The organism is Micromonospora sp. NPDC004540, assembly GCF_040610095.1.
In the GTDB taxonomy this organism is placed as follows: Bacteria; Actinomycetota; Actinomycetes; order Mycobacteriales; family Micromonosporaceae; genus Micromonospora.
On record NZ_JBEXLR010000003.1, the window covers coordinates 54,239 to 109,940 of the forward strand.

Annotated in this window: 57 protein-coding genes, 2 tRNA genes and 1 pseudogene (2 of these 60 cut by a window edge); 38 read left to right on the forward strand and 22 right to left on the reverse strand. The window is 73.5% G+C overall.

Features of this window, described 5'->3' with window-relative positions:
- A protein-coding gene (locus tag ABZV78_RS01820; RefSeq protein WP_091314440.1) for a Fur family transcriptional regulator crosses the window boundary here: on the reverse strand, positions 1-161 show its beginning. It extends 268 nt beyond the left edge of the window; the window shows 161 of its 429 coding nt (coding positions 1-161); the start codon lies at positions 159-161; the stop codon falls past the left edge of the window.
- A gap of 172 nt (positions 162-333) precedes the next feature.
- On the opposite strand from ABZV78_RS01820, the gene ABZV78_RS01825 reads away from it, so the two are divergent.
- A complete protein-coding gene (locus tag ABZV78_RS01825) occupies positions 334-816 on the forward strand; it encodes a DUF2231 domain-containing protein (protein WP_355634872.1) in 483 nt (160 codons plus the stop codon).
- 28 nt (positions 817-844) lie between these two features.
- On the opposite strand, the gene ABZV78_RS01830 is transcribed toward ABZV78_RS01825, so the two are convergent.
- Positions 845-1,363 carry a hypothetical protein gene (locus tag ABZV78_RS01830; RefSeq protein WP_355634873.1) on the reverse strand — a complete coding sequence of 173 codons (519 nt, stop codon included), beginning with the start codon at positions 1,361-1,363 and terminating at the stop codon, positions 845-847.
- Between the two features lie 119 nt (positions 1,364-1,482).
- Here ABZV78_RS01830 and ABZV78_RS01835 point away from each other — a divergent pair, with 119 nt between their 5' ends.
- A complete protein-coding gene (locus ABZV78_RS01835) occupies positions 1,483-1,656 on the forward strand; it encodes a hypothetical protein (protein WP_355634874.1) in 174 nt (57 codons plus the stop codon).
- Between the two features lie 28 nt (positions 1,657-1,684).
- Here the strand turns inward: ABZV78_RS01835 and ABZV78_RS01840 are convergent, their stop codons facing one another.
- From ABZV78_RS01840 to ABZV78_RS01850, 3 genes are all read right to left on the reverse strand, one after another.
- Entirely contained in the window at positions 1,685-2,185 is a 501-nt protein-coding gene (locus tag ABZV78_RS01840; RefSeq protein ID WP_355634875.1) for a flagellar biosynthesis protein FlgA, read from the reverse strand.
- Between the two features lie 190 nt (positions 2,186-2,375).
- Positions 2,376-2,726 carry an FmdB family zinc ribbon protein gene (locus ABZV78_RS01845; RefSeq protein ID WP_355634876.1) on the reverse strand — a complete coding sequence of 117 codons (351 nt, stop codon included), beginning with the start codon at positions 2,724-2,726 and terminating at the stop codon, positions 2,376-2,378.
- A gap of 62 nt (positions 2,727-2,788) precedes the next feature.
- Positions 2,789-3,436, reverse strand: a complete 648-nt coding sequence (locus ABZV78_RS01850) for a 5-formyltetrahydrofolate cyclo-ligase (protein WP_355634878.1) — start codon at positions 3,434-3,436, stop codon at positions 2,789-2,791.
- Between the two features lie 82 nt (positions 3,437-3,518).
- On the opposite strand from ABZV78_RS01850, the gene ABZV78_RS01855 reads away from it, so the two are divergent.
- The 8 genes from ABZV78_RS01855 (at position 3,519) to ABZV78_RS01890 (ending at position 10,958) form a co-directional block, all read left to right on the forward strand.
- Positions 3,519-5,708 (forward strand): diguanylate cyclase, encoded by a 2,190-nt coding sequence (locus ABZV78_RS01855; RefSeq protein WP_355634879.1) that lies wholly within the window; start codon positions 3,519-3,521, stop codon positions 5,706-5,708.
- Positions 5,709-5,717: 9 nt separating this feature from the next.
- Positions 5,718-6,713 (forward strand): UTP--glucose-1-phosphate uridylyltransferase, encoded by a 996-nt coding sequence (locus ABZV78_RS01860; RefSeq protein WP_355634881.1) that lies wholly within the window; start codon positions 5,718-5,720, stop codon positions 6,711-6,713.
- Positions 6,710-8,023 carry a gephyrin-like molybdotransferase Glp gene (glp, locus tag ABZV78_RS01865; protein ID WP_355634882.1) on the forward strand — a complete coding sequence of 438 codons (1,314 nt, stop codon included), beginning with the start codon at positions 6,710-6,712 and terminating at the stop codon, positions 8,021-8,023. Before ABZV78_RS01860 ends, glp begins: the two co-directional genes overlap by 4 nt.
- Positions 8,024-8,055: 32 nt before the next feature.
- Positions 8,056-8,664, forward strand: coding sequence for a GNAT family protein (locus ABZV78_RS01870; RefSeq protein WP_355634883.1), 609 nt, complete (start codon positions 8,056-8,058; stop codon positions 8,662-8,664).
- 179 nt (positions 8,665-8,843) lie between these two features.
- Complete coding sequence (locus ABZV78_RS01875) at positions 8,844-9,629, forward strand: hypothetical protein (RefSeq protein WP_355634884.1); 786 nt, start codon at positions 8,844-8,846, stop codon at positions 9,627-9,629.
- Between the two features lie 95 nt (positions 9,630-9,724).
- Positions 9,725-10,276, forward strand: a complete 552-nt coding sequence (locus tag ABZV78_RS01880; RefSeq protein WP_355634885.1) for a dihydrofolate reductase family protein — start codon at positions 9,725-9,727, stop codon at positions 10,274-10,276.
- A gap of 166 nt (positions 10,277-10,442) precedes the next feature.
- Positions 10,443-10,516, forward strand: a tRNA-Ala gene (locus ABZV78_RS01885).
- Positions 10,517-10,613: 97 nt separating this feature from the next.
- Positions 10,614-10,958, forward strand: coding sequence for an extradiol dioxygenase (locus ABZV78_RS01890; RefSeq protein ID WP_355634886.1), 345 nt, complete (start codon positions 10,614-10,616; stop codon positions 10,956-10,958).
- A gap of 5 nt (positions 10,959-10,963) precedes the next feature.
- On the opposite strand, the gene ABZV78_RS01895 is transcribed toward ABZV78_RS01890, so the two are convergent.
- Positions 10,964-11,437, reverse strand: coding sequence for a DUF1579 family protein (locus ABZV78_RS01895; RefSeq protein ID WP_355634887.1), 474 nt, complete (start codon positions 11,435-11,437; stop codon positions 10,964-10,966).
- Between the two features lie 264 nt (positions 11,438-11,701).
- On the opposite strand from ABZV78_RS01895, the gene ABZV78_RS01900 reads away from it, so the two are divergent.
- On the forward strand, positions 11,702-12,880 hold the full coding sequence (locus ABZV78_RS01900) for a low temperature requirement protein A (RefSeq protein WP_355634888.1): 1,179 nt from the start codon (positions 11,702-11,704) through the stop codon (positions 12,878-12,880).
- Positions 12,881-12,928: 48 nt separating this feature from the next.
- On the opposite strand, the gene ABZV78_RS01905 is transcribed toward ABZV78_RS01900, so the two are convergent.
- Positions 12,929-13,840, reverse strand: a complete 912-nt coding sequence (locus tag ABZV78_RS01905; RefSeq protein ID WP_355634889.1) for a LysR family transcriptional regulator — start codon at positions 13,838-13,840, stop codon at positions 12,929-12,931.
- A 70-nt stretch (positions 13,841-13,910) separates the two neighbouring features.
- Between ABZV78_RS01905 and ABZV78_RS01910 the strand changes: the two genes are divergently transcribed.
- Complete coding sequence (locus ABZV78_RS01910; RefSeq protein WP_355634890.1) at positions 13,911-15,017, forward strand: TDT family transporter; 1,107 nt, start codon at positions 13,911-13,913, stop codon at positions 15,015-15,017.
- A gap of 101 nt (positions 15,018-15,118) precedes the next feature.
- Here the strand turns inward: ABZV78_RS01910 and ABZV78_RS01915 are convergent, their stop codons facing one another.
- Complete coding sequence (locus tag ABZV78_RS01915) at positions 15,119-15,310, reverse strand: general stress protein CsbD (RefSeq protein ID WP_355634891.1); 192 nt, start codon at positions 15,308-15,310, stop codon at positions 15,119-15,121.
- A 209-nt stretch (positions 15,311-15,519) separates the two neighbouring features.
- On the opposite strand from ABZV78_RS01915, the gene ABZV78_RS01920 reads away from it, so the two are divergent.
- Positions 15,520-16,668 (forward strand): hypothetical protein, encoded by a 1,149-nt coding sequence (locus tag ABZV78_RS01920; protein ID WP_355634893.1) that lies wholly within the window; start codon positions 15,520-15,522, stop codon positions 16,666-16,668.
- 68 nt (positions 16,669-16,736) lie between these two features.
- On the opposite strand, the gene ABZV78_RS01925 is transcribed toward ABZV78_RS01920, so the two are convergent.
- A complete protein-coding gene (locus ABZV78_RS01925; RefSeq protein ID WP_355634894.1) occupies positions 16,737-17,675 on the reverse strand; it encodes a hypothetical protein in 939 nt (312 codons plus the stop codon).
- A 75-nt stretch (positions 17,676-17,750) separates the two neighbouring features.
- Positions 17,751-18,248 carry a 4'-phosphopantetheinyl transferase superfamily protein gene (locus tag ABZV78_RS01930; protein WP_355634895.1) on the reverse strand — a complete coding sequence of 166 codons (498 nt, stop codon included), beginning with the start codon at positions 18,246-18,248 and terminating at the stop codon, positions 17,751-17,753.
- A gap of 116 nt (positions 18,249-18,364) precedes the next feature.
- On the opposite strand from ABZV78_RS01930, the gene ABZV78_RS01935 reads away from it, so the two are divergent.
- A complete protein-coding gene (locus tag ABZV78_RS01935; RefSeq protein ID WP_355634896.1) occupies positions 18,365-18,634 on the forward strand; it encodes a hypothetical protein in 270 nt (89 codons plus the stop codon).
- Positions 18,635-18,688: 54 nt separating this feature from the next.
- Here ABZV78_RS01935 and ABZV78_RS01940 read toward each other — a convergent pair whose 3' ends face one another.
- From ABZV78_RS01940 to ABZV78_RS01950, 3 genes are all read right to left on the reverse strand, one after another.
- The gene (locus ABZV78_RS01940) at positions 18,689-19,444 is read right to left on the reverse strand and encodes a peptidase (protein ID WP_355634897.1); all 756 of its coding nucleotides are present in this window, start codon (positions 19,442-19,444) and stop codon (positions 18,689-18,691) included.
- A gap of 2 nt (positions 19,445-19,446) precedes the next feature.
- On the reverse strand, positions 19,447-20,727 hold the full coding sequence (locus ABZV78_RS01945) for a VWA domain-containing protein (protein WP_355634898.1): 1,281 nt from the start codon (positions 20,725-20,727) through the stop codon (positions 19,447-19,449).
- Between the two features lie 386 nt (positions 20,728-21,113).
- Positions 21,114-22,805 carry a phospholipid carrier-dependent glycosyltransferase gene (locus ABZV78_RS01950; RefSeq protein WP_355634899.1) on the reverse strand — a complete coding sequence of 564 codons (1,692 nt, stop codon included), beginning with the start codon at positions 22,803-22,805 and terminating at the stop codon, positions 21,114-21,116.
- 83 nt (positions 22,806-22,888) lie between these two features.
- On the opposite strand from ABZV78_RS01950, the gene rsmI reads away from it, so the two are divergent.
- Entirely contained in the window at positions 22,889-23,737 is an 849-nt protein-coding gene (gene rsmI, locus ABZV78_RS01955; RefSeq protein ID WP_355634900.1) for a 16S rRNA (cytidine(1402)-2'-O)-methyltransferase, read from the forward strand.
- Between the two features lie 6 nt (positions 23,738-23,743).
- On the opposite strand, the gene ABZV78_RS01960 is transcribed toward rsmI, so the two are convergent.
- Positions 23,744-24,604: a hypothetical protein gene (locus tag ABZV78_RS01960; RefSeq protein WP_355634901.1), complete on the reverse strand. Its 861-nt coding sequence runs from the start codon at positions 24,602-24,604 to the stop codon at positions 23,744-23,746.
- Positions 24,605-24,742: 138 nt separating this feature from the next.
- On the opposite strand from ABZV78_RS01960, the gene metG reads away from it, so the two are divergent.
- On the forward strand, positions 24,743-26,545 hold the full coding sequence (gene metG / locus ABZV78_RS01965) for a methionine--tRNA ligase (protein WP_355634902.1): 1,803 nt from the start codon (positions 24,743-24,745) through the stop codon (positions 26,543-26,545).
- 58 nt (positions 26,546-26,603) lie between these two features.
- Here the strand turns inward: metG and ABZV78_RS01970 are convergent, their stop codons facing one another.
- Positions 26,604-27,455: an alpha/beta hydrolase gene (locus ABZV78_RS01970; protein WP_355634903.1), complete on the reverse strand. Its 852-nt coding sequence runs from the start codon at positions 27,453-27,455 to the stop codon at positions 26,604-26,606.
- A 58-nt stretch (positions 27,456-27,513) separates the two neighbouring features.
- Positions 27,514-28,752 (reverse strand): hypothetical protein, encoded by a 1,239-nt coding sequence (locus ABZV78_RS01975; RefSeq protein WP_355634904.1) that lies wholly within the window; start codon positions 28,750-28,752, stop codon positions 27,514-27,516.
- A gap of 82 nt (positions 28,753-28,834) precedes the next feature.
- Between ABZV78_RS01975 and ABZV78_RS01980 the strand changes: the two genes are divergently transcribed.
- The 6 genes from ABZV78_RS01980 (at position 28,835) to ABZV78_RS02005 (ending at position 34,815) form a co-directional block, all read left to right on the forward strand.
- On the forward strand, positions 28,835-29,794 hold the full coding sequence (locus tag ABZV78_RS01980) for a TatD family hydrolase (protein ID WP_355634905.1): 960 nt from the start codon (positions 28,835-28,837) through the stop codon (positions 29,792-29,794).
- A gap of 13 nt (positions 29,795-29,807) precedes the next feature.
- Entirely contained in the window at positions 29,808-30,677 is an 870-nt protein-coding gene (gene rsmA / locus ABZV78_RS01985) for a 16S rRNA (adenine(1518)-N(6)/adenine(1519)-N(6))-dimethyltransferase RsmA (RefSeq protein WP_355634906.1), read from the forward strand.
- 83 nt (positions 30,678-30,760) lie between these two features.
- The gene (locus ABZV78_RS01990; RefSeq protein ID WP_355634907.1) at positions 30,761-31,714 is read left to right on the forward strand and encodes a 4-(cytidine 5'-diphospho)-2-C-methyl-D-erythritol kinase; all 954 of its coding nucleotides are present in this window, start codon (positions 30,761-30,763) and stop codon (positions 31,712-31,714) included.
- Positions 31,715-31,879: 165 nt separating this feature from the next.
- Positions 31,880-33,679 (forward strand): ABC-F family ATP-binding cassette domain-containing protein, encoded by a 1,800-nt coding sequence (locus ABZV78_RS01995; RefSeq protein WP_355634908.1) that lies wholly within the window; start codon positions 31,880-31,882, stop codon positions 33,677-33,679.
- 94 nt (positions 33,680-33,773) lie between these two features.
- The gene (locus ABZV78_RS02000) at positions 33,774-34,229 is read left to right on the forward strand and encodes a DUF4383 domain-containing protein (RefSeq protein ID WP_355634909.1); all 456 of its coding nucleotides are present in this window, start codon (positions 33,774-33,776) and stop codon (positions 34,227-34,229) included.
- A gap of 112 nt (positions 34,230-34,341) precedes the next feature.
- Entirely contained in the window at positions 34,342-34,815 is a 474-nt protein-coding gene (locus ABZV78_RS02005) for a DUF4383 domain-containing protein (RefSeq protein WP_355634910.1), read from the forward strand.
- Positions 34,816-34,822: 7 nt separating this feature from the next.
- Here the strand turns inward: ABZV78_RS02005 and ABZV78_RS02010 are convergent, their stop codons facing one another.
- Together ABZV78_RS02010 and ABZV78_RS02015 are read right to left on the reverse strand one after the other, a co-directional pair.
- Positions 34,823-35,506 carry a TetR/AcrR family transcriptional regulator gene (locus tag ABZV78_RS02010; protein WP_091314339.1) on the reverse strand — a complete coding sequence of 228 codons (684 nt, stop codon included), beginning with the start codon at positions 35,504-35,506 and terminating at the stop codon, positions 34,823-34,825.
- Between the two features lie 41 nt (positions 35,507-35,547).
- Positions 35,548-36,519, reverse strand: a complete 972-nt coding sequence (locus tag ABZV78_RS02015; RefSeq protein ID WP_355634911.1) for an acyl-CoA desaturase — start codon at positions 36,517-36,519, stop codon at positions 35,548-35,550.
- 360 nt (positions 36,520-36,879) lie between these two features.
- Between ABZV78_RS02015 and ABZV78_RS02020 the strand changes: the two genes are divergently transcribed.
- The 9 genes and pseudogenes from ABZV78_RS02020 to cysN all read left to right on the forward strand — a co-directional run bounded on the left by ABZV78_RS02020 (position 36,880) and on the right by cysN (position 45,077).
- Positions 36,880-37,413 (forward strand): hypothetical protein, encoded by a 534-nt coding sequence (locus ABZV78_RS02020; protein ID WP_355634912.1) that lies wholly within the window; start codon positions 36,880-36,882, stop codon positions 37,411-37,413.
- Between the two features lie 15 nt (positions 37,414-37,428).
- A tRNA-Gln gene (locus ABZV78_RS02025) sits at positions 37,429-37,500 on the forward strand.
- Positions 37,501-37,615: 115 nt separating this feature from the next.
- Positions 37,616-39,142 (forward strand): annotated as a pseudogene (glmU, locus tag ABZV78_RS02030) (bifunctional UDP-N-acetylglucosamine diphosphorylase/glucosamine-1-phosphate N-acetyltransferase GlmU).
- A gap of 52 nt (positions 39,143-39,194) precedes the next feature.
- Positions 39,195-40,175: a ribose-phosphate diphosphokinase gene (locus ABZV78_RS02035; protein ID WP_091260632.1), complete on the forward strand. Its 981-nt coding sequence runs from the start codon at positions 39,195-39,197 to the stop codon at positions 40,173-40,175.
- A gap of 297 nt (positions 40,176-40,472) precedes the next feature.
- Complete coding sequence (locus ABZV78_RS02040) at positions 40,473-41,165, forward strand: 50S ribosomal protein L25/general stress protein Ctc (RefSeq protein WP_355634913.1); 693 nt, start codon at positions 40,473-40,475, stop codon at positions 41,163-41,165.
- A 96-nt stretch (positions 41,166-41,261) separates the two neighbouring features.
- On the forward strand, positions 41,262-41,852 hold the full coding sequence (gene pth / locus ABZV78_RS02045) for an aminoacyl-tRNA hydrolase (protein WP_355634914.1): 591 nt from the start codon (positions 41,262-41,264) through the stop codon (positions 41,850-41,852).
- Between the two features lie 95 nt (positions 41,853-41,947).
- A complete protein-coding gene (locus tag ABZV78_RS02050) occupies positions 41,948-42,781 on the forward strand; it encodes an inositol monophosphatase family protein (RefSeq protein ID WP_355634915.1) in 834 nt (277 codons plus the stop codon).
- 80 nt (positions 42,782-42,861) lie between these two features.
- Positions 42,862-43,773, forward strand: coding sequence for a sulfate adenylyltransferase subunit CysD (gene cysD, locus ABZV78_RS02055; RefSeq protein WP_189193000.1), 912 nt, complete (start codon positions 42,862-42,864; stop codon positions 43,771-43,773).
- Positions 43,773-45,077 carry a sulfate adenylyltransferase subunit CysN gene (cysN, locus tag ABZV78_RS02060; protein ID WP_355634916.1) on the forward strand — a complete coding sequence of 435 codons (1,305 nt, stop codon included), beginning with the start codon at positions 43,773-43,775 and terminating at the stop codon, positions 45,075-45,077. The genes cysD and cysN overlap by 1 nt, the downstream gene beginning before the upstream one ends.
- Positions 45,078-45,151: 74 nt before the next feature.
- Here cysN and galK read toward each other — a convergent pair whose 3' ends face one another.
- Together galK and galE are read right to left on the reverse strand one after the other, a co-directional pair.
- A complete protein-coding gene (galK, locus tag ABZV78_RS02065; RefSeq protein ID WP_355634917.1) occupies positions 45,152-46,318 on the reverse strand; it encodes a galactokinase in 1,167 nt (388 codons plus the stop codon).
- Complete coding sequence (gene galE, locus ABZV78_RS02070) at positions 46,315-47,298, reverse strand: UDP-glucose 4-epimerase GalE (protein ID WP_355634918.1); 984 nt, start codon at positions 47,296-47,298, stop codon at positions 46,315-46,317. Before galE ends, galK begins: the two co-directional genes overlap by 4 nt.
- A 175-nt stretch (positions 47,299-47,473) precedes the next feature.
- Here galE and ABZV78_RS02075 point away from each other — a divergent pair, with 175 nt between their 5' ends.
- The 6 genes from ABZV78_RS02075 (at position 47,474) to ABZV78_RS02100 (ending at position 52,044) form a co-directional block, all read left to right on the forward strand.
- On the forward strand, positions 47,474-48,499 hold the full coding sequence (locus tag ABZV78_RS02075) for a hemolysin family protein (protein WP_355634919.1): 1,026 nt from the start codon (positions 47,474-47,476) through the stop codon (positions 48,497-48,499).
- Positions 48,500-48,532: 33 nt separating this feature from the next.
- A complete protein-coding gene (gene trpS, locus ABZV78_RS02080; RefSeq protein WP_355634920.1) occupies positions 48,533-49,558 on the forward strand; it encodes a tryptophan--tRNA ligase in 1,026 nt (341 codons plus the stop codon).
- A gap of 22 nt (positions 49,559-49,580) precedes the next feature.
- Positions 49,581-50,162, forward strand: coding sequence for a 2'-5' RNA ligase family protein (locus ABZV78_RS02085; protein ID WP_355634921.1), 582 nt, complete (start codon positions 49,581-49,583; stop codon positions 50,160-50,162).
- Between the two features lie 57 nt (positions 50,163-50,219).
- Positions 50,220-51,155 (forward strand): YihY/virulence factor BrkB family protein, encoded by a 936-nt coding sequence (locus ABZV78_RS02090; protein ID WP_355634922.1) that lies wholly within the window; start codon positions 50,220-50,222, stop codon positions 51,153-51,155.
- Positions 51,152-51,526 (forward strand): GntR family transcriptional regulator, encoded by a 375-nt coding sequence (locus tag ABZV78_RS02095; RefSeq protein ID WP_355634923.1) that lies wholly within the window; start codon positions 51,152-51,154, stop codon positions 51,524-51,526. The genes ABZV78_RS02090 and ABZV78_RS02095 overlap by 4 nt, the downstream gene beginning before the upstream one ends.
- A gap of 74 nt (positions 51,527-51,600) precedes the next feature.
- Positions 51,601-52,044, forward strand: a complete 444-nt coding sequence (locus ABZV78_RS02100; RefSeq protein ID WP_355634924.1) for a hypothetical protein — start codon at positions 51,601-51,603, stop codon at positions 52,042-52,044.
- 183 nt (positions 52,045-52,227) lie between these two features.
- Here ABZV78_RS02100 and ABZV78_RS02105 read toward each other — a convergent pair whose 3' ends face one another.
- Positions 52,228-53,862, reverse strand: coding sequence for a glycoside hydrolase family 13 protein (locus tag ABZV78_RS02105; protein WP_355634925.1), 1,635 nt, complete (start codon positions 53,860-53,862; stop codon positions 52,228-52,230).
- 157 nt (positions 53,863-54,019) lie between these two features.
- Positions 54,020-55,117 (reverse strand): LacI family DNA-binding transcriptional regulator, encoded by a 1,098-nt coding sequence (locus tag ABZV78_RS02110; protein WP_355634926.1) that lies wholly within the window; start codon positions 55,115-55,117, stop codon positions 54,020-54,022.
- Positions 55,118-55,295: 178 nt separating this feature from the next.
- On the opposite strand from ABZV78_RS02110, the gene ABZV78_RS02115 reads away from it, so the two are divergent.
- Positions 55,296-55,702 carry the beginning of a maltose ABC transporter substrate-binding protein gene (locus ABZV78_RS02115; RefSeq protein WP_355634927.1) on the forward strand. Its footprint extends 844 nt past the window's final position, so only the first 407 of its 1,251 coding nucleotides appear in the window; the start codon lies at positions 55,296-55,298; the stop codon falls past the right edge of the window.

The window sequence follows — 55,702 nt, forward strand, 5'->3', positions numbered from 1 at the left end:
TAGACGGCCTGGGTGGAGACCGAGTCCAGGCGCTCGCGGACCCGGCGGGTGATCTCGTCGACCTCCAGGTGACCGCCGGCGGCGAGCACGTCGAGCACGGCGAGGCGCGGTCGGGTGACCCGCAGGCCCCTCGACCGGAGCAGCTCCTCACCGGTGGACATGCGTCCATGACAGCACGGTGCCCCCGGAGCGACAAGCGAGCGTGACCCCGGGTGGCCGGGGCCACAGGTGAACCGCGCCGGTGACCCGTGCGTGTCGATGTACGGGAGCGTGCCGGCGGATCATCCCGTCGTACGCTGGCCGCGCGATCCCGTCCACTCGCCGGAGGTGTCGGTGTTCAGGGAAGTCAACGGTCTACCGGGCCACGTCCTGGTCGTACACGCCGCCGTGGTGCTGGTGCCGCTGCTGGCGTTGCTGTCCGTCGCGTACGGGGTGCTGCCCCGCTGGCGGCCCCGGATGGGCTGGGCGGTGGCGGTCCTCGCCGTGCTCACCCCGATCGTCACCTGGGTGGCGACGGAGTCCGGCGAGGAACTGGAAGAGGTGCTGCGCAACCGGGGCTACCCGCCCGAGGGCCTGCAGAAGATCCGCGAGCACTCCGAGTACGGCGAGAACCTGTTCTGGTTCACCGTCGGGCTGGCCGTGGCGGCGCTCCTGCTGCTGCTGGTGACCAGCGGCCTGCCCCGGACCCGCGACCTGCCCCACTGGCTGCCCCTGGTGCTCACCGGGGTGGTGGTCGTGCTCGCCGTGTTCGCGCTGGTGTACGTCTACCTGACCGGTGACAGCGGCGCCAAGATGGTCTGGAGCGGCATCGTCTGACCCGGATCCGCCGCCCCGGCGGGCCGGCTCAGAAGAGCAGGCGCGAGCAGAGCAGGCAGGTGAGCAGCACCAGCACGACGCCGACAACGGCGCCGATGCCGTAGGTGAGCCGCTGGGCCTGCCCCTCGGCCCGGTCCATGGCGGCCATGTCCTGGGGCGGGAGGCGGCGCGGCGGCGTCGGCTGCACGTGCACCGGCGGCCGCCAGCCGGGCGGTGGCGGGATGGTCGGCGGCGGCCCCGGGTAACCACCCGGCCCGCCGCCCGGGCCCCAGCCACCGGCCGTGGCGCCCTGCTGCGGCCAGCCACCCGCCGGGGCGGCCTGGCCGGGCCTCGCCCACGGGCTGTCGGTGTAGCCGTCGCGCGACCAGGGGCTGGGCTCCGAAGGCGGATCGTCGCCGGCCGGCGGGGGCACGACATCGGCGGCCTCGCCGGCCGGCTGGTCCGGTGAACCGGGCTGGTCCGCGCCGGCCGCGGGGGCCGCATCGGCCGGCTGGTCCGGGCGTCGCCAGATCTCGTCCTCGGGGCTGCCACCGCTCGGCTTCGTCACGCCGTCCGACGCTACCAACGCCCCGGCCGGTGGGCCGCCCGACGCGACGGGCCACCCTGCCGCGGCGTTCGCGCCCGGACGGTCGAGCGGCTTCCCTTCCGGCGGTATCCTTGCCGCTCGTGAGCGATCCCGGCATCCGTGTCCCACGCGACGACGACCGCGTGGTCGACCTCAGCGACGACTTCGTGGTGCTGCCCGAGCAGACCACCGACGACACCGACCGCGGCTGGGGCGAGCGGTCGTCCGGCAACGACGACTGGCTGCGCGCCGAGCGCCCGCCGCACTGGGACTGACCCCGCCGGCCGCGACCGACGCGCCGCGTCATTCGCGGACCACGACGGCGAAGCGGCTGCCCTCGGGCAGGCCCACCGCCCGTTGCGCCTGCTCCGGCCGGAGCGCCAGGTAGAGCGCCGACGAACCGTCGACCGCCCCGGCCGCACCCACCACGTCCAGCACCAGCGCCCGCGGGGCGAGCAGGGTGGCCGAGCCGGCCGCCCCGCCGGCGGGTACGACCAGCAGGTCCACCCGCGCGCCCGGGCGGAGCACCGCCAGCGCGGCCGGCTCGGCCAGCCGGATCGGCACCCCGACCGCCCCGGCGGGCAACGGCAGGGCCCCGGAGGGGCGATCACCGCCGGCGGTGGGCGTCACGGCCGGGGTTGGCGCCACGGCCGGGGTCGTGCCCGGCGGGCACCCGCCCGGGGTCCGCAGGACGGCCGCGGCCAGCCCGAGCAGCACCGCGACCAGCGTCACCCGGAGCAGCGTCCGGCCCCGGGGCAGCCCGCGCCAGCGCGCCGGCCGCAGTGCCGCCTCCCCACCCGCCACCAGCGCCCTCCCGTCCACGGATCCGACCGGTACGCGGGCAGGCTAGGCGGCCGGCGCCGCCCGTCGCCGCCCCCACCGGCTCACCTGTGGAAAACCGGCCGGCCTGTGGACAAGCGCCGGAGTAAACGACCGGGAAACGCGAAAAGTGGCCATCCGCGCGGGATGACCACTTTCCGGAAGCGTGACGAGGTCAGGAGGAGCTGCTGGCCGCCGGCGCCTTGCTGGCCGACGAGCCGGACGAGCTGGACGACGCGGCGGACGAGCCGTTGCTCGACCCGGTCGAGGAGCCGCCGGAGGAGTTGCTGGTCGACGACTCCGACTTCGCCGGCTTGCTCGTGGTGCTCGTGGTGCTGTCGGAACCGGACGAACGGGAGTCCGTGCGGTAGAAGCCGGAGCCCTTGAACACGATGCCGACGGAGTTGAAGACCTTGCGCAGCCGCCCCTCACACGCCGGGCACTCGGTCAGCGGCGCGTCAGAGAAGGACTGCACCGCCTCGAGCTGGTGGCCGCACGCGGTGCAGGCGTACTGGTACGTGGGCACGTTCTCCTCCGGATCTTGGATCGGCCGGTTGGCACTCGACGGATTCGAGTGCCAATGGTGCGTCATGGAACCCGGGTTCGTCCAGCGGAAGCGCCCCGGGCCACATCCGGCACCGCCACCAGCCCGCCACCCGGCGTGATCACGAAGCGTACCGGCCGGTCGTGCGGCTGGGCCGGGACCGCCTCGACCAGCTCCCCGTCGTGCAGCAGCGCCACCGTGGGGACGGTGACGGGCACCCGGGCCAGCGCCCGGTCGTACGAGCCGCCGCCCCGGCCCAGCCGGTAGCCGCGGCGGTCCACCGCCAGCGCCGGCACCACCACCAGGTCGGCCCCGGCCACCGCCGCGCTCCCCAGCGGCGGGCCGGTCGGCTCGCGCAGGCCCCGGCCGGCGGCCCGCAGCGACTCCGGGCCGGTGTAGGGAGCCCAGTCCAGGTCGAGGTCGTCGAGGAGCACCGGCAGCAGCAGCTCCGCCTCGAGCGGCAGCGCCGCCCGCAGCGCCGCGGGCAGGTCGCTTCCGCCCGGTTCCGAGCCGACCGGCACGTACGCGGTCATCCGGGTCGGGCACAGCCGGCGTACCAGATCGACCAGCGCGGTCCGGACGGCCGCCGCCGCCTCCTCCCGGCGCGGCGCCGGCAGCGACCGGCGATGGGCGAGCAGGGCGATCCGCAGGTCCCGCTTGGCCACATCCGCTTCATCAGAAAATTCCGGCACGCAACACTCCTGACGCAACGCTTGCCTCCCGGTCGCTCTGTGTCAGCATCGCAAGAGGGGCGCGGTACTTCCGGGGGGAAGCTTGACGCTACGCGGGCGGTTGACGGCGGCGTTCCTCACGGTGGTGCTCGGCCCCGTCCTGCTCGGCGCGTTCTTCGTCGGGTCCACCCTGAACGCCGTCGACCGTGGCCGCGCCAGTGAACGGCTGGGCCTGGCCGCGGCCGGGGTCCGCACGTCCGTCGACGCCCTCTGCCAACAGCTCCGCGCCGCGGCCGACGCGGTCGCGCTGGTCGCCGACCCGGCCGCCCGGCCCCGTGCCGCCGACCAGGTGGTCGGCCGGGGCCTGGCCGCCGGCGTGCGGATCGCCGACCCGGCCGGCCGGACCAGCTACGCCACCCCGGGCGGCCCCGCCGGGCCCTGGCAGGACTGTGTGGCCGACGCCACGGCCGGCCCGGTCGGCGCGCTCGCCGTCCGGGTCCGGCTCCGCGACCCGGCCGGCGCCGACCTGGGCACGGTCGCCGCCGCGCAGCCCGTCGACCCGGCCTTCGTGGCGCGGCTCGCCGCGGTGACCGGCGTCGGGGTCACCCTTCTCGACGACCCGGGCCGGATCACCCACACGACCGAGGACCGGGAGGTACGCGCGGCGGTGCTGGCCGCCGCCCGCGAGGCGGACGGGGACCGGGTGACCGGCACCACCGACGGCCGGTACGTGCGCCGGGTCGGCCCGTCCCCCGGACAGCCCCTGCCGCTGGTGCTCTCGGTGCCGGGGGAGCGCCCGCCCGGCCTCTACGCGGCCCTGGTCGGGGCGGTGGTGCTGGCCGCCCTGCTGGCCGTGCTGGCCGCCTGGCGCCTGGCCCGGGTGACCACCCGGCCCCTGGTCCAGTTGGCCGGCGCCGTGGACCGGGTGGCGCACGGCGACCTGACCGCCCGGGTGCCGGTCCGCAGCCGGGACGAGATCGGGCGGCTGGCCAGCGCCTTCAACCGGATGACCCGGGAGACCGGCAGCTATGTGGCCGCGCTGACCAGCAGCCGGGACCAGCTCCGCGGCCACCTGGCCGTGCTCGGCGACACCCTCGCCAGCACCCACGACCTGCAACGCATCCTGCGGGTGATCCTGCACAGCGCGATCGCCGCCACCGGCGCCCGCGCCGGCGCGGTGCTGCTGCTCGACGGCGACGGCGTGCTGGTCGGCCAGTGCGTCGAGGGGCTGGACGGGCGCTGGCCGACCGAGGACCGGGCCGACCCGGCCACGCTGCGGGTGCCGGTCGGCGCCGGGGTGGTCGGCACGGTGGCCGCCACGGGGGAGCCGTTGCGCGGCCGGTGGGAGCCGGCGGACGCGCCGACCGGCGAGCCGTCCTGCGAGACGTACGTGGCGGTGCCCTTCGCGGCCCCGCGCGGCGCGGAACCGCGCGGCGACCCGGACCGGCCCGGCCACCCGCCGACCGACGGCGACGCGGCCGGCGACGGGGCGCTCGGTGTGCTGGCCCTCTACGACCGGCTCGGCGCGGACGAGTTCGACGACGACGACCTGGTCACGCTGCGGACGTTCGCCGGGCACGCGGCGGTGGCGGTGGAGAACGTCCGGGTGCACGAGGAGGCGCAGCGACTCTCCCTGACCGACCCGCTGACCGGGCTGTGGAACTACCGCTACCTGCGCGAGTCGATCCGGCGCGAGGTGGAGCGGGCCAACCGGTTCGGCCGGATGCTCAGCGTGCTCGCCCTCGATTTGGACCGGTTCAAGGACGTCAACGACACCTGGGGACACGCCGCCGGGGACGCGGTGCTGGTCGAGTTCGCCCGCCGGGTACGCGGCGAGATCCGCGAGGTCGACCTGGCGTTCCGGCAGGGCGGCGAGGAGTTCGTGGTGCTGCTGCCGGAGACCGACGCCCGGGGCGCCACGATCGTCGCCGAGCGGCTCGGCGCGGTGGTCCGGGATCATCCGGTGCCGGTGGAGGGACATGCCGGGGAGCCCATCCGGGTGCCGGTCACCGTCTCCATCGGCATCGCCGTCTACCCGGACCACGCGGCCGGCGGCCAGCAGGTGCTCGACGCCGCCGACGACGCGCTCTACGCGGCCAAGGCCGCCGGCCGGGACGGCTACCGGCTGGCCCGGGCCCCGGACCCGGTCCCCAGCGAGGAGATCCCCGTGGTGGCGGCCGCGGTCAGCCCGCCCGACGGACAGCCCCGGGCCGGCGCCGGGGACGCCGCGACGGTGGCACAGGGCGGCGCGTCTTCCGGTCCTCACCCGCCGCGGCAGAGCCGTGGCCGATAGTCTCGCGACATGTCGGAGCACTCAGCGAACCCTTCAGCGACCGCCGCGACCGGTCGCTCCCGCGCCGTCAAGGCCGTCATCCCGGCCGCCGGCCTGGCCACCCGGTTCCTGCCGGCCACGAAGGCGGTCCCCAAGGAGCTGCTGCCGGTCGTCGACCGGCCGGTGCTCCAGTACATCGTCGAGGAGGCCGCCCAGGCCGGCCTGACCGACGTGCTGCTGGTCACCGGACGCGGCAAGACGTCGATGGTGGACCATTTCGACCGCCGGCCCGACCTGGAGGCGCGGCTGGAGAGCAAGCCCGATCTCCTGGAAGCCGTACGCCGCCCCGAAGAGCTGGCCGAGATCTACACCTGCCGCCAGCCCGAGCAGCTCGGTCTCGGCCACGCCGTCGGCTATGCCGAGTCGCACGTCGGCGACGCGCCCTTCGCGGTGCTGCTCGGCGACGAGTTCGTCAAGATGGACGAGCCGCTGCTGCCGGCCATGCTGGACCTCCAGGCCCGCACGGGCGGCATCGTGCTGGCCTTCTTCGAGGTCGACCCGGCCGAGACCTCCCGCTACGGGATCGCCTCCGTCGAGCCGGCCGGGTCGGAGTTCAGCGACCTGGCCGAGGTCGTCAAGGTCACCGGCATGGTGGAGAAGCCGAAGCCGGAGGACGCCCCGAGCAACCTCGCCGTCCTCGGTCGCTACGTGCTCCCCGGGAAGATCTTCGACGCGATCCGGCGCACCGAGCCGGGCAGCGGTGGCGAGATCCAGCTGACCGACGCCATGGAGATCCTGCGTACCGAGGGGGTGCCGGTGCACGCCATCGTCTACCGGGGCACCCGCTACGACACCGGCCAGCCGCTCGGCTATCTCCAGACCGTGGTGCAGATCGCCGTCGAGCGCGAGGACCTCGGCGCCGAGTTCCGCAAGTGGCTGACCGAGTTCGTCAACAACGGCGACGAGACCGTCAGCGCGGCGATCCTGAACGGGATGCGCGACGCGTCCGGCGGTGCCGGTACATGACCGCGACGGCCGACGCCGAGGCGGCCGCGAACGAGTTGACGCCGCTCGCCGACTACCTGGGCAGCGTGCTGCGCAGGTTACGCGCGCTGCCTCCGCTCGACCTCGACCTCACCCAGGCGTACGGCAACGTCCTCGCCGAGGACGTGGCCGCGCCGCACTCGTACCCCGCCTTCGACCAGGCGGCGGTGGACGGGTACGCCGCGCGCTGGGAGGACATCTCCGGAGGGAGCCGGGGGCCGGGCTACGTCCCGGCCCCCTCCGGTATCCCGGGTGGGCGCAGCATCCGGCTGAACGTGGTCGGCGACCTGGGCGCGGCGAGTTGGCGCCCGGTCCGGCTCACCCCCGGCTCCTGCTTCTCGGTGGCGGCGGGCGCGCCGCTGCCCATCGGCGCGGACGTGGTGGTCCCGGTGGAGTGGACCGACCAGGGCATGGCCGCTGTGGAGATCTTCCGCGCCCCCAAGCGGGGGTACGGCGTCCGCCGCGCCGGTGAGGAACTGCCCGCCGGCACCCTGCTCGCCCGCACGGGCACCTACGTCTCGCCCGCCCTGGTCGCGGTCTTCGCCGCCACCGGCATCGGGCACGTGGTGGTCCGGCCCAGCCCGCGAGTGGTCATCGTGGCCACCGGCGACGAGCTGGTCGACGTCGGTCGGGGCAGCCAGCCCGGCCAGGTGGTGGACACCAACTCGCACGCGCTGACCGCCGCCGCAGCGGAGGCGGGCGCGCTCGCGTACCGGGTCGGGATCTGCGACGACGACCCGGAGGCGTTGCGCGGGCTGCTGGAGGACCAGACCCTGCGGGCCGACCTCATCATCACCACCGGCGGCACCGGCACCGGCCCGGGCGACATGGTCCGCCGGATCCTGTCCCGCCGCGAGGGCGGCCGGGCCGGGCCGGTCACCTTCACGGAGGTCGCCCTCTATCCCGGAACGGCCCTCGGATTCGGTACGGTCGGCGCCGAGGAGGTGCCGGTGGTGTGTCTTCCCGGTGAGCCCGGCGCGGCGCTGATCGGCTTCGAGGTGCTGGCCCGCCCGGCCATCCAGCTGCTGGCCGGCGCCGAGCCGGTGTTCCGGCCCAGCGTCCGGGCGCACCTGCTGGAGACGGTCTCGTCCCCGGTGGGGTTGCGCGAGTTCCGCCCGGCGCACGTCGCCGAGCGGCGCGGCGGCGGTTACACCGTGCAGCCGCTCGCCGGTGGGCCGTTCACCCTCTCCGGCCTGGCCGACGCGAACGGCCTGCTCGTCCTCGGCGAGCGGGTCACCACCGCGGCGGCGGGCTCCACGGTGGACGTCCTGCTGTTGGACCGACGCCGGTGAGTTGGTTCCGACGGCCGCCAGGTTGGCCGGCGGTGCTGGTGGACGGTCCGGTGGTGTTGCGGCCGTACCGGCGTTCCGACGCGACGGCCTGGTCGGAGATCCGGCGGGCCAACCGCGCCTGGCTGTCCCCCTGGGAGTCGCACCTGCCGGGCACCTGGGACGAGATGAACTCGCCGTCCGCGTTCCGCTTCGTCCACGCCGACCAGCGGAAGTCCGCGCGGACCGGCGACGGCATGCCGTTCGCGGTCTGCCTGCGCGAGAACGGCGCGGAGCGGCTGGTCGGCCACCTCAACGTCGGCAGCATCGTGCGGCGCGCGTTCTGCTCCGGATACGTGGGCTACTGGGTGGACTCCCGGGTGGCCGGTCGCGGCGTCATCCCCACCGCCGTGGCCCTGGCCGTGGACCACGCGTTCGGCCCCGGCGGGCTGCACCGGATCGAGGTGAACATCCGGCCGGAGAACCAGCCGTCCCGCCGGGTGGTGGAGAAGCTCGGCTTCCGCGAGGAGGCCTACCACGTGCGCTACATGCACATCGACGGCGCCTGGCGGGACCACATCGGATACGCGATGACCAGTGAGGAAGTGGCCGCCGAGGGCGGGCTGCTGGCCCGGTGGCACCGCGTACGTGACAACCGCGGGTGAAGCGTCCCACCTGCCACGCACGGCGCGGCGCACGGTGAAGTCGGTCGGCGGCCCGTAACCTCAAGTAACTGCAAGCTGTGGCAAGCGCTGCCTGCCCGCACGATCTGCGCCGTAAACGACGGGCGACGGAAGAAGTTGCGGTCGTGTGGCGCTCGCCCCGAACTTTGGTGACGGGAGGGGTGAGGGTGCCGACCTCGGTGCTCCTCGCCGTCCTCGCCGCCGCCGGTCTGCTCGCCCTCGCGCCGGCGCTGGTCCGCCGGTACGACGCCACCGAGCGGCTGGTGGCGGAGCGGGCGCAGTCGACGGCGCGGGTGCTCCAGCGCCGCCGCCGGCGTCGCACCGTGCCCGGGCGGCGACCGGTGCACCCGCCGCGCTCCCTGGTAGTCACTCTTAGTGAAGACTCCGACACGGGCGGTCTCGCCCGGCCGGTCTCGGCGCCGCCGGCCCGGCGCCGCTCGGGGCGGCTCCGGTCGGTGCCACCCGCCCCGGCGAAGTCCCGCCGACGGCACCCCCCCAAGCGCCGGCAGCACACCCCGGCGATCTACCGCCGCCGCCGGGTGCTCGCCGCGCTGCTGCTGCTCAACTTCGTCGAACTGATCGGCGTGGTGCTGGTCAGCCCCGGGTTCTGGATCAGCGTGTCGGTGACCGGCGCCCTGCTCGTGGCGTACGTCGTACACCTGCGGCAGCGGGCCCTGGCCGAGCGCCGGCGGCGGCGCGCGGAGGCCCGGGAGGCGGCCTGGCTGGCCGCCCGCCAGGCCGAGGTGCGCCGCGAGCAGGCGAGGCGCGCCGCGGCCCGCCGGGAGGCGCAGCGCCGGCTGGCCGCCCAGCGTGAGGCGATCCGGCGTACCGCCATGGGGCTGGACCGGCCCGGGGACCTGCCGCCCGCGGCGAGCGGCGGCTCGGTCTCCTACCGCCGCGCCGGCGGCCTGCGGGGACGGCCGTACCAGAGCGGGCGGGGCGCCTAGAACTTTTTCTGCCGGTGATGTCGAATCCGGCGGTTGTCGTTCGACGGGTTGGTGAAGGCCGGCGCAAGGGCCGGCCGCGGACAGGGGAGCCCGTGATGGCCAAGATCGTGTCGAACTTCTTCATCTCGCTGGACGGTGTCGTGGAGCGGCCCGACCAGTGGCACTTCCCCTACTTCGACGACGAGATGGGCGCCGCCGTCGGCCGCGGGGTGGAGGCGACCACCGCGTTCCTCATGGGGCGCACGCAGTACCAGGAATGGTCGGAGTTCTGGCCGAACCAGACCGGGGACGACATCGAGTTCGCGTCGTTCATCAACTCGGTGCCGAAGTACGTGCTGTCCAACACGCTCACCGAGACGGCCTGGCAGAACTCGCACCTGATCTCCGGGGACTCCGACCAGGTCGTGGCACGGCTGCGGGAGATCAAGGAGCAGACCGACGGGGAGATCGCCATGTCGGGCGGCGCCACCACGGTCCGGTGGCTGCTGGCCAACGGGCTGCTGGACGAGCTGCGCCTGCTGGTCCACCCGATCGCCGTGGGCCACGGCCAGCGGCTCTTCGAGGACACCCCCACGTACCCCCTGCGCCTGGTGACCAGCTCGACCTTCAAGAGCGGCGTCCTGAACCTGACCTACACCCCCGCCTGAGGTCCACCTTGCGATCTTGGAGGGTTTGGGCCTCCCTGGGGGCCTTCTCCCTCCAAGATCTGCTCGCGTGGCGGGGTGGTTCGCGTGGGAGGCGCGCGACCTGTTAGCCTTGTCGCCGGCCCGCCCGGTGAAAGCCGGGTGGGACCGACGCTGGTACGCCAGCGGAGGGGCTGTGGCGCAGACCGGTAGCGCACCTCGTTCGCATCGAGGGGGTCAGGGGTTCAAATCCCCTCAGCTCCACCCAGTTCGAAGGCCGTTTCCGCTCGCCGGAGACGGCCTTTCCCGCTTTCTGGCGGGATTGGCGGTGCCCCGTCGACCTCGACACTATGGTCGGTGAATGATCAATGGCGCTCATGTGATCATCTACAGCCGCGACGCGGAGGCGGACCGCGTCTTCTTCAGGGACACGCTCGGCTACGGCCACGTGGACGCCGGCCATGGTTGGCTCATCTTCAAGCTCCCGCCGGCCGAACTCGCCATGCACCCGACCGAGGGCGAGCCGACCCACGAGCTCTTCCTCATGTGCGACGACGTCGCGGCGACCATGGCCGACCTGATCGCGAAGGGCGTGGAGTTCACGATCCCGATCACCGAGGAGCGGTGGGGGCTGCGCACCGCGCTGCGGCTGCCCGGTGGGGGCGAACTCGGTCTCTACGAACCGCGTCATCCGGTCGCAACCTGACGCGCCTACCGGGGCATGTCCCGGCGCACGTCGGTGACCATGACCGGATACGGGCCGGCGGCGATCTCGGCCGTGGCCTGGTCGGCGGGGATCACGTTGTCCATCCGCATGCGCAGGTGCTCGGCATCGGAGGCGTCGAACACGATCCGCCACGCCCAACCGCCGCCGTACTCGCCCGTCAGCTCGAACGTGGCGCCTGGTCCCGGGCCTCCGGTCAACGACATCGGCGTCGGCTGCTGGTGCCACGAGTCGCCCCAGGTGGCAACCAGCGAGCCCTCCTGGTCGCCCGCCCCGATGACGACCAGACCGTCCTGCGGCCCGTCGTCCGGATGCGCCCAGGAGTAGGCGACCGAGGTCAGATGACCACCGGCAGCCGTCGTCACGGTGATCGTGGCCGGCGACTCGGCGAGCGGGTCGGGCGGCATCAGCCGGAACCCGTTGGTGCCGGCCCAGGATCCGGCGAAATCGGCGAGGATCATCCGCCCACCATAGGCGCGATACGACGCGTCGGGCCGAGGGGCGGATCGCGGTGACGGAGTTCGGCGCCGCGGTGGAGCGCCTCGGCCGCCCGGTCTCGCACTCGCTCGCCGATGCCGCATTCAGCGACATCTTCGGCTGATCTTCGGTCCCGGCGCACCGCTCCCTGGCGCTGTCAGCGGTTTGCCCTATCCGCGTCTGCGGCCCGACCACCGTGGTAGGACTGCGTGAAACCGGTGCGAAGCGGACAGGGGCACGGGCAGTAGATGACGATCGGCGGCTGGCGCGGACTGTTGCAGGGCCGGGAGGGCGAACTGCTCCTGGACCTGGTCTACGTCTTCGTGCTGACCCGGTTCTCGCAGCGCCTGATCGAGGACTTCACGACGGACCGTCAGGTCGTCCTGCCGGAGGTCGGTCAGACGGTGCTCCTGCTGTTGGCGCTCTGGATGGTCTGGGTCCACGCGGCGTGGGTGACCAGCAGGGTCGACCCCCTGCAACCGGTCACCCAGCTGCTGATCGTCTGGACCATGTTCGGCAGCATGATCATCGCGGTCACGTTGCCCCACGCGTTCGGCGCGCGAGGGCTGCTCTTCGCGGTCACGTACGTCGCCATCCAGGCCGGCAAGCCCATCATCCTCCTGATCGCGCGGCGGGACGTCGAGCGGCACAGCCCCGCGCGACACCTGTGCTGGGCCGCGATGTCCGCCGTGCCGTGGATCGCCGGAGCGGTGCTGTTTCCGCAGAGTCCGGCGCGCGGGGCGCTCTGGACGGTCGCCATCGCCCTGGACTATGCGGGACTCGTGCTCGGCTGGCCCGTGCCGAGGCTCGGCCGGACCGGGGCGGAGGACTGGCGACTCGCGGGCCAGCACCTCGCGGAGCGGTACCAGCAGCTCATCGTCATCACGATCGGCGAGACGATCCTGCTCACCGGAGCGGCGTTCGCCGACGCGTTCACGCCCGACCGGGTGGCGCCGACCGTGCTGTCCTTCGCCACCGCGGTGCTGATGTGGCGGATCTACTTCCACCGGGCGGGAGCGGTGTTCTCCGCGGCCATCGAGGTCGCCCCGCGCCCGGACAAGCTCGGCAAGTCCGGGTACTACACCCAGCTGGTCATCGTGACGGGCATCCTCGCCGCCGGCGTCGGCTACGCGCTGGTCATCCGGGAACCGCGCGGGCACCAGGATCCGCTGTGGCTCGCGGTGATCCTCGGTGGTCCCGCTCTCTTCCTCGCCGGGCGGTCCCGCCTGGAGTACGAGGTGTTCGCCCGGCTCTCCCCGTCCCGGGTGGTCGGACTGGTCGCGCTCGCCGCCGTGACTCCGGCGCTGCTGCACCGCGCGCCGATGCTCGCCGCCGCTGCGGCCACCGCCGTCCTGGGCGGGGTCGCCGTGTGGGACGCGATGGGCGAGCGGAGACACCCCGAAGAGGCGCCCTCGCCGCCGCCCTAGGCGTGACTCAGCAGCGGATCGGAATCGGAGCGACGTCAGGGCCCCGACTCACCGGTGCCGTCGGGCGATCGCGTGCAGGTCCCGTGCCGGCCCGGTGAGCTGGCGACCCGCCGGCCACACGGCCCGTAGCCGGCGGTGCAGGCCGAGCCCGTTGACCGGCACCGCGACCAGGGTGCCGGCCGCGAGCTCCGCGCTGACCGCGAGCGAACTCAGCACGGCGGGTCCACTTCCCGCGGCCACCGCGTGCTTGATCGCCGTCGTCGACGAGAGTTCGAGGATCGGCGCGGCGAACTCGCCGACGCCCTGCTCGCCCAGCGCGCTCTCCAGCGCCCGGCGGGTGCCCGAGCCGGCCTCCCGAGCCACCAGCGGCGCGGCGGCCAGTTCGGCCGGGGTGATGCCGCGCCGCCGGCGGGCCCACCGGTGGGAAGGGGCGACGACCACCGTGAGCCGGTCCGTGACCACGGTGTCGGCGTGCAGGCCGGCCGGCAGGTCGGGGCCCTCGACGAAGCCGAGGTCGGCCCGGTCGGCGAGGAGCCGGGCGGCCACGTCCGCGGAGTTGGCCGCCTGGAGGGTGACGGCCAGGTCCGGATGGCGTACGCGCAGTGCCACGAGCCACGCGGGGAGCAGGTATTCGGCGACGGTCTGGCTGGCCGCGACGGTGAGCCGGCTCTCCTTCGTCACGCGCAGCGCCTGCACGGCGGCGGCGAGGGAGTCGGCCGCGTCCACCACGGTCCGGGCCCAGTCGGCGATCAACGCGCCGGTCGGAGTGAGGACGGACCCGCGCGGAGTGCGGTGCAGCAGGGTGAGGCCGAGCCGGCGTTCCAGGTGGCGGAGCCGAGCGCTCGCCGCGGGTTGGGAGATGCGGTGTTCCGCCGCAGCCTGGCCGATGCTGCCGAGCCGGGCGACGGAGAGCAGCAGGTCCAGGCTGCTCAGGTCGGTCACCTGCGGCGGCAGAGGCATAGGGAGAGGTTATGGCTCGGTAGGGGATCGCCGCCTACCGGGTCGGCCGCGGGGAGGCGAGTGTTGACGCATGAACAGCCTGCACCACCCGCCCACCCTGCCGGGTCGCGCGGGCACCGCCGTCCAGCTCGGGCCGAACTGGTTCGCCTCGGTGATGGGCACCGGGATCGTGGCCACCGCCGCGGCCGGCCTGCCGCTGCACCTGCCCGGGCTGCGGTTCGTCGCCACCGCCGTCTGGCTCGCGGCGGCGGCGCTGCTGGTGGCGCTGGTCGCCGCCTGGGTGGTGCACCTGCGCCGCGACCGGGGGACCGCGCTCGGATACGCCGCCGACCCGGTCATGGCGCAGTTCTGGGGCGCGCCGCCGATGGCGTTGATGACCGTGGGCGGCGGCGCGCTGCTGCTCGGCCCCGCGCTGATCGGGGAGCCCGCCGCCGTGGCGGTCGACCTCCTGCTGTGGGGCGCCGGGACCGGGCTGGGCCTGCTGACCACGGTGGCGATCCCGTACCTGATGATGACCCGGCACCGGATCGGGCCGGACGCGGCGTTCGGTGGCTGGCTCATGCCGGTGGTGCCGCCGATGGTCTCCGCCGCGAACGGCGCGCTGCTCGTGCCGCACCTGCCGGCCGGGCAGGCCCGGCTGGACCTGGTGATCGCCTGCTACGCGATGTTCGGCGTCAGCCTGGTCGCCACCCTGGTCATCCTGCCGCAGCTCTGGAACCGGTTGGTCGTCCACCGCGTCGGCGCCGCCCGGATGGTCCCCACCCTGTGGATCGTGCTGGGCCCGCTGGGCCAGTCGATCACCGCGGCGCACCTGCTCGGCCGGGCCGCCGACGGGGTGCTGCCCGAGCCGTACGCGGCCGGCGCGCAGATGCTCGCCGTGCTCTACGGCGTACCCGTGCTGGGGTTCGCTCTGGTGTGGCTGGCCCTGGCGGCCGCGATCACGCTGCGCACCGCGCGCGCCGGGCTGCCCTTCTCGCTCACCTGGTGGAGCTTCACCTTCCCGGTCGGCACGCTGGTCACCGGCGTCACCGGCCTGGCCGCCCGCGCCGGCTCGGCGATGCTGGCCACGCTCGCCGTGCTGCTGTTCGGGCTGCTCGTGGCGGCCTGGACGACGGTGGCCGGGCGCACCGCCCGGGGCGCCTGGCACGGCCACCTCTTCCTGCCACCGACGAGGTGACGGCCCGCACCGCGCCCACGTCGGCCCGGACCAGGGTGCCCAGCCAGGGGGTGGTGGCCCGGTGCGATTCCGCCACCGGCACCGGCCGAGACCGGGACACCTCAGCCGGTGAAGTCGTCCCGCGCGTCCCGGGCGTCCTGCTGGACGTGCTCGCCGGGCCGCTTGCCCCGGATCTCGTCCTGACGCCGCACCTCGTCCGCCTCGGACCGTTCGTCCCGGGTCATGTCGCCCAATCGGGCCCGGGCCGGGCCGGCCAGATCCTCGAGGTCGTCCTTCGCCCGTTCGACGCTCATGCCGCCTCCCCTGTCGTCGTGGCGCCGTCGCGCCCTCCGCCAGCGGCGTCCCCGCCCGTGCAGCAGTGAAACCCGAGGGGGCAGGTCAGCGCCGGGGGACGGGTGTGCGCCACCGCCGTGTCGGATGGCAGGCTCGCCGGAGCGAGCACGAGCCGGAGGGGAGCGGGGACGTGGCGGGTTGGTCCGCGATGGCGGGAACGAACGATTTCGTGGTACCCGGTGAGGAGCAGGCCCGGGGCCTGGCGGAGGCCCTGTCCACGCACGGGTTCGCCTACGTCACGGCGCGGCCGTCCCCGCGCGGCGGCTGGCTCGTCACGGTCCTCGACGAGGGGCCGTACCCGGTGGACACCGTCGGGCACCGGACCATCGAGGCGGTCGCCCGCGCCGCCGGCGCCATCGCCCGCGAGCACGGCGGGTACGCCAACGGCGGCAGCCGTTTCGACGTGAGCCGGCTGCCCGGCCATCGGCAGGCCGAGGCCCCCGTGGTGCGCACGAACCCGGGGGCGCGCCCGCCGATCCCGACCGTCGTGGTCGTGCCGCCGCCGCCCTCCGCGCCGCTGGCGTTGACCCCGGACATCGCCGTCGAGGACGTGCCGATCGACCTGTCCGGGTTGGACGACGTGCCCTGGGCCGAGCTGTCCCACGCCCACGGCTCCGCCGAGGACATTCCTGGCCTGCTGCGCGAGCTGGCCGACCCGTACGGCGACTGGGACGAGATCCTCGACGAGTTGTTCGGCGACGACCTGCTGCACCAGGGGACCTGCTACTCGGCCACCGCGCCGGCGCTGCCGTACCTGTCGCGGCTGATCCGCTCCGGCGCCCTGCCCGCCCGGCAGCGCTTCGACCTGCACGCGTGGCTGCTCATCGCGGCCGCCAGATGGGCGGACGGCCTGATCGGCGGCGCCGAGGTGGCGTTGGCCCGCGGCGAGCCCCCGCGGCCGGCGTCCTGGACCGAGGCGGTGTACCGCGCGGTCGACGAGGAACTGCCGGCCCTGCTGGCGGGGTGGGAGGTCGAGGTGCCCGCGGTGCGCTTCGTGCTGGCCGCCCTGGCTGGGCTCCACCCCGTACACGGGCGGCAGGTCGTCGGCCGGATCACCGCCATGGCCGAGGAGTTCGAGGGCACCCGGGCCGGCGCGTACCTGCGGCTGGCCGAGGCGCTCGTGCAGGGCCGGGACGAGCCGGCCGGCAAGCTGGCGGCGGCCATCGTGGCCTGGGAGGAGGGCCTGGATTCGGACTGGCTGGACGCGCCCGGAGTCGCCGTGGCGGTGCGGGCGGGCCAGGTCCTCGCCGAGGGCACGCTCCGCGCGCTCAGCGACGTCGCGCGGGGGGCCTCCAGCGGCGAAGCCGAGCGCGGCTGACCGGCCCGGGCAACGCGAAGGGGGCCGGTCCACCCGGGACCGACCCCCTGCTGGCGCCGCGCGCGTCGTTACGGCTTCCAGGAGCCCGCGGTACGCAGGTGATGCTGGTATTCCAGCGTGCCGCTCTTGTCCTTGACGTCGAAGATGAGCTGGCCGATGCGCTTGCTGCCGCTGGGCAGGTTGTTGCCCGAGCCCATCAGCTTTCCGCAGCCGGAGAAGGCGCCGCCGACGCCACTCTCCTCGCTGCCGTCAGAGCCGACCCACTTGAAGAAGAACGGGTTGATCGAGCCGGTGCCCTTGGTGACCTCGGCGGTCACGTCGGCGATCAGGTACATGCCGTTCTTCGGCCCTGGCATGTATTCCTGGCAGGCCTTGTCCTTGGTCCGGAAGTTGCTGACCGTGATCTCGACGGTGCCGTCGTCGTCGTTGAGGATCAGCGTGTCACCGGACGCCATGTTGAAGGTCTCGCCGTCGGTGCGACCCGGCTCCGGCGTGGCCGAGGTGCCGCCGGTCGGGCTGTCGTCGACCGGGTTGCCGTAGGTGACCCCTGGCGTGGGCAGGTTGTCGATCGCGTCCTGGGTCTTCTTCGCCCCGCTGTAGATGGCGAAGATGCCGCCGCCGCAGCACAGCAGCAGCATGACCGCCACGACGATGCCGACGGTGATCCAGACGTTCTTGTTGGACTTCTTGGCCGGCGGGCCGAACTGTCCCGGCGCGGGCGGGTACGGCCCGGCGGGCGGGTACGCCTCACCCGGCGGCGGGTACTGCCCGGGCGGCGGGGGGAACGCCGCCCCCGCGGCCGGCGGGTACGGCGGCTGCGGCGCACCCGGGTACGGCGCGGAGGTCGGCGGCTGCGGCGGGTACGGGGCACCCGAGGTCGGCGGCTGCGGCGCGTACGGGCTGCCGGACACCGGCGGCATCGGCGCGGTGGGGAACGCCTGGGTCGGCGGTTCCTGAGGCTGCTGGTTCGGGTCCTGCGGTCCGAACGGAGGCTGAGGGTGGCTCACCGTACTCCTTGGGCACCTTCGAGATCGTCAGTCGGCACGACCGTACAAGCCGCCGGCAACGCGACCGTCAGGCCCTCACCGGGCTACCAGAACGGCGGCGGTACGCACCAGGTCGGCGTCCAGCGCGAACCGACCGCCTATCGACGGCGGCGGATCGGTGACCGGGGCGGCGGCGAGCCGGGCCGGCGCGATCCACGAGGTGAACGTGCCCGCCTCAGGATCGAGGACGACCCGGGCGTCGGAGAAGTCCAGCCAGGTCCCGACGAGCGGGTGCCAGACCTTGTAGACGGTCTCCTTGACGCTGAACAGCACGGTCGGCCAGGCCACCCCGCCGGGCAGCCGGGCCAGGTCCGCCTCCTCCTCGAGCAGGCAGACCTTCCGGCGTACGCCGGGGGTGAGGTCCCGGTGGCGCTCGGCGTCCAGGCCCACCGCGCGGACCTCGGCGGCGCGGGCGGCGGCGGCCGCGCAGTAGTCCCGGGTGTGGCAGGCCCGCTCGGCCGGGAGCAGCGCGCCGGTCCAGTCCGCGGCGCCGGCCACCGCCACGGCGACCTGGGGCGGCAGAAGGTCCCGCATGACGGGGAAACGTACCGCAACCATGTAACGCCGGAGCGTTTCGGGACGCTGTTCGATCGTTCCGGGGAGGCACCATCCGTCCACAAGCACGCGTCCACTCACGAGAGGATCGGCCGATGACGCCTGGTGTGAAGGCGTCGGGATCACGTCCCGGCGAGCACTCCCCCGTGACCCCCGACTGGACCTGTGGCTCCTGCGGCGACGACTGGCCCTGCGCGACGAAGCGCCGGCAACTGCTCGACGAGTACCAGGTGGATCGTGCCTCGTTGAGCGTCTATCTCGGCTCCTGCCTGGCCGCCGCCACGCAGGACCTGCGCACCGCCCCGGTCTCCTCGCTCCAGGACCGGTTCATCGGCTGGGTGCCGCGCAACCCGCGTACCTTCTGACGCGCGCTCCCGGTGGCCGCCGCGTCGGGTTCGGGGCGGCCACCGGTCGCGGGCTCAGGGGCGGCGGGGTCGCCGGGTGAGCGCGAAGCCGACCACGCCCGCCACGGCGGCGAGCACGCCGCCCACGCCGGTCCACACCCAGCGTGACCCGGGCTCCGGGAGCCAGCCGGTGAGGCCGCCCTCCTCCTCGGCGACCGGCTCGGGCGCCGGCTCGGCGGTGAGCACGGTGCCGGCCCTGGTGTTCGGCACGAGCGGGGCCTGGAGTTCCCCGTCGTCGCCGGAGCCGCCGCCGTCGGCGTCCGCGCCGACCAGCAGGTCCACCTCGACCGGTAGGCCAAGGTCGGGTTCGGGCAGGTCGGTGACCGAGAGCCGGAGGTAGTAGGTGCCGGGCAGCGGGTCGCCGGACCACGGTTCCGCCCAGGGCCGGACCCGGCGCAGCGTGCAGCCGAGGGCCACGCTGGTCGCGTCCGCCGCCGCGGTCGGGGTCTGCGCGCCGGCCGTGCACGCCTGGCGGCGGCGCAGGCCGTCGAAGACGTCGACGGTCCAGGTGGACGCGCCGGTGTGGGCCTTGGCGAAGGAGACCGTGGCGGTGACCTCGTGGACCTGGCCGGCCTCGGCCCGGAACGACCAGTAGAGGTGGTCGCCGGTCGAGGCGCCCACCCGGACCGGCTGGCCGGGGGTGATGGTGGTGGCGGTCAGGAACGAGGTGCCGGCCTTGGTAACGGTGGCCGCGCCGGGCGACGGGGTGGGCGGGGTGAGGGTCAGCCCGACCGCGGCCAGCGCCGCCGCGGAGTGGATCAGCGTACGCATCCTCAGTTCTCCCTCCAGGTGGCCACCCACCAGCGGGTGAGCAGGCCGGCGACCAGCCCGGTGACCAGCCCGGCCAGGGTGAGCAGGAGCAGCAGCGCCCAGTCTCGGCCGAGGTCCGGCCCGTCCGGTGCGGGGGACGCGGCGACCACGTCCACGGTCAGCTCCACCGGCATGCCCGGGGTGGCCTGGGTGCCGGGGCGCGGCGCGAACGAGTTGCTGACCACCAGGCACACGGTCCGCGCGGGCTGCACCCCGCTCGGGGTCGGGGCCGGGCTGGCCTCCTCGGCAGCCGACCAGCGCAGCCCGGCCGAGACCACGTCGGTACGCCCGCTGCCGGCGTCGACGCCCCGGACGAGTTCCCGCCCGTCCGGGGCGGTGGCGCGGAGCAGCACGCCGTAGTCCGGGTTGACCGGCCGGTCCAGCGCGACGCTCACCGAGGCGCGCAGCTCCTGCCCGAGCCGCACCGGCACCCGGTACCAGCGGTGCTCGGCGAACGCCTCCCGGTCGGTGTAGACGCCGGGGGCGAGCAGCGGCGCGCCGTCGCACGCGGCCGATCCGCCGACCACGGTCGGGGTGGCGGTGTACGTGTCCCGGGCCCGGTCCACCAGTTGCTTGATCCGCCCGGTCAGCTCGTCGGCGCTCTGCGCCGCGGTGTACGTGCCGCCGGTCGCACCGGCGATGCAGAGCAACTGCCGGCGGACCTTCTCGTCCGGGGCCAGGCCGAGCGTGTCGACGACCAGCCGGGTGCCCTGGGCGGCCAGCTCGCGGGCCACCTCACACGGGTCGGGCGGGGCGCAGGTGTCCTCGCCGTCGGTGATCAGCACGATCCGCCGGGCGGTGCTGCCGGTGCCGAGGTCCTGGGCGGCGGAGCGGAGCGCCAGCCCCACCGGGGTGAAGCCGGTCGGGCGCAACGTCGCGACGGCGGCCTTGGCCTGCGTACGGTCCACCGGACCGACCGGCACGATCTGCTGGGTGTCCAGGCAGCCCTGCTTCTTGTCCTTGCCCCGGTAGGTGGCGCCGAGCACCCGGATGCCGAGCTGCGTCTCGTCCGGCAGCGCGTCGACCACCTCGTTGAACGCCTGCTGGGCGACGGAGATCCGGCTGCGCCCGTCGATGTCCCGGGCCCGCATCGAGCCGCTGACGTCCAGGACCAGTTCGACCCTGGGTGGCTCGGCGGCGGGTTCGGCGGACTCGTCGTCGGCCGCGGCGGGTGGCGGACCGATCAGCGCGGTCGTCGCCAGCAGTCCGAGAAGGACGGCCGCCGATCGTCTCTTGTTGATCACCGGGCGAAGTGTAGTGAGATCCACTGTAGAAGATCATCGGGGTCCGACCATCAAGATCGATCGATGCGACAGGTGGCATGATCAGGTGCTGCGTGGCGGCCTGCCCGCGCGACGGCGAATGGTGAGGAATTCGTGATGTTTCCGCAGGGTGACCCACCGTAAGGTGCCCGATGTAAACCTTTTGTGGGGTGGCGCATTCGTCGGAAATCTGACCAGGGCCGACCCGTTGTGCCGCTGCCGCACTGTGGTTAAGCTCTGTCTTGCGCGCCCCAATCGCCCGCTTCCCCCGTGGCAGGCGATCGGGGCGCGCTTTTTCGTGCCTCCGGCTGCCGGGCAGTGACCGGCGCGTGATCGCAACCGATTTCTGCCCCGCCGGGCCCTGCCGGTCAGATCCAGCGACCGTCCAGCCACATCCGGGCGGACCAGTCCGCGTAGGCCATCAGCCGGCCCACGAAGATCGGGTAGAAGTAGCCGAAGCAGAGGGCGACCAGCAGCACGTACGCGCCCGCGATGATCCCGCCCACCAGGCGGCGGTCGGCGGCGTCGTCGGCGCTCGGTGGCGCCGCCGTGCCGGCGGCCGGGGCGGGCGAGACGATCGCGCCGAGCACGTAGACCACCGCCAGCACCAGGAACGGCACCGCCGGCGCGGCGTAGAAGGAGAACATCGTCCGGCCGTCGAGGGCGAACCAGAACCAGGGCAGCAGGCCGGCGGCCACGCTCAGCAGGATCGCCCCGGCCCGCCAGTCGCGCCGGGCCAGCCCGAGCCAGACCGTCGCCGCGAGCGCCGGCAGGAACGACCACCAGAGCAGCGGGGTGCCCAGCAGCAGGATCTCGGAGGCGCAGCTCGGCGCGCCGCAGTTGCCGTCGCCGGACCAGTAGAAGGCGACCGGCCGGCCGAGCAGCAGCCACTGCCACGGCCAGGACTGGTATTTGTGCGGGTCGTCGAGCTGGGTGTGGAAGCCGTACGCGGCCCGGTGGTATTCCCACAGGTTGATCAGCGGCCCGATGACCGGGGTGTCGCTCAGCCCCGGGGTGTTCGGGTAGCGGCTTGCCAGGCGGTAGTAGCCGTCGTCGCTGAGCAGCCAGCCCGACCAGGTGAGCACGTAGGTGACGACCATCAGCACGCCGGCCGCCAGCAGCCAGGGCAGCTCGTCCAGCAGGGCGTCCCGCCACGGGCGGCGGACCCCGGCCGAGCGGCGCACGCCGACCTCCCAGAGGAGCACCAGCAGCGCGAAGGCCGGGACGAAGTAGAGGCCGCTCCACTTCACCGCGCAGGCGCAGCCGAGCAGCACCCCGGCGGCAAGCCGCCACCACGGCCAGTCCCGCCAGGTCGACGGCGGCCGGCCCGCCCGCCCCGGCAGTGACGGGTCGAGCCCCGCCGCCAGCGCCCGGGCCCAGCGCCGCCGCCGGGCGTCCCGGTCGAGCACCAGCGCGCCGAACGCGGCCAGCACGAACAGCAGCAGGAAGATGTCGAGCAGCGCGGTGCGGGAGAGCACGAAGTGGAAGCCGTCCAGGGCGAGCAGCAGCCCGGCGGCGCAGCCCAGCGTGGTGGAGCGGAACATCCGCCGGCCGATCCGCACCAGCAGCAGCACCGACAGGGTGCCGGCGACCGCCGCGGCGAACCGCCAGCCGAACTCGGGAGCGGTGGTGACCAGGTGCCCCGGCACGGAGATCTTGGTCTCCGCGTCCTGGTAGCCGAAGGCCCACTCGCCGAGGCCGATGAGCCACTTGCCCAGCGGCGGGTGCACCACGTACGACGGGCCGTTGTCCTTGTAGTTCCACTCGACGCCACGGTCGATCAGCCCGTACGCGTCGCGGGCGTAGTAGATCTCGTCGAAGATCTTCCCGTTGGGGCCGCTCAGCCCGACGAAGCGCAGGATCGCCGCGATCGCCACCACGACCCCGGTGGCCAGCCAGGCCCGCCCCCGGTCGAGGCGGGCGTCGACGGTCTCGAGCCGGCGCCGGACGACGGCCGGGATCCGGCCACCGCCGCCGCTCGTCGCGGGGCCGGCGGCGTCGGTCGGCTCGTCGGCGGACCCGCCCGCGTTCGCGGTCTGTGCTGTCGACGCACTCGTCACCCGGCGATCGTAGGCTGCGAAGGTGCCCGGTGGCGCCCGTCGTCTCCGAGATTGGTACGGCCGTCGATGAAGGAGCGCACGTCGTGGGTGAAATGTCCGAGGTTGGCCGCCTGGTGCTGCTCGGCGCGCCGCTGGGCAACCCGGCCGACGCCTCCGCCCGCTTCCGCGAGGTGCTCGCCACCGCCGACGTGGTCGCCGCCGAGGACACCCGCCGGCTCACCCGGCTGGCCCGCGACCTGGCGGTCACCGTGCCCGGCCGGATCGTCTCCTACTTCGAGGGCAACGAGGAGCGGCGAACCCCGGAACTGGTTGACGTGCTCGCCGCCGGCTACACCGTCGCCCTGGTCACCGATGGCGGCATGCCCAGCGTCTCCGACCCCGGCTACCGGCTGGTCCGGGCCGCCCTCGACGCCGGTGTCCCGGTCACCGCGGCCCCCGGGCCGAGCGCGGTGACCACCGCCCTGGCGCTGTCCGGGCTGCCCTGCGACCGGTTCTGCTTCGAGGGCTTCCTGCCCCGCACGCCCGGCGGCCGCCGGTCCCGGCTGCGCGCGCTGGCCGCCGAGGAGCGCACCCTGGTGCTCTTCGAGGCGCCGCACCGGATCGCCGGTGCGCTGGCCGACCTGGCCGAGGCGTTCGGCCCGGACCGGCCCGCCGCGCTCTGCCGCGAGCTGACCAAGACGTACGAGGAGGTGGTCCGCCGGCCGCTCGGCGAGTTGGCCGAGTGGGCCGCGGCGGGCGAGCCGCGCGGCGAGATCACCCTGGTGGTGGCCGGGGCGCCACCGGCCGAGGCCGTCCGGCCCGACGACGACACCCTGCGCGCCGCGGTGGCCGCACGGGAGGCGGTCGGGCTGTCCCGGCGCGACGCCATCACCGAGGTCGCCATCGAGTACGGGCTGCGCCGCCGCGAGGTCTACACGGTCGTGCACAGCTGACCGCGGCTACCAGGCCGAGGCCAGGAACCCGGCGGTGATCAGCAGCGGGCCGGCCAGCGCCATGCCCACCGCCCAGCGGCGGTGCCGGGGATCCGGAAGCCGGGTCGCGCCGGTCCACCGGGCGATCGCGGCGGCGCAGCTGGCCACCACCAGCAGCCCGAGCAGCCAGCGCAGGTGCCGCCCGGCACCGGTGTCCGCATAGGCGGTGGCGCCGGCCGGCCCGGTCATCCGGGCGGGCAGCACCGAGCCGGTGGCGTTGCGTTCGGCCGGCACCCCGCTGACCCGGACCCCGTGCGCCAGGAACCGCTGGTCGTCGGCCAGGAAGAGCCCCCGGCAGCGCTGGGTCAGGCCGCCGCCGGTGCAGTCGGTGATCACCGCCGTGCCGCTCGTGGAGTGCCCCACGGCCAGCCAGAACGGCCCGGCGCTCACCCAGGCGAAGAACGCGGCCAGCAGGCTCAGCGACAGCAGCACGGACAGGCCGGTGACCGGATCCGGGGGGCGGGCCGGGTCGCGCCGGGACGCCGACCGGCGGCCCGGCCAGCGGGCGGCCGGGCGGTGCGGCTCCTCAAGCAGCGGGGTGCCGTCCCAGTGCACCTCCTCGATCGGCGCCCAGCCGGTCCCGCCGTCGGCCGGGGCGGACCGCCGGTGCCAGCGCGGCTGCCGGACCGGCACCCGGCGCGGGACGGCGTCCACCGGCGCGCCGGTGGTCGGTTCCACCTCCACAGGTGGGTCCGCCGGGCCCATCCGGGGCTGGGGAGCGACCGACGCGCCGCGCGCCGGGATCGGCCGCGCGGCCTCCCCGGCCGCCGGCGCCGAGGAGGGTCCGCCCTGCCCGGGCGCCACTGGTCTGCTGGTCACGCCGTTCATTTCACACCGGCCGGCCGGACCCACCGGGCAGCTCCGGCCGCGTGTCGGCGACAAATCGGACGTGCAGCCGGGGTCGGCTGGTGGGACGCGCCCTATTGGTTCGCGGGTGCCCCACGGCAATCACTAGGCTTGACGCTCATGAGTCACGTTCTCGCCGCGGTCGCCTGGCCCTACGCCAACGGCCCGCGCCACATCGGCCACGTATCCGGATTCGGCGTTCCCTCCGACGTCTTCGCCCGGTACATGCGGATGGCCGGTCACGACGTGCTCATGGTCTCCGGCACCGACGAGCACGGCACCCCGATCCAGGTGCAGGCCGACGCCGAGGGGGTCACCCCGCGTGAGCTGGCCGACCGGTACAACCGGGTGATCGCCGAGGACCTGCGGGCGCTGGGGCTGTCGTACGACCTGTTCACCCGGACCACCACCCGCAACCACTACGCGGTGGTGCAGGAGTTGTTCGAGGGGTTGTACCGCAACGGCTACATCGTCCCCAAGGTCACCACCGGGGCGATCTCGCCGTCCACCGGCCGCACCCTGCCCGACCGCTACATCGAGGGCACCTGCCCGATCTGCGGCTACGACAGCGCCCGCGGCGACCAGTGCGACAACTGCGGCAACCAGCTCGACCCGATCGACCTGATCAACCCCAAGTCGAAGATCAACGGCGAGACGCCGGAGTTCGTGGAGACCGAGCACTTCTTCCTCGACCTGCCCGCCCTGGCCGACGCGCTGCGGCAGTGGCTGGACGGCCGGGAGGGCTGGCGCCCCAACGTGCTGCGGTTCTCGCGCAACCTGCTCGACGACCTCCAGCCCCGGGCCATCACCCGCGACCTGGAGTGGGGCGTGCCGATCCCGCTCGACGGCTGGCGCGACCGGCCCGACAAGCGGATCTACGTCTGGTTCGACGCGGTCATCGGCTACCTGTCCGCCTCCATCGAGTGGGCCCGCCGCACCGGCGACCCCGAGGCGTGGCGCAGGTGGTGGTCCGCCGACGGCGAGGGCAAGGACGCCCGCGGCTACTACTTCATGGGCAAGGACAACATCGTCTTCCACTCGGTGATCTGGCCGGCGCTGCTCGGCGGCTACTCCGGCGAGGGCGCCCGGGACGGCGAGCCGGGCCGGCTGGGCCGGCTCAACCTGCCCACCGAGGTGGTCTCCAGCGAATACCTGACCATGGAGGGGCGCAAGTTCTCCTCCTCCCGCAAGGTGGTCATCTACGTCCGCGACTTCCTGGAGCGCTACGACGCCGACGCGCTGCGCTACTTCATCGCGGTGGCCGGCCCGGAGAGCAACGACACCGACTTCACCTGGGCCGAGTTCCTCCGCCGCAACAACGACGAGCTGGTCGCCGGCTGGGGCAACCTGGTCAACCGGTCCGTCTCGATGGCAGCGAAGAACTTCGGCGCGATCCCGCCGGTCGACCCGGCCGGGCTCACCGAGGCCGACCGGGCGCTGCTCGACACCGCCCGGGCGGGTTTCGCCATCGTCGGTGACCTGATCGCCCGGCACCGGCAGAAGCAGGCCATCGGCGAGGCCATGAAGGTCGTCGCCGAGGCCAACAGGTACCTGTCCGAGCAGGCGCCCTGGAAGCTCAAGGGCGAGGACGACAAGCCCCGGATGGGCACCATCCTGCACGTCGCCCTCCAGGTGGTCAACGACGCCAACACGTTGCTCACGCCGTTCCTGCCGCACTCCGCGCAGAAGATCCACGAGCTGCTCGGCGGCACCGGGGTGCACGCCCCGATGCCGGTGATCGAGGAGGTCGAGGACCTCGACGGCGGGCCGGCGTACCCGGTGCTGACCGGTGACTACACGGTCGGGGCGCGCTGGGAGTCCGTACCCCTGGAGGTGGGCCGGCCGCTCGCGGCGCCCAAGCCGGTGTTCCGCAAGCTCGACCCGTCGATCGTCGACGAGGAGCTGGCCCGGCTGGCCGGCTGAGCCGACCGACGCACGACCGCGGCCCCGGGTTCTCCCCGGGGCCGTCGTCGTCGGTGGCTCAGGCGCGGGCCATCTGCGGCGCGCCGATGAACTCCATGATCGCCTTGTTGACCTCGGTCGGGTGTGTCCACGGCGTGCCGTGCGGCGCCCCCTTCAGGGTGACCATCTGGCAATTGGACAGCATGTGCTGCAACCGCTGGCCCGTGGCGGGGTACGGCAGCACGTTGTCCTTGTCGCCCTGGATGATCAGCACGGGGATGTTGATGTTCGGCAGGTCGCCCCGGAAGTCCGTGAGCCAGGCGTCGACGGAGTCGTGGCTGCCCTTCGCCGATGCCCGGGCGCCGATCTCCCAGTGCGCCCGGTACGCCTCCTCGCTCACCCATTTGCCCTTGGTCTCGCTGTAGTTGAAGAAAGCGTTGCAGAACTGCGTCAGGTAGGCGAACCGGTCCTGGATGATCGCCGCCTTGAACCCGTCGAACAGGCTCTGGTCGACCCCTTCCGGATTGTCGGACGTCTTCAGCAGGAACGGCGCCAACGGGGCCATCATCACCGCCCGGTCCACCCGGTCCGACCCGTACGCGCCGAGGTAGCGGGTCACCTCGCCGGTGCCCATCGAGTGCCCGATCAGGATCGCGTTGCGCAGGTCCAGCTCGGTCATCAGCACGTCGAGGTCGGCCGCGAACGTGTTGTAGTCGTAGCCGAACGCCGGTTGGGCGGAGTTGCCGAATCCGCGCCGGTCGTACGTGATCACCCGGTAGCCGGCCGCCAGCAGCGGATTGGCCATCTTCTCCCAGGTCGCCCCGTTGAACGGGAAGCCGTGGATCAGGACGATCGGCTGGCCGGAGCCGTGATCCTCGTAGTAGAGGTCGATGGGTGCGGAATTCTCCGTACCGACGGTGACGAAAGGCATGTCGGGCTCTTTCCTCGCGTGCGTGTGGGTCGCCCGCGCTTTCCCGACCCGGCCCCGGTTATGCCGTCGGGTACGGCAGGTCCACCACCCGGTCGTCGGTCAGTTCGGCGCCCGGCGCCCAGGTCTCGTAGACGCCCCGCTCGTGGCACTGCGCCCCGGTCGTGGTCACCGCGTCCGGGTCCGGGTGGCACAGCCGCAGTCGCAGCCAGCCCGCCTCCTCCCGGAGCACCAGGCAGGGCACCCCGCGCCAGGTGGCGTAGCGCAGCCGGCGGGCCGCCGAGTCCACCGGGTAGCGGGCCGCCCGGGTCATGGCCAGCACCCGGAACCCGCCGGGCTGGTCGGCCACCGCCTCGTACTCGGCGCCGCCGTAGCCGCCGACGAGCTGGGTGGAGCGGGGCGCGTCGCCGGTCGGCACGTACTCCTGGTCGGGGGAGAGGCCCGGCACCGCGGCGAGCAGGTGCCGCCACTGCGGGCCGACCATGCGCAGCCAGCCCCGCTGCTCCGCCTGGTAGGTGTAGAGCACCACCTCCACCCCCTCCGCCGGGTAGGCGAGCAGGGTGGCGTTCGCCGGCATCGGCAGGTCGGCGAAGTCGCGGGTGACGAACTCGGGGATGAGCTGGGCGTTGCTCGGCACGAAGCCGGTGCCCAGCACCGGCGGCCCGAGCCGGTCCCGTGGCGGCAGCGCGGTCAGCCCCTGGTGCGCCGGGCCGACCGGCACGTCGTAGTCGGCCGGGTCGGTGGCGCGCCAGCGCAGCGCGTACGCCACGTCGCCGCCCTCGGAGTCGCCGCGCAGCACCGCCATCCCCGCCGGGGTGCGCAGGTGCGCCACGTCGTGTTCCCGGTGGCAGAAGCCGTGCGGCAGCCAGCCCCGCACGTAGCCGGCGAGCTGGCGGGCGGAGAGCACCTTCACCATCCGGGTGCCCGGCCGGATCAGCGCCGAGCCGCGCACCGCCGCGAGGGTCGGGTCCCCGGCCGCGCCCGGCTGCTGACTGAGCTGGTGCAGGTACGCCCAGCCGTGCTCCCGGTGCAGCGGCATCAGCAGCGGCGGGTCGAGGTCCTCGGTCGGCTCGGCCGCCCCGTGCACCGCGCTCACCTCGGTGACGTGCACGAACCGCCGCCACGGGTACGCCACCCCGGGCCGGGGCGCCCACTCGAAGCCGGGCGCCTCCTCGGCGCTGAACAGCTCGTACGCCGCGCCCCGGGCGATCTCCTCCGCCGGGTGGACGCGGCCGTCGTACGTCACGCGCAGCCCGGTCCGCTCGTGGGCGGTGCCGCTGGCCTGGGGAGTGACGGTCACGCCCCGGACCGTAGGCGCGACAGATGTTGTCCACGTGAACAGTCGGTGGCGGTCCGGAAACGCCGGCCGGTGGCGGTGTGTGATGCTGGCCGCGATGAGCGAGCAGACCGAAACCCGCAAGCAGCGCGCGGCCCGAAGGGCCGGCGAGTTCCCGCCCGCCCCGGAGGCGCTGGCGGTGCCCGTGCTGGACAGCCACACCCACCTCGACATCACCGTCAGCGAATACGGCGTGCCCCTGCGAAGCGCGAGGAGCGAGCCGGGGTTGCGAGCCCCGCAGTCGCGAGCGAACAGCGGCTCAGCCGGGCCCGCCGACGACCCGGTGGCGGCCGCGATCGCGGTGGCCGCCGGCGTCGGCGTGGACCGGTTGGTGCAGGTCGGCGTGGACGTCGAGTCGTCCCGGTGGGGCGCCGACGTCGCCGAGCGCTACGCCGCGGTGCTGGCCACCGTGGCGCTGCACCCCAACGAGGCGCCCCGCCTGGCCGACCTGGACGAGGCGCTGCGCGAGATCGAGGCGCTCGCCGGCCGGGACCGGGTCCGGGGCATCGGCGAGACCGGGATGGACTTCTTCCGCACCGGCGACGAGGGGCGGGCCGCGCAGGAGGAGAGCTTCCGGGCGCACATCGCCATCGCCAAGCGGTACGGCAAGGCGCTGGTCATCCACGACCGGGACGCGCACGCCGACGTGCTGCGGATCCTCGACGACGAGGGCGCCCCGGACACCGTGGTGCTGCACTGCTTCTCCGGCGACGCCGACTTCGCCCGCGAGTGCGTCCGCCGTGGTTACCTGCTCAGCTTCGCCGGCACGGTCACCTTCGGCAGCGCCACGGCGCTCCGCGAGGCCGCCGCGGTCACCCCGCCCGGGCAGCTGCTGGTGGAGACCGACGCGCCCTACCTGACCCCGATGCCGCACCGGGGGCGGCCGAACGCCTCGTACCTGATCCCGCTGACCGTGCGGTTCCTGGCCGAGACCACCGGGGCCGACCTCGACGGGCTGTGCGCGGCCATCTCCGCGACCGGCGAACGCGCGTTCGGGCCGTGGTGAAAGGATGCCCGGCGTGACCGGTCTCCTCGGCCCGGCGGAGATCCGGGAACTCGCCGCCCGGCTCGGCGTGACGCCGACCAAGAAGCTCGGCCAGAACTTCGTGCACGACCCGAACACGGTCCGCCGGATCGTCACCACCGCCGGGCTCGCCCCGGACGACGTGGCGCTGGAGGTCGGCCCCGGGCTCGGCTCGCTCACCCTGGCCCTGCTCCCGGTGGCCGCGCACGTGCACGCCGTGGAACTCGACCCCGCCCTGGCCGCCGCGCTGCCGGAGACCGCCGCCCGGTTCGCCGGCCCGGACGCCGCCCGGCTCACCGTGCACCCCGCCGACGCGCTGCGGGTCACCGCCGCCGAGCTGGCCGACCCGGCGCCGACCGCGCTGGTGGCGAACCTGCCGTACAACGTGGCCGTGCCGGTGGTGCTGCACCTGCTCGCCGAGCTGCCCACCCTGCGCCACGGCCTCGTGATGGTGCAGAAGGAGGTCGCCGACCGGCTGGTCGCCGGTCCCGGCTCCAAGGTGTACGGCATCCCGTCGGTCAAGCTCGCCTGGTACGCCCGCTCCCGGGCCGCCGGCAAGGTCCCGCCGAACGTCTTCTGGCCGGTGCCGAACGTCGACTCCGGCCTGGTCGCCTTCACCCGGCGGGAGCCGCCCCGCGCCGACGTACCGCGGGAGGCCGTCTTCGCGGTGGTCGACGCGGCGTTCGCGCAGCGCCGCAAGACCCTGCGCGCCGCCCTCGCGGGCTGGGCCGGTGGCGCGGACCGGGCCGCCGCGGCGCTCACCGCCGCCGGCGTCGACCCCGGCGCACGCGGCGAGTCACTGACCGTGGAGCAGTTCGCCGCCATCGCCGCGTCGGCCCCGGCCGCCCCCGCCGCCGCCCAGTAGGCTGGCGCCGTTGCCGACCCCGCCGAGGAGCTGACCGTGCAGAAGCCGTTCGACATCCGCCTGCGCCCGCGGGACATCGCCCCGTGACCGAGGCCTGGCGACCGGACGACGAGGACGGGCAGCGGCGCGGGGCCAGCGGCCCGGTGAAGGTGCGGGTGCCGGCCAAGGTCAACCTGCACCTCGGGGTGGGCCCGCTGCGCCGGGACGGCTACCACGAGCTGAACACCGTCTACCACGCGATCTCCATCTACGACGAGCTGACCGCCCGCCGGGGCGACACGCTGACCCTCACCATGGAGGGCGAGGGCGCCGGCGAGCTGGCCCTGGACGACTCCAACCTGGTGATCCGGGCCGCCCACGCCCTCGCCGGCTACGCGGGCGTCCTGCCGCACGCCCGGCTGCACCTGCGCAAGCAGATCCCGCTGGCGGGCGGGCTGGCCGGCGGGAGCGCCGACGCGGCCGCCGCGCTGGTCGCCTGCGACGCGCTCTGGGGCACCGGGCTGTCCCGCGACGAACTGGCCGGGATCGCCGCCGACCTCGGCTCCGACGTGCCGTTCCTGATCCACGGCGGCACCGCGCTGGGCACCGGCCGGGGCGAGGCGGTCAGCCCGGTGCTGGCCCGCCCCACCTCCTGGCACTGGGTGGTGGCCGTCGCCGATGGCGGCCTCTCCACCCCGGCCGCCTACCGGGAGCTGGACCGGCTCCGCGACGCCGGCACCGCGGGCGAGCCGCTGGGCAGCACCGACGCGCTGTTCGGCGCGCTGCGCCAGCGCGACCCGCGGGTGCTCGCCGCCACCCTCGGCAACGACCTCCAGGACGCCGCGCTGACCATGCGCCCGTCGCTGGGCGAGACGCTCAAGGCGGGGGAGGCGGCCGGGGCGCTCGCCGGCCTCGTCTCCGGCTCCGGGCCGACCTGTGTCTTCCTCGCCGCCGACGCGGCGCACGCCGGGCGGATCGCCGCCGACCTGGAAGCCGCCGGCGTCTGCCGGGAGGCCCGGGTCGCGCACGGCCCGGTCGCCGGCGCCCGCATCGTCTGAGCCGCCCCCGCCGCCCGGGTGGAACAAATCGGGCGGCGAGGGCGGTTGACCCTCATCGGGGCTCGACGCCCGCCGGGCGTGCCCGGGTCCCCGCGTACCCTGAGGGGCCAGGCGTCCCGAGGTGCCGGCCGGCACCGGGACGCCTTGATCATGAAAGGTGGGTTAGTGGCCAACATCGTCAACCTGGACCGGGTGTCCAAGGGGTACGGCGCCGCCGGGCCGCTGCTCACCGACGTCTCGCTCGGCCTCGACGACGCCGACCGGGTCGGCGTGGTCGGCCTCAACGGCGCCGGCAAGTCCACCCTGCTGCGCCTTCTCACCAAGCAGGAGGAGCCCGACGACGGCCGTGTCACCCACCGCCGTGACCTGCGGGTCTCCTGGCTGCCGCAGTCCCTGGACCTCGCCCCCGAGGCCACCGTCCGGGACGTGGTGCTCGGCACCGCCTGGCTCGGCGAGAGCATGGGCGCCGAGCACGAGTGGGCCGGCGACGCCGGCGTCCGGGCCATCCTCGACGGCCTCGGCATGCCCCACCTCGGCCTCGACGCGCCGGTCGGGACCATGTCCGGCGGCGAGCGCCGCCGCGTCGCGCTGGCTGCCCTGCTGGTCCGCGACGCCGACCTGCTCATCCTCGACGAGCCCACCAACCACCTCGACGTCGGCGGCGTCGACTGGCTGGCCCGGCACCTCGTCACCCGCAAGGGCGCGCTCGTCGTGGTCACCCACGACCGCTGGTTCCTCGACGCCGTCTGCACCACGACCTGGGAGGTCGCCGACCAGACCGTCCGGGCCTACGAGGGCGGCTTCGCCGCCTGGACCCTGGCCCGGGTCGAACGGCAGCGGGTCGCCGCCGCCACCGAGGCCCGCCGGCAGAACCTGCTCCGCAAGGAGATCGCCTGGCTGCGCCGGGGCGCGCCGGCCCGCACCTCCAAGCCGAAGTTCCGGATCGACGCCGCCAACGCGTTGATCGCCGACGTGCCCGAGCCGCGCGACACCATGTCGCTGCAACGGCTCGCCACCGCCCGGCTCGGCAAGCAGGTGTACGACCTCGACCAGGTCACCCTGCACGCCGGCCCGAAGGAGATCCTGCACGACGTCACCTGGCAGGTCGGCCCCGGCGACCGGGTCGCCGTGCTCGGCCGCAACGGCGCCGGCAAGACCACCCTGCTGCGGATGCTCGCCGGGGTGACCCGGCCCGACGGCGGGCGGTTCGCCGCCGGGCAGACCGTGCGCCCCGCGTTCCTCTCCCAGGAACTCGCCGAGCTCCCCGGCCACCTGCGCGTCCTCGAAGCCGTCGAGGAGGTGGCCCGGCGGGTCCAGTTCGGCGACCGGGAGATCAGCGCGGCCCAACTCGCCGAGGTGTTCGGCTTCGACGACCGGCGGCTCTGGACTCCGGTCAGCGACCTCTCCGGCGGCGAGCGCCGCCGGCTCCAGATGCTGCGGCTGCTCGCCGGCGAGCCCAACGTGCTTCTCCTCGACGAGCCCACCAACGACCTGGACACCGACACCCTCGCCGCGCTCGAGGACCTGCTCGACTCCTGGCCCGGCACGATCGTGGTGGCCAGCCACGACCGCTACCTGATCGAGCGGGTCACCGACGTCGCGTACGGGATGTTCGGCGACGGCCGGCTCGTGCACCTGCCCGGCGGGGTCGACGAGTACCTGGCCCGCGCCGCGGCGGGCGGCGGCCCGGCGCCCGCCGACCTCACCCCGGCCACGGCCGCCCCGGGCCGCGAGGGCCTGTCCGCCGCCGAGGCACGCACCGCGAAGAAGGAACTCAGCCGGCTGGAGCGGCAGATCGCCAAGCTCGAGCAGAAGGAGGCGACGCTGCACGAGCAGCTCGCCGCGAACGCCACCGACTACGCGAAGGTCGCCGAGCTGGACGCCCAGCTCAAGGAGGTCCGGGCCGAGCGGGACCGCACCGAGGAGGCCTGGCTGGCCCTCGCCGAGGAGCTGCCGGCCGGCTGACCCCGGCCCGGGGTGGGGGGTGTGCGGCGTCACTGACGGGCGTACGGGACAATCGCAGGCGACCCCTCTTCCGTTCGGTCTTGGAGACGCACAGATGGCCCACACCCCCGTCAACCACCCCGCGCGGCCTGTCTACCGGGCGATCGGCGGGCTCGTTGGTCTGTACTTCGTCGTCTTCGGCGTGCTCGGCATCATCGCCAGCGCCGGCAACGACGTCCTCGCCCAGGACGACACCAAGGTCCTCGGCCAGGGCACCAACCTCGGCTTCTCGATGCTGGCGATCCTGCTCGGCGCCGCGATCCTGGTCGGCACCGCGATCGGCCGCAACCTCGATGTGGCGATCAACCAGTGGCTGGCCTACGTCCTGATGGTCCTGGGCCTGGCCGAGCTGGCGTTCCTGCACACCGACGCCAACATCTTCAACTTCTCGATCATGACCGACATCGTGGTGCTCACCCTCTCCCTGGTGCTCCTGATGGTCGGCATGTACGGCAAGGTCGGCAGCGACGAGGAGCACGAGGCCTGGCAGAAGGCCCGCCTGGTGCTCTGACCCGCAGCATCCCCGAAGGCCCGGCGTCCCGCCGGGCCTTCGGCGTTTTCCGGGGACGGGAGCGGGCGGCGCGGGGGACAATTGCGCCAAATCAGTCAGCTGGAGGCTCCCCATGGCGCACATCCCGGTGAACCACCCCGCACGGCCGCTCTACCGGGTGCTGTCCGGGCTCATCGGCCTCTACATCCTGGTCTTCGGCGTCTGGGGGGTCTTCCAGACCTGGGGCGACGGCCTCTTCAGCCGGGAGAGCAACACGGCCCTCGGCCTCCGCACCAACCTGGCGTTCTCCCTGGTCTCCGTGGTCTTCGGCGCCTTCCTGCTGATCGGCGCGTCCCGCCGCGGCAACCTCGGCCACTACATGAACCTGACCGCCGGGGCGGTCTTCCTGGTCACCGCCATCCTCATGATGTCCGTGCTGCAGACCTCGGCGAACTTCCTCAACTTCTCGATGTCCACCGTCCTCGTCTCGCTGGTGTTCGGGCTGATCCTGCTGGCCACCGGCCTCTACGACAAGGTCGGCACCGACGAGCACGCCGCCGAGGAACGGCGCCGCCGCAAGCACCCCATCGCCGAGGCCCAGCGCTGAGCCCGGCTCAACCCCGCTTGCGCACCGTGATCAGACCCGGCTTCGCCTCCAGGTGCGACAGCCCGTTCCACGCCAGGTTCACCAGGTGCGCCGCCACCGTCTCCTTCCGCGGCTTGCGCACCTCCAACCACCAGCGCCCGGTCAACGCCACCATGCCCACCAGCGCCTGCGAATAGAGCTCGGCCAGCTTCGGGTCGTAGCCCCGGCTGGAGAACTCGGCGCCCAGAATGTGCTCCACCTGGTGCGCCACGTCGTTCATCACGCTGCTGAAGTTCCCCGTCGCCGACATCAGCGGCGACTCCCGGACCAGCACCCGGAACCCGCTGGTCTCCTCCTCGATGTACGTCAGCAGGGTCAACGCCGCCTGCTCCAGCAACTCCCGCGGATGCCCCGCCGTCAACGCCGTGGTGATGCGGTCCAGCAGCGAGCGGACCTCCCGGTCCACCACCACCGCGTAGAGCCCCTCCTTGCCGCCGAAGTGCTCGTAGACCACCGGCTTGGAGACCTTCGCCCGGGCCGCCACCTCCTCGATCGAGGTGGCGTCGAACCCGCGCTCGGCGAAGATCTGCCGGGCGATCGAGATCAACTGCTCGCGCCGCTGGGTCGCGGACATCCGTACCCGGGAGGGCTTCGCCGCCGGGACGGCCCGCCGGCGGGCGGTGCTGGCGTCGCTGCCGGGAACGTCGGTCACCCGGCCCATCCTGCCAAACCCGCCCCGCGCCCATCGACCGGTTACCGCGCCGGCCGGCCACGCACCCGCCCCGGCTCCACCAGTTTCGCCGTGATCCGCTCCGGTTTCGGCCACCGCACCGACCAGGCCGCGCCGGCCTTCTCCAGCAGCCAGATCACCCGCGCCGACGGATCGACCTGCCCGCGCAGCACCCCGTGCCGCGCGCTGGTCGGCTCGGCGTGGTGCAGGTTGTGCCAACTCTCCCCGAACGACAGCAACGCCAGCGGCCAGAAGTTCGACGCCCGGTCGCCCTGCCGCACCGCGAACGGGCGCTCGCCGTAGACGTGGCAGACCGAGTTGATCGACCAGGTGACGTGGTGCAGCAGCGCGATCCGGACCAGCCCGCCCCAGAAGAACGCGGTCAGCGCGCCCTGCCACGACCCGGTGAGCAGCCCGCCCATCGCCGCCGGCCCCAGCACCGAGACCACCACCAGCGCCGGGAAGAGCCGGTCGACGCGGCGGGTGATCGGATCGGCGAGCAGGTCCGGGGCGAACCGCTCCCGGTTCGACAGCTCCCGGTTGAACAGCCAGCCGACGTGCGCGTGGAACAGCCCCTTGGTCAGGCCGCCGATGCTCTCCCCGAACCGCCACGGCGAGTGCGGGTCGCCCTCCTGGTCGGAAAAGGCGTGGTGCCGCCGGTGGTCGGCCACCCACTGGATGATCTCGCCCTGCACGGCGAACGAACCCGCCACCGCCAGGGCGGCCCGCAGCCAGGGTTTCGCCTTGAACGAGCCGTGGGTGAAGTAGCGGTGGTAGCCGACGGTGATGCCGAGGCCGGACAGCACATACCAGAACCCGGCCACCAGCAGGTCGGTCCAGCCCAGCCAGCCGCCCCAGGCCACCGGCACGGCGGCCAGCAGCGCGAGGAACGGGACGACCACGAAGGCCCAGAGGGCGATCAGGATGCCGGGGGACTGGTGGCCCTGGGTCAGCGGCTTCGGCCCGCTGTCCGGGCCGGTCAGGGTGGTCGACATGGCACCTCCCAGTGGTACGGGCTACGCCTACGTCACCGTAACCAGGAGCGGGGGAGATCGCAGCGGACACGTCGCTCCGTCGATGGACGGACCTGTCGTACGCCCGTCCTAACCTGCTCACCATGACCGATTCACTCGCCGCCGAGGCGCGTCGCCTGCGCGTCGAGGAACAGCTCTCCGTCGAGCAGATCCGGGCGCGCCTGGGCATCGGTCGCGACCGGGCGTACGCGCTGCTGCGCGGCGTACGAGATCGCCGAGCAGCTCGGCGTCGCGAAGTCGACGGCGTACCAGTGGGTGCGGCACCTGCCGTTGAATCCCGACGAGGCGACGGCCGAGCGGCGCCGGGCGCATTCGAAGGTGATGACGGACGCGCGGTGGGACGCGTACCGGGAGGCGCGGGACGCGGCCCAGGCGGCCGAACACGAGCGAGCCGCCGGTGCGGTCGGCGCGCTCGACGAGCGGGACCTGCTGATGCTGGGCGCGGCGATCTACTGGTGCGAGGGGGCGAAGTCGAAGCCGTGGCGCCGGGCCGTGACGGTGCAGTTCGTCAACAGCGACCCCGGCCTGCTGGCGCTCTTCCTCCGGTTCCTCGAGGTGTGCGGCGTCGACCCGACGGTGCCGACCTACCGGGTGAGCATCCATGAGTCGGCCGATGCGGAGGCGGCGGTCCAGTGGTGGGCGGACCGGCTCCGACTGCCAACGGACCGGTTCCGTCGGTCGGTGCTCAAACGACACAACCCCACCACGGTGCGCCGGAGCACCGGCGACGACTACCACGGCTGTCTGGTGATCACCGTGCCCCGTAGCCGCGCGCTCTACTGGCGGATCGAAGGTATGATCGCCGAGCTGTTCCGGATCGCGGACGATACGCGGACCCGAATTGACGGGCCGTAGGTCTTGACGCGGCGATGGGGTGTGGGGTAACGGCAACCCGCAGGCCTTTGGAGCCTTGAGCTCCTGGTTCGAATCCAGGCACCCCAGCTCACCGTCGATTCGCACGCGTGATGACGGCATTTGTGTGGCCGGATGCGAATTGCAGCGAGCCGCGTGGTTAGCATGGCCGCGAGACTGTCGCCGTCCCGACGGGAGCCACGTCGTGCCCCAGCCCCGCCTCCGCACCGTTGTCGTGCTCGCCGCCGGTGAGGGCAAGCGGATGAAGTCGGCCCTGCCCAAGGTGCTGCACCCGCTGCTCGGTCGTACCCTGCTCGGTCACGTGCTGGCCGCGGCCGCGCCGCTCGGCGCGGACCGCACGGTGGTCGTGGTCGGCCACGGCGCCGACCAGGTGCGCGCGCACCTGGCCGAGGTCGCCCCGGCGGCCGCCCCGGTGCTCCAGGAGCGGCAGCTCGGCACCGGGCACGCGGTCCGGATCGCGCTGGACGAGGTCCCGGAGACCGCCGGCACGGTCGTGGTGATCAACGGGGACGTGCCGCTGCTGCGGCCGGAGACCGTGACGGCGCTGGTCGAGGCGCACGAGGGCGCCGGCGCGGCGGCGACCGTGCTGGCCGCCGAGGTGCCCGACCCGACCGGCCTGGGCCGGATCGTGCGGGACGCGCAGGGGCGGCTGGAGCAGATCGTCGAGGAGCGCGACGCCACCCCGGAGCAGCGCGCGCTGCGGGAGATCAACGCGGGCATCTACGCGTTCGACGTGGCCCGGCTGCGGGACGCGCTGGGCAAGCTCTCCACCGACAACGACCAGGGCGAGGAGTACCTGACCGACGTCTTCGGCCTGCTCCGGGACGCGGGGGAGCCGGTGGCGGTGCACTGCGCCGCCGACCACGTGGAGACGCTGGGCTGCAACGACCGGGTCGAGCTGGCCGCGCTGCGCCGGCTGCTGCGGGACCGGGTGAACGAGGGCTGGATGCGCACCGGGGTGAGCATCCTGGACCCGCACACCACCTGGATCGACGTGACGGTGACCGTCGAGCGGGACGCGGTGATCGACCAGAACACCCAGCTCCAGGGCGCGACGCTGGTCGGCGCGGGCGCGCTGGTCGGCCCGGACACCACGCTGGTGGACACCACGGTCGGCGCGGGCGCGAGCGTGGTGCGCAGCCACGCGGTGGGCGCCGAGGTGGGCCCGGAGGCGAGCGTGGGGCCGTACGCGTACCTGCGGCCGGAGTCGCGGCTGGGCCGCAAGGCGAAGGTCGGCACGTTCGTGGAGACGAAGAAGGCCGAGATCGGCGAGGGCTCGAAGGTGCCGCACCTGTCGTACGTGGGGGACGCGACGATCGGCGAGCACAGCAACATCGGCGCGGCGACGGTGTTCGTCAACTACGACGGGGTGAAGAAGCACCACACCACGATCGGCAGCCACGCGCGTACCGGGGCGGACAACATGTTCGTGGCGCCGGTGCGGGTGGGCGACGGCGCGTACACGGCGGCCGGCTCGGTGATCATCTCGGATGTGCCGGCGGGCGCCATGGCGGTGGCCCGGGGCCAGCAGCGCAACGTCGAGGGCTGGGTGCTGCGCAAGCGGTCCGGCACGGCGGCCGCGGAGGCGGCGCAGCGGGCCCGCGAGGGTGCGTCGGACTCCACCGGAGCCGCAAGCGAAGGTGACTGAATCCACGGGGTGCCGGAGACCGTGGGAGGACCGGTGAACGCGGGGGATACTGCAACCGAATAGTCCCCGGCTCACCGCCGCCGGGAACCACCGACATACGGGAGCAGACGGGCCCATGGGCAGCATCGTCGCCGAAAACCGCAAGAGCCTGATGCTCTTCTCCGGACGGGGTTTTCCGGAGCTGGCCAAGGAGATCGGTGAGGTGCTCGGCGTCGCGCCGACGCCCTCCGACTCGTACGATTTCGCCAACGGTGAGATCTTCGTACGCTTCAAGGACTCGGTACGCGGTTCGGACGCCTTCGTGGTGCAGTCCGTGACGCACGGGGTCAACACCTGGGTCATGGAGACCCTGATCATGGTCGACGCGCTGAAGCGAGGTTCGGCCAAGCGGATCACCGTGGTCCTGCCGTTCTACCCCTACTCGCGGCAGGACAAGAAGCACCGCGGCCGGGAGCCGATCTCGGCCCGGCTGGTGGCCGACCTGCTGAAGACCGCGGGGGCGAACCGGATCCTGACCGTGGACCTGCACACCGCGCAGATCCAGGGCTTCTTCGACGGCCCGGTGGACCACCTGTTCGCCATGGACGTGCTGGCCGAGTACGTGGAGCACAAGTACGCGGGCCGGCCGATGACGGTGGTGGCGCCGGACTCGGGCCGGGTGCGGGTGGCCGAGCGGTGGACGGACCGGCTGGGTGGCTGCCCGCTGGCCTTCATCCACAAGACGCGCGATCCGCTGAAGCCGAACCAGGTGGTGGCGAACCGGGTGGTCGGCGAGGTCGAGGGCCGGGTCTGCCTGATCGTCGACGACATGATCGACACCGGTGGCACGATCACCAAGGCCGCCGACATCCTCAAGGAGTCGGGTGCGGCGGAGATCGTGGTGGCCTCGACCCACGCGCTGCTCTCCGACCCGGCCACCGAGCGGCTGAAGAACAGCCCGATCAGCGAGGTCGTGGTGACCAACACGCTGCCGCTGCCGCCGGAGAAGCAGCTCGACAAGCTGACCGTGCTGTCGATCGCCCCGCTGCTGGCCCGGGCGATCCGGGAGGTCTTCGACGACGGCTCGGTGACCACCCTCTTCGGTGGCCTGAGCTGAGTTCCGGCGCCTGCCGGCGGTGGCCGTCCGGGACGGTCGCCGCCGGTGGGAAAGTCGGCCCTGCCAGGTGTCGGCGGCGGTGTTGTGGGGACTGCCGGATAGCTCGGAAATCGCTCGGGTAGACTGGTGCGGTTGCCACGGCGAGGGTGCCCGGCGGGCTGCTGAAAAGCACCGCACGGAGGCGCCGTCATCGACGCGGTGCTCCGGGCGGTCGTTCATGACCTTGAGCCCCAGCGAGCCCCTCGCCCAGCACCGCCAGACGACAAGCCGCCGCAGCGAAGCATCAGGAGTTTCCCCGTGTCCGAGGTAAAGATCAGCGCCGAGCCCCGTACCGAGTTCGGCAAGGGTGGTGCCCGTCGTACCCGCCGGGCCGGCAAGGTGCCCGCCGTGCTGTACGGCCACGGCGAGAAGCCCAAGCACATCGCGCTCCCGGCGCGTGAGTTCGCCGCCGCGATCCGCAAGGGCGGTGCGAACCAGCTCTTCGCGATCGAGGTGAGCGACGGCACCCAGGTGCTGGCGCTGCCGAAGGCGATCCAGCGTGACCCGATCAAGGACACCTTCGAGCACGTGGACCTGCTGCTGGTCCGCCGCGGCGAGAAGGTCACCGTCGAGGTGCCGGTCCAGCTGGTCGGTGAGGCCGCGCAGGACACCCTGATCGTGCACGACCACGACACCCTCTCGGTGACCGCCGACGCCACCAAGGTGCCGGACCACCTGGAGGCGTCGATCGATGGCGCCGAGGCCGGCACCCAGATCACCGCCGCCGACGTGACGCTGCCGGCCGGTGTCGAGCTGGCCGCGGACGCCGAGCTGCCGGTCGCCTCGGTGACCGCCGCTCCGACCGCCGAGCAGCTCGAGGCCACCCTCCCCGAGGTCGAGGTCGCCGAGGAGGAGGCCGAGGCCGAGGTCGGCGAGGAGACCGCCGAGGCTCCGGAGGGCGCTCCGGCCGAGGGCGAGCCGGCTGCCGAGGAGCCGAAGACCGAGGCCTGATCGGCCCGCAGGCTGTGCGACAGGCGTCCCCGGTTTCCGGGGGCGCCTGTCGGCGTATCGGAGACGGGTCGTGGCGGAGAGCGGAAGGGACGTGGCGTGACGGACGAGGCGGGGCCGTGGCTGGTGGTCGGCCTGGGCAACCCCGGTCGGGAGTACGCGGGCAACCGGCACAACGTCGGCTTCATGGTGGCCGAGCTGCTGGCCGGCCGGCTGGGCGGTAAGTTCGGTCGGCACAAGCGGGCGATGGCCGAGGTGGCCGAGGGGCGGCTGGGTTTCGGTGGCCCGAAGCTGGTGCTGTTGAAGCCGCTGACCTACATGAACCTCTCCGGTGGCCCGGTGGTCGCGCTGGCCCAGTTCCACAAGATCCCGCCGGGCCGGGTGATCGCGGTGCACGACGAGCTGGACATCCCGTACGGCCAGCTGCGGGTGAAGTGCGGCGGCGGCGAGGGCGGCCACAACGGCCTGCGTTCGATGTCGAAGTCGCTGGGCACCAAGGACTACGTGCGGGTGCGGTTCGGCATCGGCCGGCCGCCGGGCCGGCAGGACCCGGCGGACTACGTGCTGTCGGACTTCTCCTCGACCGAGCGCAAGGAGCTGGAGTTCCTGGTGGACCGGGCCGCGGATGTGGTGGAGTCGGTGGTCACCAAGGGCGTGGAGCCGACGCAGAACCTCTACCACGGGGCCTGAGCCGCCGGGCGGGGCCTGCCGGGCCGGGCGGGTCCGGGCCGGTAGTCTGCGCCTTTCTGACGTGTGCGAAGGCGGGCGACGGGAGCGGGAACACCATGGGCAGTCCTCCGATGATCGACGGCGCGTTCGCCCGGTGGTTGGCGGCGCGGGCCGGGCAGGCGCTGATGGGCCTGCGCGCGGAGCTGGGCTTCGCCGACGCGGGGGCGCTGAAGTCGGCCGGGGACAAGGTCTCGCACGACCTGATCCGTACCGAGCTGGCGAAGTGGCGGCCGGCCGACGCGGTGCTGTCGGAGGAGGACGAGGGTTCCCGGCTGGCCTGGACGGCCGAGGTGAGCAGCGACGCGGTGTCCCGGCTGAACGCGGACCGGGTGTGGATCATCGATCCGCTGGACGGCACCCGCGAGTTCGCCGAGGAGGGCCGCTCGGACTGGGCGGTGCACGTGGCGCTCTGGGCGCGCAGCGCGCCGACGCCGCACGGTCTGGTCGCGGGCGCGGTGGGGCTGCCGGCGCAGCACCGGGTGCTGGGCACGGACTACCCGCCGGCGTACCCGCCGATGACCCTGGAGGCCGCCACGGCGGCCGGTGCCCGGACCATCCGGTTGGCGGCCAGCCGTAGCCGTCCGCCGGTTTTCCTGACCGATCTGGCAGAGGACATCGGCGCGCATCTGGTGCCGATGGGCTCGGCGGGCGCGAAGATCGCCGCTGTGGTCACCGGTGAGGTCGACGCGTACATCCACGCGGGCGGTCAGTACGAGTGGGACTCGGCCGCTCCGGTCGCTGTGGCGACGGCCACCGGACTGCACGCTTCCCGGATCGACGGATCTGCGCTGAAATACAACGAGGCCGACCCGCGCCTGCCCGACCTGTTGGTCTGCCGCAAGGATCTCGCCAGCCGGTTGCTTGCAGCGCTGCAGCGGCATTCCGGGTAGCCTGAGCGTTCTTCTTCACGAGTCCGACCGGAAAGGTCTGGAATCCCGATGTACGGATCCGAGCGAATCGAGTTCGTGTCATGACGGCCCCCGCCGCGTACCAGGTGTCCCACCTGGACGCGCTCGAGGCGGAGAGCATCTTCGTGATGCGCGAGGTCGTCGCCGAGATGGAGCGCCCCGTGCTGCTCTTCTCGGGCGGCAAGGACTCGATCGTGATGCTCCGGTTGGCCCAGAAGGCGTTCGCCCCGGCCAACATCCCCTTCCCGGTGATGCACGTCGACACCGGGCACAACTTCCCCGAGGTTCTCGAATACCGGGACCAGCGCGTCGCCGAGCTGGGTCTGCAGCTCATCGTGGCCAGCGTGCCGGAGGCCCTGGCCAAGGGGCTGGTGCGCGAGTCGGCCGACGGCATGCGCAACCGGATCCAGACCCCCGTGCTGCTCGACGCGGTGGAGAAGCACCGCTTCGACGCGCTGTTCGGCGGCGCCCGCCGGGACGAGGAGAAGGCCCGGGCCAAGGAGCGGGTGTTCAGCTTCCGCGACGAGTTCGGCCAGTGGGACCCGAAGAACCAGCGCCCCGAGCTGTGGTCGCTCTACAACGGCCGGCACCACCCGGGCGAGTCGATCCGGGTGTTCCCGCTCTCCAACTGGACCGAGCTGGACGTCTGGCACTACATCGCGCGGGAGCGGATCCCGCTGCCGTCGATCTACTACGCGCACCAGCGCGAGGTGATCGAGCGCGACGGCATGCTCTACGCGGTCAACGAGTTCTTCCGGGGCCGCGCCGGTGAGCAGCCGTTCAAGGCCCAGGTGCGGTACCGGACCGTGGGCGACGCCTCCTGCACCGCGGCGGTCCGCTCGGACGCCGACACGGTGGAGAAGGTGATCGAGGAGGTGGCCGCCACGCGGATCACCGAGCGCGGCGCGACCCGCGGCGACGACCGGGTCAGCGAGGCCGCCATGGAGGACCGCAAGCGGGAGGGCTACTTCTGATGAGCGTCGAGACTGTTGCGCCGGCCGAGGCCGACGCGTCGGCCCGGCCGATGGACCTGCTGCGGTTCGCCACCGCCGGCAGCGTCGACGACGGCAAGTCGACCCTGATCGGCCGGCTGCTGTACGACACCAAGTCGCTCTTCACCGACCAGCTCGCCGCCGTCGAGGCGGTCAGCGCGGCGCGGGGCGACGAGTACACCAACCTGGCGCTGCTCACCGACGGCCTGCGCGCCGAGCGGGAGCAGGGCATCACCATCGACGTGGCGTACCGCTACTTCGCCACGCCGCGGCGGAAGTTCATCATCGCCGACACCCCGGGGCACATCCAGTACACCCGGAACATGGTCACCGGCGCCTCCACGGCCGACCTGGCGCTGATCCTGGTGGACGCGCGCAAGGGCCTGGTGGAGCAGTCCCGCCGGCACGCGTTCCTCTGCTCGCTGCTGCGGGTGCCGCACCTGGTCCTCTGCGTGAACAAGATGGACCTGGTCGACTGGTCGCAGGAGGTGTTCGAGCAGATCGCCGACGAGTTCACCGCGTTCGCCGCGAAGCTCGACGTGCCGGACCTGACCGTGGTGCCGATCTCCGCGCTGCAGGGCGACAACATCGTCACCCGCTCGGAGAACATGCCCTGGTACGAGGGGCCGTCGCTGCTGCACCACCTGGAGCGGGTGCACATCGCCTCGGACCGCAACCTGGTCGACGTCCGCTTCCCGGTGCAGTACGTGATCCGGCCGCAGTCCACCACCGTCACCGACTACCGGGGGTACGCGGGCCAGGTGGCCTCGGGCGTGCTCAAGGCCGGCGACGAGGTGATGGTGCTGCCCTCGGGCTTCACCAGCCGGATCGCCGCGGTGGAGACCGCCGACGGCCCGGTGGACGAGGCGTTCCCGCCGATGTCGGTGACCGTCCGGTTGGCCGACGAGATCGACATCTCGCGCGGCGACATGATCTGCCGGCCGAACAACGCCCCGACCGTCGCGCAGGACATCGAGGCGATGATCTGCTGGATGGACGAGACCCGCCCGCTCCAGGTCGGTGGCAAGTACGCCATCAAGCACACCACCCGCTCGGCCCGGGCCATCGTGCGCGGGCTGCACTACCGGCTGGACGTCAACTCGCTGCACCGCGACGAGACGGCCGGCGAGCTGAAGCTCAACGAGATCGGCCGGGTGCGGCTGCGCACCACCGTCCCGCTGCTGGCCGACGAGTACCGCCGCAACCGCACCACGGGCGGTTTCGTCATCATCGACGAGACCACCAACCGCACCGTCGGCGCCGGCATGATCGTCGAGGCCGGCTGACCGCTCTCGGCATCGGTTGAGGAGTGGCCGTCCCAGGCGGGACGGCCACTCCTTTCCGTGTGGAGAGCGAGCGGTCAGTCGAGGCGGGCCGCGCCGCCGGCCGGTAGGACGGTCAGGGTGCCGGGCGCGGCGAAGCCGCGGTCGGCGTACGCGGCCGTCACGGCGGCCGCCACGGCGTCGGCAGCGTCCGCGTCGACCAGGGCGAGCACGCAGCCGCCGAAGCCGCCGCCGGTCATCCGCGCCCCGTACGCCCCGGCGGCCAGGGCCGCCTCGACCGCGGTGTCGATCTCCGGCACGGTGATCTCGAAGTCGTCCCGCATCGAGGCGTGCGAGGCGGTCAGCAGCGGGCCGATGTCGCGGACCCGGCCGGCGCGCAGCAGGTCGACCGTGTCGAGCACCCGCTGGTCCTCGGTGACCACGTGCCGGACCCGGCGGCGGGTCTCGGCGTCGTCGAGCCGGGCCAGCGCGGCGTCCAGGTCGCCGGTGGCGACGTCGCGCAGCGCGGCCACCCCGAGCGCCTTGGCGGCCCGCTCGCAGGACTTGCGGCGGGCGGCGTACTCGCCGTCGGCGTGCCGGTGCGGGGCGCGGCTGTCGATCACCAGCACGGCCAGCCCGGCGGCGTCCAGGTCGAACGGGATCTGCTCGACCCCCTCGGTGCGGCAGTCGAGGAAGAGGGCGTGCCCGGACCGGCCGCGGATCACCGCGGACTGGTCCATGATCCCGGTGGGCGCGCCGACGTAGTCGTTCTCGGCCCGCTGGGCGAGCCGGGGCCAGCGGTCGGCGGGCAGGTCGAGCCCGCCCAGCTCGACCAGGGCGGCGAGCACCGCCGCCTCGATGGCCGCCGACGAGGAGAGCCCGGAGCCGACCGGCACGTCGGAGGCGATGGCCAGCTGGGCGCCGGGGACGGCGTGGCCGGCGGCGCGCAGCGCCCAGACCACCCCGGCCACGTAGGCGGCCCAGCCGTCGACCCGACCGGGCTCGTCGGCCTCGGCCGGCCCGAACTCCACCGGCTCGTCGTCCAGCTCCGACCAGACGCTCCAGCGCCCGTCGTCCCGGACCGCCGCGGCGACCACGGTACGCAGCGGCAGCGCGAAGGGCAGCACGAAGCCGTCGTTGTAGTCGGTGTGCTCGCCGATCAGGTTGACCCGGCCGGGAGCCGCCCAGCGGCCCGCGGGCTCCGCGCCGTACCGCTGCCGGAAGCCGGCGGTGGCGCGGGCCGCGACGTCACCCCGCACGCTCATTGCTGCCCCAGGACGTGCGTGCGGTAGAACTCCCAGGCGTCGCCGACCATGTCCTGGAGGGTGGGCTTCTCCGGCACCCAGCCCAGCTCGGCGCGGGCCAGCGCGGAGGAGGCGACCAGCTCGGCCGGGTCGCCCTCGCGGCGCGGGGCCACCTCGACCGGCACCGGGTGCCCGGTGACCTCGCGGACCACCTCGATCACCTGCCGGTTGGTGAAGCCGTTGCCGTTGCCCAGGTTGTAGATCCGGTGCCGGCCGGCCGTGGCGGCGTCGAGGGCCAGCAGGTGCGCGCGGGCCAGGTCGGCGACGTGGATGTAGTCGCGGACGCAGGTGCCGTCGGCGGTGGGGTAGTCGTCGCCGAAGAGTTGGAGCTTGTCGCGCCGGCCGGCGGCCACCTCGAGGGCGAGCGGGATGAGGTGGGTCTCGGGGTCGTGCCGTTCGCCGATGACCCGCCCGTCGTGCCGGTAGGCCCCGGCCACGTTGAAGTAGCGCAGCGAGACGGCGGCCAGGTCGTGCGCGACCGCCTCGGAGGTGAGCGCCATGTCGACGGCGAGCTTGGTCGCCCCGTAGGTGTTGGTGGGCGCCTTGACGGCGGTCTCCGGGATGGGCAGCTCGGTGGGGTTGCCGTAGACGGCGGCGGTGGAGGAGAAGACCAGCCGGGGCACCCGGGCGGCGCGGACCGCGTCGATCAGGGCGAGCGAGCCGACGGTGTTGTTCTGCCAGTAGAGCTCCGGCTTGACCATCGACTCGCCGGCCGCGATCAGGGCGGCGAAGTGCAGCACGCCGTCGAAGCCGGCGTCCGGGGTGAGCACCCGGGCGGCCTCGTGGATCGGCAGGTCGACGTGGGTCGCCTCGGGGGCGAGTGCCGCCCGGTGGCCGGTGCGCAGGTCGTCCAGCACGGTCACCCCGTGACCGTGGTCCAGCAGCATCCGGGTCACCACGCTGCCGATGTAACCGGCGCCGCCGGTGACGAGCAGTTTCACGTCGGTCCTCCTGCCTGGCCGCGTGCCGCGGCGGCCGTCCGTGATCACCCTACGGCCGCGGGCTGTGCCGCGGCTGCGAGTGAGGCCGTCCTGCTATTCCACCACGATTCGCCATGATTGAACAGATCCGAACATCGCCGGAGCTGTCCGGCGGCCGCTGTCTACCATCCTTGTCATGCGGGAGGGAGGTGGTCCCGGGCCCCGGCGACGCTCGCCGGGGCGGCCCCGACGCGAACCGGGACCCGTGGCCCACAGCGTGGCCCGGCTCGTGGTGCGGGCCGCCGACGGAGCCACCCGCCTGGTCACCGACCTGCTCGGGACCAGCCCGACCGCCGGCCGGGAGCGGATCAGCGAGGCCGAGCTGCGCGACCTGGTCGCGGCCAACACGCTGCTCGACCCCGACGAGCGGCGGATCATCGACGAGGTGCTGGTGGCCGGCGCCCGGCTGGTCCGCGAGGTGATGGTGCCGCGCACCGAGGTGGTCTTCCTCGCCACCGGGCTCACCCTGGCCGAGGCGGAGCGGCTGGTCCGGGCCGAGCCGCACACCCGCTACCCGGTGGTCGACGGCACCCACGACGACGTGGTCGGCTTCGTCCACCTGCGGGACGTGCTGCTACGCCCGGAACGCGACCCGCGCGCCACGGTCGGCGAGCTGACCCGCGAGGTGAAGCGGCTCCCGGGCAGCAAGCGGGTGCTGGCCGCGCTCACCGAGATGCGCCGGGAGGGGCACCACCTGGCCGTGGTGGTCGACGAGTACGGAGGCACCGCCGGCATCGTCACCTGCGAGGACCTGGTCGAGGAGCTGGTCGGGGAGATCCACGACGAGGGTGGCGCCCCGCCCGACCCGGCCCACGCCGGCCTGCCCGCCGTGGTCGACGGTCGGCTCAACCTGGCCGACTTCGCCGAGCGCACCGGGGTGCCGCTGCCCGCCGGGCCGTACGAGACGGTCGGCGGGTTCGTGATGGCCGCCCTCGGCCGGCTGCCGGTCGCCGGCGACGAGGTGCCGGTGGCGGTCGACCCGGACGACGCCGGCGGACCCGACCCGGACGACCCGCCCGGCGGCTGGCTGCTGCGGGTGGTGGCGCTCGACGGGCGGCGGGTGTCCCGCCTCGCGGTCTCCACGGCGCGCCTGCCCGAGCCGCGGCGCGAGGTCACCGCCCCCCTCCCGCCCGTGCCCACCCGACCGGCCGGCCCGTCATGACGGACGCCGGGGCTTGCTGACAGAATTGCCGTCATGTCCGACGTACCCGCCCGCCCGCGCGTCTTCTCCGGCATCCAGCCGACGGCCGACTCGTTCCACCTCGGCAACTACCTGGGCGCGGTACGGCACTGGGTGGCCCTGCAGGAGAGCCACGACGCTTTCTACTGCGTGGTGGACCTGCACGCGATCACCGCCGGGCACGACCCCAAGGTGCTCAAGCAGCGCAGCCGGGTCGCCGCCGCGCAGCTCTTCGCGGTCGGCCTCGATCCGGAGCGCAGCACCCTCTTCGTCCAGTCGCAGGTGCCCGAGCACCCGCAGCTGGCCTGGGTGCTCGGCTGCATCACCGGCTTCGGCGAGGCCAGCCGGATGACCCAGTTCAAGGACAAGTCGCAGAAGCAGGGCAGCGAGCGGGCCAGCGTCGGCCTGTTCACCTACCCGATCCTGCAGGCCGCCGACATCCTGCTCTACCAGGCCCACGCGGTCCCGGTCGGCGAGGACCAGCGGCAGCACCTGGAGCTCTCCCGCGACCTGGCCCAGCGGTTCAACTCGCTGTTCGGCCCGACCTTCACGGTGCCCGCCCCGCACATCGTCAAGGACACCGCGAAGATCACCGACCTGCAGGACCCGACGGCCAAGATGTCGAAGTCGTCCTCCTCCCCGGCCGGCATCATCGACCTGCTGGAGGAGCCGGCCCGCTCGGCCAAGAAGATCCGCTCGGCGGTCACCGACACCGGCCGCGAGATCGTCTTCGACGCGGAGGGCAAGCCGGGCATCTCCAACCTGCTCACCATCTACTCGGCGCTGTCCGGCCGGACCATCGACGACCTCGTCGCGGCCTACGACGGCAAGGGCTACGGCGACCTGAAGAAGGATCTCGCCGAGGTGGTCCGGGAGTTCGTCACCCCGATCCAGGAGCGCACCCGCGCCTACCTGGACGACCCGGCGCAGCTCGACAAGCTGCTCGCGCAGGGCGCGGAGAAGGCCCGCGCGGTCGCCGCCGCGACGCTGCGCACCGCGTACGAGCGGATCGGCTTCTTCCCGCCGGTCCGGTTCGAGTAGCGGTCCGGCACGGCGGGAACGGGTGAAGCGGTCGGTGGCCGGAGGGGTGACGCGCAGCGTGGATGGCAGGGACGGGGCGCCGGACGCCGGTGACACCATCCAGATCGGGATCGCGGTCGACATCCCCGAGCCGTGGGGCGGGATGCTCACCCGCCGGCGGATCGAGGCCGGCGACCCGCAGGCCGTCCCGGCGCACGTCACACTGCTCGGGCCCACCGAGATCCCGGTGCGCGCGCTGCCCGCCGTCGAGGAGCACCTGGCCCGGGTGGCCGCCACCCACCTGCCGTTCACCCTGCACCTGCGGGGCACCGGCACGTTCCGGCCGGTCACCCAGGTGGTCTTCGTGGCGGTGGCGGCCGGGATCAGCGAGTGCGAGCTGCTCGCCGCCGCCATCAACGCGGCCCCCGAGCTGCAGCGCGAGGCGCGCTTCCCCTACCACCCGCACGTCACGGTGGCCCAGGACGTGCCGCCCGAGGTGCTCGACAAGGCGTACGAGGACCTGGCCGACTTCTCCGCCCTCTTCGAGGTGGAGGCGTTCACCCTCTTCTCGCACAGCGGGGCCACCCGGTGGCAGCCCCGCCGCGACTTCCGCCTCGGCGGCTGAGCTGAGCACGCGGCCGGCCTGCCTCCACGGGGTGGGCGGATCGGCGAGGATGGCGGGGTGAACGTCATCGGCCGGATCGAGGCGGCGTTGGGTCGCCGCATCGACGCGGCCCGCGTCCGGTCCTCGGCCTTCGACCACGTGTGGCGGGCCGGGACGCTCTACGCCGACCTGCTCGCCGGCCGGCTGGCCGCCGCCATCGCCTACTACGGCTTCTTCGCCGTGTTCGCGCTGGCCCTGGTCGCGTACTGGGTCTTCGGCACGATCCTCCAGGGCAACCGCGAGGTCAGCAGGGCGGCCGGCGACTTCCTGAAGGGGAACCTGCCGTTCCTCGACCCCCAGCAGATCGCCGAGAGCAGCAACACGGTCGGGGTGATCGGCCTGGTGATCCTGGTCTTCACCGGGATCGGCTGGGTGGAGGCGATCCGCTCCTCGCAGCGGCTGATGTACGGCTTCAACCAGCAGCCCGGCAACCTGGTGATCCGCCGCCTGGTCGACCTGGGGGTGCTGGTCGCGGTCTTCGTGCTGCTCGGCGTCTCGGTGGCCGCGGTGGACGCGCTGGAGTCGCTGCTGCGGTTCCTGCTGCGCAGCACCGGCTCGGTCGGGCTGACCACGGTCAGCGCGGTGCTCAGCGTTCTGGTCAACGCGGTGCTGGCCACCGCGCTGCTGGTGGCGGTGCCGCGCCTGCGGATGAGCCGCCGCCGGCTGCGCCCCGCCGTGCTGGCGGTCGCCGTCGGCATCACGCTGCTCAACACCGTCGGGCGCTACTACGTGGTGCGCACCGAGCGGAACCCGGCCTACACCGTGGTGGCCACCGCGGTGGGGCTGCTGCTCTACCTCTACCTGCTCAACCAGATGGTGCTCTTCGGCGCCGCGCTGGCCGCCACCAGCCGCTACGGGCGGGTGGTGGACCTGGCCGAGGGCGGCGGCGCGCGGGAGGTGGACGTGGAGATCGACGAGGAGACCGATCCGGGCACGCCGGGAGGGGCGGGATGAGCACCCGGATCCGGATCGACCAGGACTCGCCGGTGCCCCCGTACGAGCAGGTGCGCGGGCAGCTCGCCGGCATGATCGGTGACGGCCGGCTGCCGGTCGGCACCCGGCTGCCCGCGGTCCGGCAGCTCGCCGCCGACCTGGGCCTGGCGGTGAACACGGTGGCGCGGGCGTACCGGGAGCTGGAGTCCGCCGGGCTGGTGGAGACCCGCGGCCGCCACGGCACCGTGGTGGCCCCGGGGCGCGACGACGCCACCGACCGCCTGCAGCGCGCCGCCACCGCGTACGCCGCCGAGGCGCTCCGCCTGGGCGTCCCGCCGGACCGCGCCGTCGCCCTGGTCCGTGCGGCTCTGGACGCCGGTACGCACGGGTGAGAGCGGCCGCCGGACAGGGGGGAGTTGGCGTGAATGAGGCGCACGTCCGCGCCGTGACCGACCATGATGGGCCGGTGGGCGCACTCGTGACACTGGACCTGCCGGACGACTCGCCGATGCGGGACCTGCCGTGGATCATCACCTTCGGCCCGCTCGGCGACGAGGACGAGTGGGAGCCGGTGGTCTGCGGCCCGTACGAGCGGCCGCACGCGCTCGCCCTGGCCGAGGCGGTGGTGGCCGAGGAGCAGCTGATGGCGGTGGTGGAGCCGCTGCTGCCGGCGCTGACGCCCGAGGAGATCCGCAGCGAGATCGCCGCCGCGCAGATCGCCGCGGAGGACGAGGCGGCCCGGGTCGACCAGGCGGACCTCTACGGCGACTTCGAGGAGGTCATCGACGAGGAGCTGGAGCTGGCCGCCGAGCGGGAGCCGGAGCCCGAGCCGGTGACCGCGCCCAGCCGGGACGAGGTCCGAGCCGGCCTCGCCCGGATCGCCGCCCTGCTCACCGCCAGGGGCGCCTGAGGCTCAGCTCGGCGGCGCCGCTGCCCGGCAACCGGCACGGTCCCAGATGGACACCGACCCCTCGGGAAACGGAGTCCCCGAGGGGCCGGCGCCACCTCACCCCCCACCACAAGGGGTCGGTAGCCCAGCCGCCCGTCGGCGCGGAGCACAACGGACGACCAGGTCAATGGCGGGTTACCCGGCTCAGCGCCGTTCGAACCACGCAGCAGCGTCCACCGGCAGGACATGGCCGTCGCCCCGCTCGGTGAGGCCGGCGCTGGCGACGACCGGCCGGCCGTGGCCGGCGACGGTCACCTCCGCGCCGCTGATGTTGACCACGCAGGTCAGCTCTGCGTCGCCGGCGGCGCGGCGGAACGCCAGCACCCCGGGCTCGGTCTCCAGCCAGGTGATGCCACCGGTGCCGGCCAGCGCCGGGTGCTCGTGCCGGATCCGCAGCGCGGCCCGGTAGAGCTCCAGCGTCGAGTCGGTCACCCCGGCCTGGGCGGCCACCGAGAGGGCACGCCAGGTCGCCGGGGCCGGCAGCCAGCTCAGCTCGCTGCCCGCCGGGCCGAAGCCGTACGGGGCCAGCTCGCCGCTCCACGGGATCGGCACCCGGCAGCCGTCCCGGCTCTCCCCGGTGCGCAGGAACGCCGGGTCCTGGCGCAGCTCGTCGGGAAGGTCGAGCACCTCGGGCAGGCCCAGCTCCTCGCCCTGGTAGACGTAGGCGCAGCCGGGCAGGGAGAACATCAGCAGGGCGGCGGCCCGGGCGCGGCGCAGGCCGGCCTCGCCGTCGCCGTACCGGGTGACGTGCCGCTGCCGGTCGTGGTTGGAGAGGACCCAGGTGGTCGGCGCGCCGACGATGGTCGACTCGGCGAGCGCGGTGTCGATCACCTTGCGGAACGAGTCGGCCGACCAGGTGGCGTCGAGGAAGTCGAAGCTGAAGGCCTGGTGCAGCTCGTCCGGCCCGATGTAGCGGGCCAGCCGCTGCGGAGTCTCCGCCCAGGCCTCGGCCACCGCCATCCGGCCGCCCGGGTAGCTGTCCAGGATCGGCCGCCAGGCGCGGTAGATCTCGTGCACCTCGTCCTGGTCGAAGTAGGGCAGCTGGCCCTTGCCCAGCAGTTCGGACTGGCGCTGACCGGTGGTCATCGAGTTGAAGCCGACGTCCGGCAGCCCCTCGGCCTTGATCATCCCGTGGGCCACGTCGATCCGGAAGCCGTCCACGCCCCGGTCGAGCCAGAACCGCAGGACGTCCTCGAACTCGGCGCGCACGTCGGGGTGGCGCCAGTTCAGGTCGGGCTGGGCCGGGTCGAACAGGTGCAGGTACCACTGGCCGTCGGCGACCCGGGTCCAGGCGGGGCCGCCGAAGATGCTCTCCCAGTCGTTCGGCGGCAGTTCGCCCTGCTCGCCCTTGCCCTCGGCGAACAGGTAGCGCTCGCGCTCCGGCGAGCCGGGGCCGGCGGCGAGGGCCGCGGTGAACCACGGGTGCGCGCTGGAGGTGTGGTTGGGCACCAGGTCCACGATGATCCGCAGTCCCAGGGCGTGCGCGTCGGTGATCATCGCGTCGAAGTCGGCGAGGTCGCCGAAGAGCGGGTCCACGTCCCGGTAGTCGGACACGTCGTAGCCGGCGTCGACCTGGGGCGAGGTGTAGAACGGGGTCAGCCAGAGCGCGTCCACTCCGAGTTCGCGCAGGTAGGGCAGGCGCTGCCGGATGCCCTGGAGGTCACCGACGCCGTCCCCGTTCGCGTCCGCGAAGCTGCGGACGTAGACCTGGTAGACGACCGCGGACCGCCACCAGTCGTCGTCGGCGGTCAGCGGCGTGGGGTGGGGGGCGGAGGTCATCGGTGGAAATCCCCGTTCTCTGGCGCGGGACGGCGGTGCCCCCGCACGGGCATGGTGGTGGGCGCGGGGTGTCTGAGCAGAATGCCGCCCGGGCGCTGCAAGAGTCAAGCATTCCTTGCGCAAGAAATGACGGCAGCCGGCTGCCGCGCGCCGGGGGTCAGGCGGGGACGGCGAGGGTGGCGGGAGCGGGATGCTGCCGCTTCGTGCCGCCGCCCGTGCCGGCCGGGCGGGCCACCGCGGTCGAGCCGCGCACCACCAGCTCGGGGCGGAACAGGTACTCGGAGTGCGGGGCGGCGTGCCCGTTGATCTCGTCGACCAGGGCCCGGACGGCGGCCACCGCCATGGCGGCGACCGGTTGGCGCATGGTGGTCAGCGGCGGGTCGGTGAAGGCCATCAGCGGGGAGTCGTCGTAGCCGACCACCGAGATGTCGTCGGGGACGGTCAGACCGCGCTGTCGGGCGGCCCGGATCGCGCCGAGCGCCATCAGGTCGGAGCCGCAGACCAGGCCGGTGACGCCGCGCTCGATGAGCCGGCCGGCGGCGGCCTCGCCGCCCTCGACGCCGAACAGGGAGAGCTCGGCCAGCTCGCCGACCTCCGCCTCGGTGGCGCCGACCAACCGGGACACCGCGGCGCGGAAGCCCGCCACCCGGCGCTGCACCGGCACGAACCGGTCCGGGCCGGTGATCAGACCGATCCGCCGGTGGCCGAGCGCGACCAGGTGCGCCACGGCCATCTCGGTGGCCTCGCCGTCGTCGCAGGAGACGAAGGGCGCGGCGATGCCGGGCGCGTACCCGTTGATCATGACGATCGGCAGCGGGCGGGCGATCAGCGCGCGGTACCGGTCGTGGTTGGCGGCGGTGTCGGCGTGCAGGCCGGAGACGAAGACGATCCCGGAGACCTGGCGGTCGAGCAGCATCTCGACGTACTCGTCCTCGGTCACCCCGCCGGGGGTCTGCGTGCAGAGCACCGGGGTGAACCCGCTCTGCGAAAGCGTCGACTCGATGACCTGGGCGAAGGCCGGGAAGATGGGGTTGTCCAACTCGGGCACGACCAGCCCGACCAGCCCGGCGCTGCGCTTGCGCAGCCGGGCGGGGCGCTCGTAGCCGAGCACGTCGAGGGCGGTGAGGACGGCCTGCCGGGTCTCCGGGGCCACTCCGGGGCGGTCGTTGAGCACCCGCGACACCGTGGCCTCGCTGACTTCGGCCTGTTGGGCGATGTCGGACAGTCGAGCGCGCATGGCGGCACTGTAGCTCACGGGTAAGTTCTTGCGTACGCTCCTGCAATCCCTTCCATTCTCTGCAACCTCTTGCTAACGTCCCCGCAACATGCGAGAGCAGCGGCGCAGCATCCCCCGCGCCGGTCAGCAAGAAATTCAAGGTTCCCACTGGCGGCCCGCCCTTCCCCCGGCGGGCGCCATGACGACAGGAGTACCGATGCGCATCCGTACCGCGGGTGTGGTCGCTGTCCTCGGCCTGGCGCTCGCCGCGTCCGGCTGCGGCGGCAGTGACAGCGACAAGCCGGCCGCCAAGGAGTCCGCCAAGGCCACCGGCGGCAAGCTGGTCATCTGGGCCGACGACAAGCGGACCGCGGCCCTCAAGCCGTTCGCCGAGGAGTTCGGCAAGGAGAACGGCGTGACCGTCGAGGTCCAGGCCGTCTCCAAGGACCTGCAGACCAACTTCGTCACCGCCTCGCAGCAGGGCAGCGGCCCGGACGTCGTGGTCGGCGCGCACGACTGGATCGGCAACATGGTCCAGAACGGCGCCATCGACCCGGTGCAGCTCGCCGCCGAGCAGAAGAGCGCGTTCAACGAGACCGCGATCAAGGCGGTCACCTTCAACGG

Coding starts and splice junctions, on each gene's coding strand:
- ABZV78_RS01860 (WP_355634881.1), top strand. CDS start 5,718: ATGTCGGAGCACTCAGCGAACCCTTCAGCGACCGCCGCGACCGGTCGC.
- glp (WP_355634882.1), top strand. CDS start 6,710: ATGACCGCGACGGCCGACGCCGAGGCGGCCGCGAACGAGTTGACGCCG.
- ABZV78_RS01880 (WP_355634885.1), top strand. CDS start 9,725: ATGGCCAAGATCGTGTCGAACTTCTTCATCTCGCTGGACGGTGTCGTG.
- ABZV78_RS01890 (WP_355634886.1), top strand. CDS start 10,614: ATGATCAATGGCGCTCATGTGATCATCTACAGCCGCGACGCGGAGGCG.
- ABZV78_RS01895 (WP_355634887.1), bottom strand. CDS start 11,437: ATGATCCTCGCCGATTTCGCCGGATCCTGGGCCGGCACCAACGGGTTC.
- ABZV78_RS01900 (WP_355634888.1), top strand. CDS start 11,702: ATGACGATCGGCGGCTGGCGCGGACTGTTGCAGGGCCGGGAGGGCGAA.
- ABZV78_RS01905 (WP_355634889.1), bottom strand. CDS start 13,840: ATGCCTCTGCCGCCGCAGGTGACCGACCTGAGCAGCCTGGACCTGCTG.
- ABZV78_RS01910 (WP_355634890.1), top strand. CDS start 13,911: ATGAACAGCCTGCACCACCCGCCCACCCTGCCGGGTCGCGCGGGCACC.
- ABZV78_RS01915 (WP_355634891.1), bottom strand. CDS start 15,310: ATGAGCGTCGAACGGGCGAAGGACGACCTCGAGGATCTGGCCGGCCCG.
- ABZV78_RS01930 (WP_355634895.1), bottom strand. CDS start 18,248: ATGCGGGACCTTCTGCCGCCCCAGGTCGCCGTGGCGGTGGCCGGCGCC.
- ABZV78_RS01935 (WP_355634896.1), top strand. CDS start 18,365: ATGACGCCTGGTGTGAAGGCGTCGGGATCACGTCCCGGCGAGCACTCC.
- ABZV78_RS01940 (WP_355634897.1), bottom strand. CDS start 19,444: ATGCGTACGCTGATCCACTCCGCGGCGGCGCTGGCCGCGGTCGGGCTG.
- ABZV78_RS01960 (WP_355634901.1), bottom strand. CDS start 24,604: ATGAACGGCGTGACCAGCAGACCAGTGGCGCCCGGGCAGGGCGGACCC.
- metG (WP_355634902.1), top strand. CDS start 24,743: ATGAGTCACGTTCTCGCCGCGGTCGCCTGGCCCTACGCCAACGGCCCG.
- ABZV78_RS01970 (WP_355634903.1), bottom strand. CDS start 27,455: ATGCCTTTCGTCACCGTCGGTACGGAGAATTCCGCACCCATCGACCTC.
- ABZV78_RS01980 (WP_355634905.1), top strand. CDS start 28,835: ATGCTGGCCGCGATGAGCGAGCAGACCGAAACCCGCAAGCAGCGCGCG.
- ABZV78_RS02000 (WP_355634909.1), top strand. CDS start 33,774: ATGGCCCACACCCCCGTCAACCACCCCGCGCGGCCTGTCTACCGGGCG.
- ABZV78_RS02005 (WP_355634910.1), top strand. CDS start 34,342: ATGGCGCACATCCCGGTGAACCACCCCGCACGGCCGCTCTACCGGGTG.
- ABZV78_RS02015 (WP_355634911.1), bottom strand. CDS start 36,519: ATGTCGACCACCCTGACCGGCCCGGACAGCGGGCCGAAGCCGCTGACC.
- ABZV78_RS02020 (WP_355634912.1), top strand. CDS start 36,880: ATGACGGACGCGCGGTGGGACGCGTACCGGGAGGCGCGGGACGCGGCC.
- ABZV78_RS02035 (WP_091260632.1), top strand. CDS start 39,195: ATGGGCAGCATCGTCGCCGAAAACCGCAAGAGCCTGATGCTCTTCTCC.
- ABZV78_RS02050 (WP_355634915.1), top strand. CDS start 41,948: ATGGGCAGTCCTCCGATGATCGACGGCGCGTTCGCCCGGTGGTTGGCG.
- cysD (WP_189193000.1), top strand. CDS start 42,862: ATGACGGCCCCCGCCGCGTACCAGGTGTCCCACCTGGACGCGCTCGAG.
- cysN (WP_355634916.1), top strand. CDS start 43,773: ATGAGCGTCGAGACTGTTGCGCCGGCCGAGGCCGACGCGTCGGCCCGG.
- galK (WP_355634917.1), bottom strand. CDS start 46,318: ATGAGCGTGCGGGGTGACGTCGCGGCCCGCGCCACCGCCGGCTTCCGG.
- ABZV78_RS02075 (WP_355634919.1), top strand. CDS start 47,474: ATGCGGGAGGGAGGTGGTCCCGGGCCCCGGCGACGCTCGCCGGGGCGG.
- trpS (WP_355634920.1), top strand. CDS start 48,533: ATGTCCGACGTACCCGCCCGCCCGCGCGTCTTCTCCGGCATCCAGCCG.
- ABZV78_RS02095 (WP_355634923.1), top strand. CDS start 51,152: ATGAGCACCCGGATCCGGATCGACCAGGACTCGCCGGTGCCCCCGTAC.
- ABZV78_RS02105 (WP_355634925.1), bottom strand. CDS start 53,862: ATGACCTCCGCCCCCCACCCCACGCCGCTGACCGCCGACGACGACTGG.